Raw genomic sequence first — 43440 nt, forward strand, 5'->3', positions numbered from 1 at the left:
CCCCTGCTCCCCTGCTCCCCGACTCCCGACTCCCCGAGTTATTCAGCAAGCCCTGTTTAGTGGAGGAAATGACGAATTCCCGTCAAGACCATCACTAGCCCTAACTCATTAGCCGCCGCGATAGAATCTTGATCCCGAATCGATCCCCCCGGCTGAATAATCGTTTTAATCCCAGCCGCCGCCGCAGACCGCACCGAGTCATCAAAGGGGAAAAAGCCATCACTGGCTAAACAAGCGCCTTGAGCGGCCTCTCCGGCTTGTTCTAGAGCGATTTTCGCCGCCCCTACCCGGTTCATTTGACCTGCCCCCACGCCCAAGGTTACGCGATCGCGAGTAATCACAATGGCATTGGATTTAACGTGCTTCGCCACCTTCCAAGCAAACAGCATTTCAGCTAATTCTGCCTCCGTGGGTTTCTTCTCCGTCACCAGTTGCCACTCATCGGGCAAATCCACCCGGTCATCGGTATCCTGAACTAAAAAGCCCCCCGCAATGACCTTAACCGTCGTTGCCGTCCCCGTCATCAAATCTGGCAACACCAACACCCGTAACTTAGACTTTTTAGCGAGAATTTCCTTAGCTTCCGGCGTACAATCTGGGGCCACAATACATTCTAAAAAGGTTTTCGTCATAGCCTGCGCCGTTGCCCCATCAATAGCTTGATTTAACGCTACAATCCCCCCAAACGCTGAGGTAGAATCAGCATTAAACGCCTTTTCGTAGGCTTCCGCTAAAGTAGCCCCCATCGCCACCCCGCAGGGATTAGTATGTTTTAACACCGCCGCCGCCGGTTCCCCAGTAAACTCGCGAATAATCCGCCTAGCGGCTTCTAAATCCACCAAATTGTTATAACTCAGTTCCTTACCCTGTAACTTAATTGCCCCAGTCCAGCCTTCCTCACTGGTTTTATACCAACTTGCGGGTTGATGGGGGTTTTCGCCATAGCGTAGGGTTTGAATGGGAGTCCCTGACAGGGTAAACGGTGTCGGACTGCCCGTAATTTGGGCAAAATAAGCCGAAATCGCCCGGTCATAAGCCGCCGTCATCATAAACCCTTCCATTGCCCTCCCTTGGCGGAATTCGAGGGAAACATTGCCCCCACCGTTGCGCAATTCGGTTAAATAGTCCTCATAGCGGGTCGGATTACAGAGTACGGTTAAATGGGCGTAATTCTTCGAGGCCGCACGGAGGAGCGTCGGGCCGCCGATATCAATATTTTCAATGGCATCCGCTACGGTGACATCGGGTTTAGCAATGGTTTGTTCAAAGGGGTAGAGATTGACAACCACTAAATCTAGAGGACGGATGTCATTATTGGCTAAGTCGGTCAAATCTGCTTCTAAATCCCGACGAGCTAAGATTCCCCCATGTATGCGTGGGTGTAGGGTTTTCACCCGTCCGCCGAGAATTTCCGGTGAACCTGTATAATCACTCACTTTTTTGACCGGAATCCCAGCTTCTTGTAGGACTTTTGCCGTGCCACCACTACTGATGAGTTCAAAGTCGAAGTTTTCCACCAGTTGACGGGCTAACTCGACGATTCCGGTTTTGTCACTGACGCTGAGTAGGGCTAGTTTCCCCATGACGATTCTCCACAATACGGCAAGTGGTTATTATGGGGCTAAAATGTCCGGTTTTGGTCATTTGCAAGGGAAGTTTTAACTTCTCTGGGTGCATCGCTGCGTTTTAGCACCCGGAGGGATAAGAGAGGACATCCTCATTTTGTACTGTGTTGGTCTGCCATCTTCCATTCAGCTTAGGGAAAAGATAGTTCATACGTTCTTCCTGTGACTTTTTGTGCTAAAATTGCGAATAAAAGCTGATCTGGTTAGGGTCGGGGAGAACTTCACATATAGGAGAAAATATGTCATTGAAATTTCATTTCGTAGTTGGGGTTGAAGGAACGGGTCATCACATGATTCGTGCAGTACTGTCTAACCACATAAATCAAAGTGATTCAGTTTTTGAAGGTAAGTGGCACAAGATTCTGGCTGAACATTGGGATTGTGAACTAAGACTTAAAAACGATAAGAAGCTATTTGGCCTTTCAAAGAATACAAATCTGAAAAAAGCACTACGAAGTGCCTTTGAAGAATATAAACAACAGAATGTGATTCATCTGTTTGAAAATAGTTCATTTCCATACGAACAACCGAGAGCAACTCTCCGCCGTCCAGACATTATAGAGTTTTCCGCACTGATGGAAGATATTCAGGATTGTGTTGAAGTTCAGTATTTAATCCTCTATCGCAATCCAATTTCAGCCACTTACAGTGCTATTCGCAGAAAATTCACTGACAATATCTACCTGCAAGCAAAGATCGCAGAAAGCAATTTTATTTACATAGAGCGTCAATTCAGTACAATACCTAAAGACAATTATCGGGTCATTCACTTCGAAGAGTTTTTGGATCAACCCGAAGAACATCTCAGAAAACTCGCAGACTGGTGGAGGCTTGATTATAAGACAGTTGCTCCTGGGCTTCTAAAACTTCGTAAACCATCAGGACTTTCAAAAGTTCCTGAGGAGGATAAAGAGTTTTTAGAAAGTTTTTTCAACAGTCAGCGTATTGCACAGTGGGAAGGTTTTTATAATAGCAATAAACTTTAAAGCTGACTTCAGGGGGGACGCTGAGACTCAAATAGATTGTTCAATTGGGACTCTATCAACCAACCTAAAGTCAGCAGGAACCGCCCGTTATACCCGTAGGGTGAGCGGGGGAGAACTTCAACAGAACCTAATGCTTTATTGAAGGGATTGGGTGATTCCTTTTCTAGGGTTTAACAGGAACCGCTTAACTCTTCGCCTAGGCCGTGCCATTCTAGGGTGTCGCCAATGGTGGTTCCATTGTGGTAGGCGGCGAGGATGATATCACAGGTTTTTCCCCAAGCGATCGCACCTGTATGATCCAAAGCAATCACCCCTAAATCCCGTTGATTCTCCCGTGACTCAGCCATTGAACGCTCCATGGCTTCCCCTAATGGCAACCCATCTGTCACCCGAATGACGATTCTCGCCGCTAAACACTCGTTAATGATATCCTCCCCAATCCCTGTACAACTGACTCCCGCCATCGAGGTGGCATAATTCCCCGCAGGCATGGCTGAATCACTCACCCGACCAATGCGTTCAAACCCTTTCCCCCCGGTCGAAGTCCCCGCCGCAATGCGTCCCTCTTGGTCTAAAGCCACGACTCCAATAGTCCCCCGTCCAGCTTCCTCATCGGCGATTAAACGCGCCATATCCCGGGAGAAATCGTTTTTTCGTTCTTCTACCCATTCTTTTAAGCGGGAGTCGGTTAAAGGGTTATAAATGGGGGTGTTTAACTCTCGCAATAACTCCGCGGCCCCATAATCCGATAACACCCGGTCTGACTCATTTTGTAAAAATTGCGCTAACTCAATGGGATTCTTGGTCCGCGAGACATTAATCACTCCACTAAAACGCTGGGCTGTACCATCCATCAAGGAGGCACTCATGCGCACTTGACCATCAGACTGTAATACGGAGCCAGTCCCAGCATTAAACCGGGGTTCATCTTCGAGTTGCTTACAGCCCAACACTACCGCATCCACAGCACTCCCCCCCTGTAATAACAGATCATAGGTGGTTTGAACAATCTGGTGTAGCGACTGACGAACGCTGTTTAATCCCCCTTTATCATCAAGAGAACTTGCGCCGCCGTGAATAATTAATTTGGGTTGCATGGGTGCTTATCTAAATCCTGTAAAGGTTGAGCATTCCTGATTTTACCCCGAATTTTGACCTCTGGTAGTTCGTGGATTTATCAAGGAGCGTGCGAAAATAGAGGAACTATCTTAGGGATTTTGTCAAGATATGGAAAACCAACTACCTTATGACGAACAGCCGATTATTCCGACAGCACCTCCGGGTTTTAAATCGGGGTTTGTGGGGATTATCGGACGACCCAATGTCGGGAAGTCTACGTTAATGAATGAATTAGTGGGACAAAAAATTGCCATTACTTCTCCGGTGTCCCAAACGACGCGCAATCGTCTGCGGGGGATTCTGTCTACTCCGGAAACTCAGATCATTTTTGTGGACACTCCGGGGATTCATAAACCTCACCATGAGTTAGGAAAAATTTTGGTTCAGAATGCACGCCTGGCGATTGAATCGGTGGATGTGGTGCTGTTAGTGGTGGATAGTACCGTAGAGGCGGGAGGAGGCGATCGCTACATTGCCGAATTACTCCACAATATCCCCGCTCCCGTCATTTTAGGCCTGAACAAATCTGATCAACAACCCCCCGAAGCCGAGGCCTTAGATGAAAGTTATCGCCATCTTGACGTTCATCAACGCTGGAAATTCTGCAAATTTTCGGCCCTCACGGGACAAAATCTAGACCATTTACAATCCCTTTTAATTGACCAATTACCCACGGGTCCCTATTACTATCCCCCGGATTTAGTCACAGATCAACCGGAACGTTTTATTATGGGTGAATTAATCCGGGAACAGGTGTTATATCTCACCCGCCAAGAAGTCCCTCACTCGGTCGCTGTGACTATTGAGAAGGTCGAGGAAGCCCCCAAAATTACCCGCGTTTATGCCGCGATTAATGTGGAACGAAAATCTCAAAAAGGGATTTTAATTGGCAAAGGGGGCAGTATGTTAAAGGCTATTGGTACGGCGGCTCGGGAGCAAATTCAAAAGTTAATCTCGGGCAAAGTATATTTAGAAATCTTTGTCAAGGTTCAACCCAAATGGCGACAGTCTCGGCTTCATTTATCTGAGTTTGGCTATCAGGTTGATAAGTAGGTTTTGCCCTCGGGTCTAAACGAGGGCTATACTAAACAATAGATTGATCAATTACAGGTTTGATTATGCCTTTTGAACGCGCCAGTGGAATTCTCTTACACCCAACCTCCCTACCCAGTCGTTTTGGCATTGGGGACTTAGGACAGTCTGCCTATGAGTTTGTGGATTTTTTGGTTAAAAGTGGACAAAAACTCTGGCAGATTTTACCCCTAGGGCCGACGGGTTATGAACATTCTCCCTATACGATGAATTTTAGTGCTTTTGGGGGCAATCCTTTATTAATTAGCTTGGAACAATTGGCTGCGCAAGGATTGCTGAATGGGGAAGATTTAAACCCTTTAACGGGAGATGATATTGAGGTGGATCGGGTGAATTATGATCGAGTAATTGCCCATAAAAGTCCCTATCTTGCACAAGCCTATGAGGTGTTTAAGCAGCAGTTAAAAACAACCCCTGATCCCGTTTTTGAACAGTTTTGTCGAGATCAAGCTTGGTGGTTGGATGATTATGTCTTGTTTATGGCGATTCATGAACAACAGCCGGATAAAATGTGGCAGGAGTGGGAAGGGGGTTTAGCCCGGCGAGATCCGGTGAGGTTAAAGGAAAAAAGGGAGGAATTAGCGGATCGGATTTTGTACCATAAGTTTGTGCAGTATATTTTCTTTGAACAGTGGACAAAGTTAAGAAAATATGCTAATGAAAAGGGGATTCAAATTATTGGCGATGTGTCGATTTATGTCTGTGAAAATAGCGCGGAGGTGTGGTCCCATCCGGAGATTTTCAAGTTAGATGCTCAGACTTTAGAACCGTTATATCGGGCGGGGGTCCCGCCGGATTATTTCAGCGCGACGGGGCAGTTGTGGGGCAATCCGGTTTATGATTGGGACAAGTTACAAGAGACGGGTTTTGCTTGGTGGATTGAACGGTTTCGGGCGACGTTGCAGTATGTGGATGTAGTGCGGATTGATCATTTTCGCGGTTTTGAGGCCTATTGGCAGGTGCCAGGGAAGGAAACTAATGCGATTAAGGGGGAGTGGATTCCTTGTCCGGGGGGAGAGTTTTTTGAGACGCTGGGGCAACAGTTGGGGAGTTTGCCTGTGTTGGCGGAGGATTTGGGGATTATTACTCCAGAGGTGGAGGAGTTGCGCGATCGCTTCGATTTCCCCGGTATGAAAATTTTGCTCTTTGCCTTTGGGGGAGGGGCAGATCATCCCTATTTACCCCATAATTTCCCCCGGAACTGTTTGGTCTATACGGGAACCCATGATAATGATACAACCTTGGGCTGGTGGGCGAAGGCCGAGGAGACGGAACGGCAAAATGTGGCGAAATATCTGGGCTATGATAGCCCGGAGGAGATTCCCGAGGTGCATTGGGGCTTAATTCGTTTAGCCTTAAGTTCGGTGGCCAATCAGGCGATTATTCCTCTACAGGATCTCTTGGGTTTGGATAATCGAGGCCGGATGAATGATCCTAGTGTGAATGCAGGGAATTGGCGCTGGCGTTATGAAAGTTCGGCTCAACTGAGTGATGCTCTGGCCGAGCGACTGGGAACGTTGACCGAGTTGTATAATCGGTGACATCCTCCCGACAGTCTCCTCTGGAGATTGTGCGGGATTTTCTAAGTTGGGATTATGGTACTTTATCTAGATTCGGCACAGATTGAAGAAGCTCAACAGGTGATTCAGTGGGGGTGGGTGAAGGGGATTACGACGAATCCCACTCTCTTGGCGAAAAGTCCTCTCCCCCCTCTCACGACGCTGGAAAAGTTGACGGCGATTTGTCCGGGAGAGTTATATTATCAACTCACCTCGGTGGACTTTGAGGGAATGGTGCAGGAAGCGGCTCAAGCGCGGGAAGTGGTGGGGGAAAAGTTGGTGTTAAAGATTCCGGCTACTCCTTTGGGTTTTACTGTCGCGGCGCATCTTTCGGGACAAATTGCCTGTTCCATTACGGCTATTTATAGTGCAGCACAGGCGGTTGTTGCGGCAGAAGCGGGGGCAAAATATGCGATCGCCTACGTCAATCGGGCTAGTCGTTTACTCGGAGATGGCATTGCCTTAGTCTACGAAATGGCACAGGTTTTACAACATACCCCCACCCAAATTTTAGCCGCTAGTTTAAAATCTTCCGCCGAAGCAGCCGGAGCGATTCAAGCGGGGGCCCACCATCTCACCCTACCCCTCGCCATGTTACAAGCGCTGACCTCTCATGAATATTCCGAACAAACGGTAGAAGAATTTCGAGCCAATGGCCGAGGAATTGCCCTGTGACATCCTCCCGGCAGTTAGCTAAACCGGATGCCCGACCCACTACTTGACAAATCAAAGTCATAACGAGTATGATTAAGAAGTCGAAACGGAGATTGAATGTATGGAAGCCCCAGTGAATATCGGTATCTCAGAAGGCGATCGCAAGAGTATTGTGGAAGGCTTATCCCGCTTATTAGCCGACACCTACACCTTGTACTTGAAAACCCATAACTTCCACTGGAACGTTACCGGGCCAATGTTTCAATCCCTGCATACCTTATTTGAGACGCAATACACCGAACTAGCGCTGGCTGTAGATGCGATCGCCGAACGGATTCGCACCTTGGGTTATCCTGCACCCGGGAGTTATAGTGAATATGCCGAACTGAGTTCCATTGCAGAAACACGGGGCGTTCCCGAAGCCACCGACATGATTCGCCTCCTTGTGGAAGCCAATGAAGCCGTCGTGCGCACAGCGAGAGCCGCTTTCCCCAACGCAGAAAAAGCCAATGACGAATCAACCGTTGATTTATTAGTGGAACGGATGAGCATTCACGAAAAGGCCGCCTGGATGCTGCGTAGTATGCTTTAACAAATTTGCCGTGAATTCCCCATGCCCTTGTGGGCGGAGGAGTTAACGCCCATTCCCTCATCTTCCTACACCGTTTTTCCACAGAGGAGAACGGTGTATAGTTTTCTTTGCTAAAAAAATAGAAGCGGGAAGCCCCAACAGGAACAAGCCATCATGAGCAAAACGATTTTATTCTGGCATCGGCGCGATTTGCGTTTAACCGATCATTTAGGACTCAATCGCGCCCAACAATATAGCCAAACCCACCGATGCAAAATGATCAGTTTATTTTGCTTCGACCCTAATATATTACAACGAGATGATATTGCCCCCGCCCGTGTTGCCTACCTCATCGGTTGTTTAGCCGACCTACAACAACAGTATCAAAAACAGGGCAGTGATTTATACTTTTTCTCCGTAAAACCCCAAGAACTTTTACCCAAACTCGCCCAAACATTAAACAGTGAAGCTGTTTTTTGGACAGAAGACGTAGAACCCTATGCCAGAAAACGAGATGAGGAAATTAAAACCCAATTAGAGCAACTGGGGATTAACGTTTTTACCGTTTGGGATCAACTTTTACACCCTCCCGGCGACATTCAAACCAAAACCGGAGAACCCTATAAAGTCTATACACCCTTTTGGAAAAACTGGCTCAAACAGCCCAAACTTGACCCCGTTGGTCTGATTCAACCTTTAACCCCCTTAACCGACTCAGAACAGCAAATTATCCAAAAATTGGGGGCGATTTCTTTACCGACTGCCCAAGCTTTAGGCTATTCTTGGGAAAATGGTTTTTTACTCAATCCCGGCAGGAATGCCGCAGAGGAAAGACTCGCACAATTTTGTGATCAGGCGCTAGTATTCTATGACGAACAACGAAATTTTCCCGCCCTTGATGGCACATCTTTATTAAGTCCAGCCTTAAAATTTGGTGTGTTAGGAATTCGCCAAATCTGGCAACAAGCGGCAGAACTTTATAGCACAGTGCGCAGTGATGAAGCGCGCAATAATATCCAAACTTGGCAACAAGAACTTGCTTGGCGGGAATTTTATCAACACGCTTTATATTTTTTCCCAGAATTGGCAGAAGGCCCCTATCGAGAGGCCTTTCAAGATTTCCCTTGGGATAATAATGAAGACCATTTTCAAGCCTGGTGTGAGGGCAAAACAGGTTATCCCATTGTAGATGCTGCCATGCGTCAATTAAATGAAACCGGATGGATGCACAATCGTTGTCGGATGATTGTGGCCAGTTTTTTAACCAAAGATTTAATCATTGATTGGCGTTGGGGTGAAAAATACTTTATGCAAACCCTGGTTGATGGGGATTTAGCCGCGAATAATGGGGGGTGGCAGTGGAGCGCTTCGAGTGGGATGGATCCGAAACCATTACGCATTTTTAATCCAGCTAGTCAAGCTCAAAAATTTGACCCTGAAGGGGAATATATTCGCCAATGGGTGAGAGAATTAAGTTCAGTGGATAGTGAATATTTAGTAACGGGAAAAATCCCCAAGTCAGAACGAGAAGCTTGTGGTTATCCTGCGCCTATTGTAGACCATAAACGACAACAGGCGGAGTTTAAAGCACGCTATAAACTTATTCGTCTGTCTTAGGGGTTTCGACTTGACTTAAACTAATAATGACACCAGCCACGGGAATGGCTAAAAAGACTCCTAATAATCCCGCAATTCTCGCCCCAACGAGTAGGGCAAAAAACATAATAACGGGGTTTAAGTTGATGGAGTCTTTCATAATGTGAGGCATGAGTAAGTTTTCTTCGACTTGTTGTAAGACAACACAGGTGATTAAAACTTTTACGCCGAGCCAAATTCCTTGGGGAAGTAAAATGAGAGTGACAAGACTAATGCCAAGGGTTGCCCCAATGCCGGGGATGAGGTCAAATACTCCGGCAATGACAGCTAAAATGAGACTGTAGGGGACTTTTAATAAGGCAAAGACAATTAAACAGGAAATACCAAAGAAAATGGAGAGTAGGAGTCTGCCCCAAAAAAAGCCTAAAAAGTTGTCTTGGATGGCGGTGTTAATCGGTTCTCGTAAATAGGGGGGAAACTGTTTTAAGATGAATTCCCAAATGGGCAAACCATCGAGGAGCATAAAAAAAGCAACAACGGCGATGAAAATGAGGTTAACGAGGTTATAGAGGAAGCTTTGAATGGTGGATAGTCCCATGCCTAAACCTGCTACAATTTGGTCTTGTAGTTGGTCTTCAATGGCGCTGACGTTGGCTCTGATGTTCCAGTTTGCGAGTAGATTTTGTAATTCATCTAGGACTTCACTGAGGGATTCTAACCATTCGGGAGATTGACTTAAAAGTTGTTCGGCTTGGGCTAGGATTGTAATCCCTAGGGGAATAGTTAAACCGACAAAAAGGGCTAAAGTTAGCCCAAAAACAAGGCCGACGGCCAGGGTATGGGGGAGAATTCTTTTAAGAAATTGAACGGGATAGTTGAGTAAAAAGGCGAGGATGGCGGCGAAGGTGAAGATGATAATAACGTGTTCAAAGTAGGCTAAGAGTTCGACAATGGCCCAACCAAGGACAAAGATGAGTAGATAGCGCACCAATTGGGAAGTCTGGAGATGATTTAATAGGGCTTTCATGAAAGAAACTGGGTTTCTGGATGGGGCATCGTTTTCAATTTTCTGGTGAGGGGTTGGGTTTCGCGATCGCCGGGACATTACGGGACATTAATTGATGACTTGCCAGAGTAGTTGTTGATGAAGGCAAGCGGCATCACGGAGGGCTTGAATTTTGTTAGGACTTAGGGGGGTTTTGGCGTGATAATGGGTGAGCCATGTTTCATAGAGGGTGTCGGGATTGTCGGGGAGTTGGCTTAATTCCCAGCCGGGGAGATTTAAGCTGTGCATAAGTTGGGTGACTTTAGGATCATAGCTGAGGGCGAAACAGGGGGAGGATTGGGCGGCGGCCATGATGAGGGTATGGAGTCGCATTCCGATGGTGAATTGTACTTGGTTGAAGAGTCCTTTAAGTTGCCGGGGATCTTCTAGGGTGAGGATTTGATGCTTTCCGGGGAGTTGGGGGGCGATCGCCTCGGCTAAGGGCAAGTCTTGGCTTTTTTGGAAGGGGACGAATAGGATCAGGCTCTCTGTGGTAGCTTGCAGGCGCGCTAAGGCTTGGGAGAGGTGTTGTAGACGTTTTTGGGTCAAGGTGGGGTGAGGACGCAAATTAACGGCAATAATGGGGGAATCTAGGGAGACGGGGGGGGCGGTGGCCTCTAAGGCCCAAACGGGATCGGGAGCAAGGGCGGCATTGATCCCCCACTGGCTGAGGAGTTGGGCCGAGGCGGCATCCCTTACGCTGATGGCATGACAGCCTTGTAAGACTTGCCGGGTCAGCCATTGGGTAAAGGGACGCTTGAGGGGGCCGATGCCTTGGGCCCAGGCGATGGTTTTGAGGCCTCGTTGCTGGGCGAGCGCCATTAAACCCCCATAATAGATGGGGCTGGCTAAACTGGTGACATCCTGCATTAAGCTGCCTCCCCCCCAGATGAAGTAATCGGATTGCTGTAGGCAGTCTAGGATTCTAAAGGCGGAGGTGCGATCGCAGGTTTGAACCTGATATCGTTTAAAGGTGTCTTGGGGATTGCCCGACATCACAATGGGCTGCACGGTGGGGGGTAACATTTGTAAGAGGGTGGCGAGTAGGGCTTCATCGCCTCCGTTGCCTTTGCCGTAATAGCCGCATAGAATGGCCTTAGAATGTGTTGCGGTGCGATCGCCCATAAGTTCCCCCATCTCAAGTAATCTCGTATAATGTAGGGAGGGATGCTGTTGATGTCAATGTTTGAGTATTAACAGCGTTTGAGTGCTAACGGCTCATAGCCCGACTGATTCCTCCCCTCCCGCCTGCTCCCCCTATTGTGTTTTCTTAACTCCTTTCTCCTTCACTTCTCGATCATGTCTAACTTCATTATTTGGGAACATAACAGCACAGATATCCACAATTCAGAAGTCTTTCTTCAGGTTAAACAGTGGTGGGAAAGTTTAGCCGGACAAGAGATGATCTTTGCTCAACGTTTGCTTTCTTCTTCTGAGTCCGTTCAGGATTTAGATTGGTCGCCCCAACGCTTTGATGAGACTGTCACCCTCACCAATACTCGCGTTGGTGGGATTACTTTATATTGGTCTAAACAAGAGGAAGAATTTGAACATAGTATTACCCTGCGTAAGCTAGAATTTCATCCGGGTCGTCAGGAACTCTACATTTATTCTCAAGCACAACAGCAATTAGTGATTCGGGTTTCTGCTCCCACAATTCAGTACAATACCATCACCTTAACTAAACCCAATATCGCCGGGGCAAAGTTGGGAGCAAATACTGTGATTTTATTTCAAGATCCCACAGAACAGTTAGAGTTAAAAGTCACGTTAGATACAGTGGCAGTGGAAAAACTCCGTCACATTTTAAGTTGATTTTTGGTTAAGTGAGTTTTTGGCGAATTTCTAGCTCAACCCCATTGAATCGACTAAGGAGAGTTAATCATGATAGGTTGATCCCAACCTATCTCTTCTCGTCTCTGAACTTGTCTCTCTCCGAAATTTCCACATTGTCAACTCCTGTATAAATCAGGTAATGTGATTGCCTGTTCTCTCCAGTCCGTGAAAACTAACCCTAAGTGATGTAGCATTTCCGTAAAAGTAATCAATGAGCAATAAAACCCTATTAGTGATTGATGATGAAGAACGTATTCTCGAAGTCGTAAAAGCCTGTTTAGAAGACTTAGGAGGCTGGAACACAATTACAGTCCAATCCAGTCAAGAAGGATTACAACGGCTGGATACGGATTCCTTTGATGCTATTCTCCTAGACATTTCCATGCCAGATTTAGATGGCTTTCAATTTTTCGATCAATTGCAACAAAACGACAGTCGTAGCCAAACACCTGTTATTCTGTTAACGGCGAAAGCCTTGCCGGAGGATCGGGAGAAGTTCGCACAGATGGGGATTGCTGGGGTAATCACGAAACCGTTTAATCCCTTGACGTTGTGCGATCGCGTTGCCGATTTTTTAGGCTGGGATGTTTCGGTGTGAACTAGAAAATTTTCCCCTTCTGGCTCAGTCCTCATATTTTCCTTATTTTTTGCTGCTACAGTGAAACTGCAATCGGGAGAAGTGAGTGTACAACTCAAAGAACTGATCAAAAGACAAGACGGTGATTGTTTGCCGTGAGGTGTTCCTATACATGGGGTGTAGTTCGCCCGTACTTGTCTTTCAGATTGATCCCTTGAACGCTTGAATCCTTCCCTTTTGATTTGATCCCATACCCCAACTGATCTGATTCCCTCACAGAGTCCGTGCTAGATAAGCCTCCTAAGAGCGATGCGGACTCTATTTTATTGGAAGTTAAATCCAGAGAATTGATGGCTGATTACTGTTCAGTGACTTGAACAGGACAAGATTGAGCGATCGCAATACAATTACGTCCTAACTCTTTCGCTTGATACATGGCCTCATCAGCACTTTGAATTAACTGTTCAGGCAGGGCATTGCCACAAGGATATAAAGTTGCTACCCCTAAACTCATTGTTACCCAACGACTCACCGAAGATAACAAATGGGGAATTTCTAAATTGCGCACCGCTTGTTGAATCCCATGAGCCACTCGTAAGGCTCCCTGTAAATTAGTATTGGGCAAAATAATCGCAAATTCTTCCCCCCCATAGCGTGCCACTAAATCACTCGGACGCTGTACGCTACTCTCCATCACTTTAGCCACACGACATAAACAATCATCTCCCTGTTGATGCCCATAACAATCATTGTAAAGTTTGAAATGGTCTACATCACACATAATCAAAGAAATCGCCGACTGTTCCCGTCTAGAACGCTTCCATTGTTGTTGTAAATAGTAATCAAATTGACGACGATTGGCAATTTGGGTTAAGCCATCAATGGCCACTAAACGCTGAAGTTTTTCGTTAAAACGTTCTAGCTTTTGGTAGAGTTGGGCTTGATGAATGGCAATGGCTAATTGAATAGTCACCTGCTTTAACAAATCAATCTCCCACTCTTGCCACTGACGGGCTTGGAAACATTGATGAACAGAGAGCAAACCCCACAACTCCTGTTCTAAAACAATGGGAACTAATACCACGGCTCGAATCTGATGCTGTTCAAAATCTCTCAGATCCTCTAAATTTAATCCCACCTGTTTTACATCATGCAGGGCTATTTTACTATCCGCTTCAATCGGTAAAAATAAAAGGGGAGAAAAATAACAGTTATTAAAGGATTGATGCAGTAAAGAAGGAGCATTACTAACAACGGATTCGGCAATAAAATGAGAGTAGCCCGACAGAGAAAATTTATAAATCGCCGCTTGATCTACTCCTAGAAAATGCCGAATTTCTATGACTGTTGTTTCTAAAATAACCGACAGTTCTAAGGAAGCATGAATCCGTCTAGCAATTTCAACTAACAATTGTTCCCGTCGTCTTTGTTGGCGCACAGTCTCCAAAATTTGCGCCCGTTCAATCGCATAGCGAATTCCCCGCACTAATCGTTCCCCCAAATATTCTCCCTTGACAAAATAATCCTGCGCGCCTTCCCGCAGAGCTTGTAATGCTAACTGATCATCTTTAACTCCGGTTAAAACGACAACCGGAATATTAGGGAAAGTTTTTTGAATTTTCTTGAGGGCTTGTAGTTCTTGATTTTGGGGCAACAGTAAATCTAAAATAATAGCATCAAAAGCATCTTGATGTAAAAGAATAAAAGATGATTTTAGATCAGTAACATGGTTGATTAAAAACTCATTCGGTGCTATATTACTTAAGGATGTTTTTAAAAAAAGAGCATCCGTTTGGCTATCTTCAATTAATAAAATCTTGAAAGCAGAAGGATTCATTCCCTAGATCCGGTAGTTTCATCAAGTTAAGAAAAGAGCAACTCAATTAAAAGTTAGGACTCTTATTTCATTTTGACTGAAATTTTAGACTTCTGCCATAATGGTCAGCAATTTCTAAAATAAGCTAAAATCTTGAATCTTGAAGTCAAAAGCCCCACTCCACTAGCGGGATGGGGTTTGTCGGAGGAAGATTATGAGGCGAAACATCAAGTTATTGTGGATTGGCTTAGAACTGTTGAGCTTATTCGTGGCAGGAGAGGTCATACTGGGAACGAGACGTTCCGCCAACGCCCAAAGTTATCCCCCCTGTCGTCCTCCTGAGTCGGAAGCTTATATTATTTTGGCACGGACTCCCTCTTGGAGTGAACAGGATTTATTGCGTCGGACTGTTCCCCGCGCTGAGAATTTAACAACTCAAAATTTAACGGTGTGTGTGCATCGGGGGGAGATTATGACTCGTCTGGGAGGATTTCAAAACCTGACGACCAGTGAGCAGTGGGGGCGGTATTTGCAGGAGGTGGTGGGGCTGGATGTCGTGATTGTCCGGTCCCAGCATTCGACCCCAACAAGCCCAGCCAGCCCCTTTCCCCCGGCATCAGGGAGTTTTGCGCCTCCTCCCCCCTCCCTGAACTCGGTTTCTGGTGGGGGATATATGGTGCTGGTGGACTATGGCAACCGTCCTGAACTAGCAGAGCAGTTGCGCCGCTTTCTTCAGAGGGATGTGGGGTTAGTGTCTTATTTCTCCCGTCCCTATTTATTGGCGGGCTATAGCGAAAGCCCGGAGGAGGCTGAGGCTTTGTTGCGACGTTTGCGCGATCGCAGTTTTTCGGCCATCATTGTTGAGAGCCGTCAGGTAGTGGTTTTAACCCCACGGGTCAATTAGTGAATAACCCACACTAACCAAGCACGGGTCTGGTGTGGGCTTCTCGGTTTCTAGCTAAAAATAACTTTCCACCACCAAAGCAATACAAATCCCTAGGGTGAGTCCAGCCAGGACCTGAACAGGGGTGTGGCCTAACAGTTCTTTTAACCGTTCCTCGCTCACTTCCTGATCTTCTTGTAACATCTCATCAATAATTTGATTGAGAATCCGCGCTTGTTTCCCCACCGCTTGACGGACTCCTGCGGCATCATACATCACAATCACCGCGAAGAGACAGGCGATCGCGAAATCGGTACTCGCCCAGCCTTGATTTTGCCCTACCCCGGTCGCCAAGGCCGCCACTAAGGCCGAGTGGGCGCTGGGCATTCCTCCGGTGCTAAATAACGTCCGATAGTTGACGGTGCCATCCTGAATCAAGCCAATAATCGCCTTGAGACATTGGGCAATCAGACAGGCTGCGATCGCCGCTATTAAAACATGATTTCCCAAAATTTCGCCAAAATCCTGCATGGTTGGTTCTTTATCGTTCGTCGTCCGGTTTGAGAAACATGGCTCAAAAATAACACCCTGCACCAATTCTCCGTTAGTTTTTGCGCTCCACAAAGAACCGGGCTAAAGCCCGCAGAGGGTCGGCTTTCGCGTCATAATTGGCCAAGGCTGCGATCGCCTCATCAATTAACCGTTGGGCTTGGGTCCGTGACTCCTCAATCCCCCACAAACTAGGATAGGTCACCTTTTGAGCCGCCAAATCCTTCCCAGCCGTCTTGCCCAACTCCTCTTGAGTCGAGGTAATGTCGAGAATATCATCCACAATCTGGAACGCTAGCCCAATATTTTTGGCATAGCGCGAGAGGCGTTGTAAATCCCCCTCCCCAGCCCCAGCAATCAGCGCCCCACAGATCACACAGGCCTCCAGCAACGCCCCCGTTTTGTGGGTATGGATAAAGGTCAAAGTATCCACCGTAATATCCGCCTTGCCTTCCGACTCCAAATCCACCACCTGACCGCCTACCAAGCCCCCAGCCCCTGACGCATGAGCTAAATGCGCGATCGCCTTTAACACCCGTTCCGGCGGTACCCCTTCCGTTTGGCTAGCCATCAACTCAAACGCATAGGCCAACAGGGCATCCCCCGCCAAAATCGCCATATCCTCCCCGAAAACCTTATGATTCGTCAGTTTTCCCCGTCGATAGTCATCATTATCCATCGCGGGCAAGTCATCATGAATCAAAGACATCGTATGAATAACTTCCATGGCGCAGGCCGTCGGCATCGCCATCTCCTGCGTTCCCCCCAACAGCGTGCAAGTCGCCAAACACAAAGTCGGCCGCAGTCGTTTTCCCCCCGCCAACAGCGAGTAGCGCATTGCCTTATAAATCGTGGGCGGATCCGTAATAGGCAGCAACTGGTCTAACGCTTGTTCTACCCTGATTTTCTGCTCTGCCAGATACCCAGCCAAATCAAACGCGCTGTCTTCAGAAATGGCGATTTTCCCGTCCGTCGTTACCATGCCCTACCTTTTTAAGCCAACAAACTGCTCTCATTATTGTATCAGCAGGAGGGAACTTGGGTCGGAGATTGACATACTCCCCGGCGTGAACGCGCGGGGATTCTTGACACATCATTTCAACTTGCTACCGAAGTAGTCTTACGGTCGATCCGTGTCCGTTTAGAGTCGTGGCAATGCCCTATCCCGACTTTGTTTATATTTTTCGCTGCATTTTCATCTCGGTCGTGTTCAGTTCCACAATTTAAACACTGAACTGACCGAATTTTTAAATCAAGCTTGCCCCATTTGTAACCGCACTCAGAGCAGACCTGACTTGTTGGTTCCCATGGGTTAATCACAACAAACTCACGGCTGTACTTCTGTGATTTAGCTTCACATAACGCTCTAAACTCTCTCCAGCCTTGTTGACTTATTACCCGTGAAAGTTTGCGGTTTTTAATCATTCCCGATACATTCAAATCTTCTAAGATAATAGTTTGATTTTCACGAACAACCTTAGTAGATAGTTTATGCAGGAAGTCTTTACGGGTGTCTGCGATTTTATTATGCAATTTGGCTATTTGAATTCGAGTTTTGTTGTAAGGATTCAGGTACCAGATTCAGGAATGAGAGAAGGCATAGAGACCCGCTCAGGAGAAGCCGTCGCCATTAAAGCTTGTTTGAGGAAACTCAACACCGAACGCCCTTGAGTCCGACAAGTCTGAATTACACTCAGTAACCTAGCCGTCTGGGCAAAACCTGCCATCGAACGGGAGCCACCAGAAACCTTACGCTTCGTTACAGCCAAGCGTAACGAGCGTTCTGCACGATTATTATCCGGGGGAATTTCTGGATGGGACAGGAAATACCACCACTGCTCGGTCTTATCTCTCAGAGAGCGCAACAATAAGCCCGCGTCATGGCCGGCGAGGGGAAGCCACAGTTCGACTGCCCTCTGCACTTGAGAGATAAATTCCGCCGCCCATTCATGATAGGCCGCCCCATCCTCCGTTTCGCGCCACTGACGGTGCTTCTCAAAGGCTGTGTCAATCAAATCCAGAAATTCCTTCGCCAACTCTGGATTATTCTGCTTGAGCTTGCCAACTTTCTTGAAGTGCCGCCTCAGATGAGCCAAGCATTTTTGCTGGGCTTTTACCTCATAACCGTTGTACACACTGAAGTCATCGGAGACGAGTGTACCCTCAAAGCTGCGACCTAATAGGGTTTCTAATTCCGCCCTGGAACGAGTATCGGCGGCGTGGAATAGGCAAAAACCCACCCCGCACACCACCCACATCCACTCTTTCACTCCCTTGACTAACCATGGCGTTTCATCCACTTGGGCATAGCCTTGCTGTTTCACCCAGTCTCCCAGTTTCTCCACTGTCTGTTCAACGCTTTGGGATGCCCTTTCATTGGTCGCTTGTAATGTCCCCACCCCCACGGTGATCTGTCCGAGTTCCTCTAACAATTCCTGCTGCTTTTCATAGCTCATGTGAGCGTAGTTCCCTAACCACACCAACAGCGATTGCAGCCCTGCTCCTAGGCTTTGACTTCCCAGCACTTCCGGCGGCAACTCCCCCCATGTTGGCTGTCCACATCGGCTACAACTGCAACATTGTTGCTCATACTCCACTACTTCAATGGCTGGTTGGATTAACTCGGCCACCTCATGGCGGCGGATTTGTCGCGGCACTTTTTCCAACTCTTGGCTTCCACAGTGTCCACATATTTGCGGTCACACCACTTCGTAGCGGTCTATTCTCCCAAATCCTTTACGGGTTTTTCCTGGATGCCCCGGTTGCCCTCCCGGTTGGCGCTTGCCTTGGGTGGGTTGCTCTTTTTCTCGAGGTTGACGTTCTGAGCGTTTGTGGATGTCGCTGGATGGCGGTTTCGATGAACTCTGGCTATCACTTTTGGCGTTGTTCTTGAGTCGCTCTATTTCCAAGACCAATTGCTCAATAATGTCTTGTTGCTGCAACACCAGTTCCACCAGCACCTCTGATGATGCTTGTCTCAGTTGCTCTCGTTCGACGGCTGGGGGAATCTTGATAGGCTTCATTGTGTTACCTTAGCCATTTTTCCTGATTTGTCAACCCCCCTACCTGAATCCTTACGTTTTGTCATATCTGTATGGGCAAACATTGCTTTAGTTTCTGGGGCTTTTTCAAAGAGATAACTATAAAAAATCGTAGTAAATTTGTCTGAATTTTGCTTTAAGATAACAAAACTTTCTTCTAAAAGACTAACCTTAAAATGATAATACTCTTCTTGACAACGATTCAAGTAAACCTTAGCTACTTTATCAAAAGGATTCAAGGTCAGACATTGACTAAATAACGGTTCTGCTACATCAAAGCACAACAGCCGATACTGTTCAATTGCTTGTTCAAAAAGGGTCAAAGTCTGCTGCTTTTTCTCCCGAATGGGTAAGGGATCAGCCGCAAAAACTTCATAAATCGTAACCCCTTGAGATTTACCCTTAACTTTAACATGGTCAATTTCTCGAATATAATCGAGTCCAGTATTTAATTGCTTAAAAGTTGAGTCACTGATTAATAAAGGAACACCATATATTTTGGTTAATTGCTCAATCCGAGAGGCTAAATTCACCGCATCACTAATCACGGTATTTTCCATACGGTTTGCACTACCCACTGTTCCTAACATTAAGATTCCAGTATTGATGCCAATTCCAATGTCAATGGCAGGTTTGCCTTAGGTGACTCGTCTTTGATTGTACTGGACTAATCGTTCTAATAGTCCAATTCCGGCTTTAACGGCATCATCTGGACTGTGGGCAAATAACGCCATAATTCCATCGCCAATGTATTTATCAATAAACCCATTATTTTCCAAAATTGCTGGATTCATCCAAGATAAATAGTCATTAATGAACTGAAAATTATCTTCTGGAGTCATTTGTTCTGAAAGACGAGTAAAGTCACGAATATCAGAGAACAACACAGACATTTCCCGTTCAACATGATCCCCTAAATGAATATTAGTGATACTCTCACGATTTAACAAACTCAGGTGATCTTGAGGGATAAAACGACTATAGGCAATAATTAAATCTTCCCGTTCTTTCTCTCGCAACTTCACTTGATTAAAGGTGTCATTAAGTTGGGCAGCCATTGTATTAAAGGATTGGTCAAGAATGTTAAGTTCAACAATAGAACTGGGAGGAATATGTTGTTCAAGTTGACCACTGGCGATCGCCTGAGAAGCTGCTGTGAGGCGAAGAATCGGCCGGGTAATACGTTGAGCGGTTAAGATTCCTAGGGCGATCGCCAGTCCGAGAGCAATGACCATCAAGGTTAAAGCATAGTAGTGATCCGCATAAATTTGAGCCATAAAATCGGCTTCGGGAATTGTTACCACAATAAGCCAATCTAAACCATAGGGATCTTGAAAGGGTAAAATTTGCACAAAATACTGTTGATTATTAGAACGAAAATTCAGGTCTTGTGAGCGTTGAATTTGAGAAAAATGACCAAATTTTTCCTGAATAAAACGGGCTGTATCCCGAATTAAAGGGTCGTGACTTTCAACCGCTAAAATAAGATGGGCTTTGTCTCCCTGTCCTACCGTTAAAGGTTCATCGGTGGAACTCGAAATAATTTGACCATCTTGATCGATAACAAACGCTTGACCCGTTTTCCCAATGTGTAAGTTCGCTAAAAAATGACGAAACTCGGTCGGAGTTGAAACATCTGTTGCACAAACTCCTAGGGAATTTCCCTGACTATCATAAACTGGACGGACTGCTGTAATAGTGGGTAAAAGAGTGCCAAAATCTAAATAAATTTCGCTCCAAGTTGGTTTTTGAGCTTTCAGTGCGGCTTTATACCAAGGTCGTTGTCGTGGATCGTAGGGACCATCATCTGCAACAAAACTTAGACGGTTGCCCTGGCTATCCAGATTATAATAATGAAAGCGGTAATTGGTTTGAGAGCTTAAGGTTTGGAGATAAACTTGTCCTCCTGGCTCCTTTGTGCCAACGCCTAAAAATTCCCCCTGTTCTGTCCCGCAATAAATACTAAACAAAAAGGGGGTAAACTGAAACTGTTGCAGCATTTGATGGACATTTTTCGCTTGTTGAAAATCTAAATCACCTTCTATAAAAGCGGCTGCATTCAGTTGATTAATGTTATGGGGGCTGGTAAAATAACTTTGTAATTCTCCTTCAATGCGGGCTGTTAACTCATTTCTCAGTTGGCTTGAGAGATCATGAACAACCTTCTGGGAACTCTGGAAATAGATATAACTGACTAATCCAATAGCAGCAGTCAGTTGTAGAACAAAAGGGATAATCAGTGTTGAACGGAGGCGTTTCAATCCTAAAAGCCGAGTTACAATCATTCAGTGACTCCACTAATTTGGCAGGAGAAATAGAAACACGAGCTGATACGAAATACCAAAAAGAATGCTATCTGTAGATGGGGTGAGGGGGGTGTGAAACCTAACAATTCACCGCCTGACAGTAGCAAACATTTAAGTAAGTATATGGTCTTAGAACATCAGACCGAAATCTCTAAGGGATATCTTATAGTAGGGGCATTTTCTGAAGTTGCCTAGTCCAGAGTAGGAACAGAAGTTTTGACAATCCCCGCGCTTTGATTGCCGGGGATTTTTGATTACTGTTCACTAGACATCTCTTGGGACTGAAAAAAGCTAGCGATTAAGGCAACCATGAGCCACCATAAGGTATTGATGGGGGGACGATACCAGACGGTATCAAATAGACCATGAACTAACATCCCGGCACAAGCGGCGATCGCAGCCATTAACCAAAATGCTTGTTCATCCTTGATTTGCCGTAAACGGGCGAGTTGTTGTAAACCGAGATTAAAGGTGATCACCCCAAACCATAAAAATAGGGCAAAACCTACCCAGCCCACCTCAACCAGAGTTTCCAAGAAAATAGAATAGGCCCCCAAAGCGTCCCCGTAACCGGAACGGGCATAGAGGGGATAGACTTGTTTAAAGGCATCATTCCCCGGCCCAATGCCGATGATGGGATGATCGCCAATCATGCGAAAAACGGCCTCCCAGACGTTAATCCGGAAGTTATTACTACTATCTTCTCGCCCGGCAAAAATACTCATCACCCGTAAACGCAAAGGTTCTACAAGGGTGATGCCTAAGATAATTACGGCCGTCATGCTCCCAAATAGCATCGGCACTAACCAAATCCGCCAAAAGGTGGGTAAATACTCGGCAAACCAATAGCGCAGGAGGAGGAAAAAAGTAATCAGAAGGGCGAGGGCTGCAATCCATCCCCCGCGACTGTCGGTAAAGAATAAACAAGTGGTGTTGATAACCAGCATTACCCCCGCGAGGGTTTTGGGGAGATACCCCCGCCAAATGAATAAGGCGGCTATGCTGAGGGCGATCGCGGTGATTAAATATCCGGCTAATAAGTTAGGATTACCCAGGAAGCTATAAACTCGGGTTTCTTCGGCGAGGAGGGAGGTGGGATCATTCCAAGTGGCTAATTGTTCCACCCCCTTATATTGTTGACGAATACCGTAGGCGCTGACGAGGAGGGAGACGTGGAGATAAACCGCCATGACCCAATTCCGGAGACGAGGCGATCGCAACACTTGCGCCCCCAACAGAAACATAAACAAAAACAGCGTCAGTTTAATCAACCCCGAAAAAGCCGCACTTTTCACATCAGAAAAAGCCGTGGCAATAAGGGCAATGCACCAATACACGCCCACCGCGATATGAATAGGCGTAGACCCGGTTTTCAGGCGGTCTGAGAGAGTTAACATCAGCCAATAGCCCCCGGCCGCGATTAATAACACTCCCGTTGGATTGGAAGAGTTGGTAAAAGGGGCAATGAGGACAATCGCGCACAAAATGACCGCACCCAGAGGATTCGCCCATTGTAAAAACCAACTGCCCTCCCGCCAAGCGCTTAAGAAACCCACGAGGCGGTACAAATAGCTGCCCCCCCGCCATTGGGAGAGGGGCAAATCAGATAAGGTGAAGCGTTGCCACACAGAGTTCATGGGGGAAGTTTCAATCTAAAGACCGTTTCATTATAGAGGGCGATTGATCCCCCTCTCCCCTGCTCCCCTGCTCCCCTGCTCCCCTGCTCCCTTGCTCCCCAAGTTATTCAGCAAGCCCTACTTAATTTTGTGATGCCACCTCACGATGGCGGGGTAATTCGTAACAGAAAAAATCATGGGCTAACTTTGTATTGGGAAAAATCGCCCGGGCTTCGGCTAATAAATCCTTTAACGTCACCTCATTGGCTGGGGTGTACCGGGGGCTAAAGTGGGTCATGATTAATTCTTGCACTCCTGCCAATAGGGCTACCTGGGCGGCCATTGTTGAGGTGGAGTGTAAACGTTCAAAGGCAAATTGAGCGTCTTGGTGGGCAAAGGTGGCCTCGTGAATGAGTACATCGGCCCCTTGGGCTAATTCTACGGCTCCTTGGCAAAATACGGTGTCTGTGCAGTAAACGACACTGCGCCCCTTTTCCGGGTCACTACATAAGGTTTGACCGTTAATGATACGTCCATCGTCTAAGGTAATGGTTTTGCCCTGTTTGAGTTCTTTGTAAATGGGGCCGGGGGGGATGCCAAGGGCTTGGGCTTGTTCGACATTAAAGCGTCCGGATTTATCTTTTTCTGTCACCCGGTAGCCGTGGGCTGTCACGCGATGTTCTAGTTTTTGGGCGGTGACGGTAAATTCTGCATCCTCATAGACTAGCCCGGCTTGTACGCGGTGAATATTCACTCGGCGGGCAATATCAAGCTGAGAACAACGGGCTGAGGTTTTGATGTAATCGGCTAGGGCTGGGGGGCCGTAAATATCTAGGGTGTGTCCGGTGCCAGCGAGGCCAATACTGGCGATTAATCCCATCAGACCATAGATATGGTCGCCGTGCATATGGGTGATGAAAATGCGGCGGATTTGCGAGGTTTTCAGGTCGCTGCGCAGAAATTGATGTTGGGTGCCTTCGCCACAGTCAAAGAGCCACACTTCCGCCCGTTGGGGTAAACGGAGGGCAATACTGGATACATTGCGCGATCGCGTGGGAACGCCGGAACTGGTACCTAAAAACGTAATTTCCACAAGTGAATGTTCTGGATTTAAACAAATACCATCTATCAGCTTATCTTACTTAGTGGGCTGTTGACTGTCCAACCAGTTCAGCGCAGGCTCACCCTCTTTCCCTCAGCGAGAACTCGCTCAAGCTAGATTTTTTTTTCTGTACGAAAAAATAGGCTCTCCTCTTGAAGAAATAACTAGCCCCGGCCATCCTAATCTGAACCTTCAGAACTTTAACGGATAGGTAGTGTGATTTAAAATACACTTTATTAGCCAAAAGTTCGTAGAATTTGCCAACGGCACAGAGGGGCTGATTTGATTAAAATAAAGATAGAGAAAAAAGTCTAGACAAAAAGGGTCAAACGTCTGGATAAAATCCTAAAGGTAATTGTTGTCACATCTTGAAACCAAAGAAGCTTGCGATACCATTGGGACATGAGATAGGCTCAAAGAAGGGGCAATACATTTCGCTTCTTCTGACTCAGACTTTTAACCCTTGTAGATTGTTCCGTTTTTAGCTATTGTTCGTCCAGCCTGTTCCCAAAATATAACTTCCTTTATTGCTTCCCCCAGGTCGATATGTCTAAGCAAGCTCTAACACGGAATCCGCTTTTTCCCCCCACTCAGGTTTTAGGTCAATTAAAGAGTGGACAGTTATTTTATGTACAAGCGACTCCCGGTAATGCGCTGATTATTTGTCACACCCACTATGCGGAAATTGTGGGGCCAGGGGCGATGGTGGGGGGAATTGTGGATCTCGATTGTTCTCGCTTGGTCCCCTTGGGGAAAGTGGCGCTGACTTATCTAGAATCCTTTGAGCAGAAAAAAGACGCTTTCTTCCATCGTCAACAATGGCTGAGTGCAACGCAAAAAGTGGTAAAACAAGGGGTGCCTTTAAAACGAGCGAGTTTGATTTTAGTCATGATGGAACGCTATTTTGGGGCGGCAATTACCGATGGGTTAGAGGATGAATTGCTGGCGAGTTTAGTGGGGGTTTTGCCTAGTACAATGGAGCTTGCCCGTCAATATCGACGGAGTAAACAACAGGAGAATTCTGGGGTAAAAGTGGGGGACAATCAGGAGGAAACGATTGCGCTAGAATCGACTGCGCTAGAATCGACTCCTCCTCTGTCTCCCCAATAATAGACCATGATTGATGACCCCCTAACTATTTTGGTGGTGGAAGATGACGAAATAGACCGGATGGCTGTCCGACGCGCTTTAAAAAAGGCCGAGGTGGATTTTGTCATGGTGGAGACGGAGACTTGTCAAGGGGCGTTAGAGCAGTTAACTCGGACGAGATTTGATTGTGTGTTCTTGGATTATCGTCTGCCGGATGGGAACGGATTGGATTTAATTCGGACAATTCGCGATCGCCAAATTAAAATCCCCTTGATTGCACTGACGGGGCAAGGGGATGAACAAATTGCCGTCGAGTTGATGAAAGCGGGGGCTTCAGATTATCTCTCCAAAAGTAAAGTTTCCCCGGATACCTTATGCCGTAGTTTATTCAGCGCCGTGCGGGTTTATTCTGCTGAACAAGAAGCCCAAGAAGCCAATCAAAGATTATTAGAAAGTGAGGAGCGCTATCGTTTAGTGGTGGAGGGGTCCCATGATGGGATTTGGGATTGGGATTTACAGCGTCAGACGATCTACGGCAATGACCGTTTATTGGCAATTGTGGGCTTTTCCCCTAATGCGGTGGTGATTACGCCCAAATTGATTTTAAAACTCCTCCATCCTGATGATCGGCCCTATCTCCTCCATTTAGTGCAGGAACATCTCAAGGGGAGGGCGGAATTTGCTTTAGAGTTTCGCATCCGTCATCAAAGCGGCGAATATCATTACTGTACGGTGCGGGGGAAAGCCCAACGCGATCGCACCGGAACCCCTTTCCGTCTGTCGGGGGTGGTGAGTGATATTACGGAACGGAAACGCACCGAAGAGCGATCGCGCTTTTTGGCCTCCGCCACTACCCTCCTTTCCGCCACCCTCGACTATCAAACCACCCTCAAAAACCTCGCCCATTTGATTGTTCCTCACCTTGCCGATTGGTGTACCATTAACCTCGCTGAACCGAATAAATCCCCCCATTTAATCGCCGTTGCTCATGTTCACCCAGAACAAGAAACCCTCGTCTGGCAACTACAAGGGGACAATCGCACCCCCCAAACCACCCAAGTTTTTCAAACCGGGCAATCTGTAGCCTGTTTTGAAGTCTCCCCCGCTCTCCTGAGTGAATTGTCTGTGAGTCCTCAACAACAAGACCTTTTAACTCAGTTAAAATTCTCTTCCTATATTTGTGTTCCCCTACGCACCCGAGAACGGATTTTAGGCTCAATTCTCTGCGTCTGGGGCCAGTCCAGTCGTCATTACAACCAAGAAGAACTAGAGTTTATCGAAGATTTAGCCTACCGTGCTGCCCTGGCCATTGAAAACGCCCGCTTATATAAAGAAGCTCAAGAGGCCGCCCGCATGAAAGCGCAATTTTTAGCCATGATGTCCCATGAACTGCGCACCCCCATGAATGCCATTATTGGCTTTTCCCAAGTCTTGTTACGCCAACGATCTGGCACCCTCACCCGGCGACAAATCCAGATGATTGAAAGTATTCATAACAACGGGAAAAACTTACTCACCCTAATTAATGACATTCTGGATTTATCGAAAATTGAAGCCCATCACCTGATCTTAAAACCAGAAATCCTCAACTTAGAGCAATTAGTCGCCACAACCTTGGATAGTTTGCGCCCCCTAGCCGATGAAAAACAATTGCCTTTGTGCCTAGAGTCGCAACTCCAAGACAGCAAAATTTTGAATGATCGCGATCGCCTGCGTCAAATCCTGATTAACCTCCTCTCCAACGCCCTCAAATTCACAGAAACCGGACAAATCACCATCACCCTCCGAGAAATCCCCCCCCACCACATCCAGATTGTGGTACAAGATTCCGGCATAGGCATCGCCCCAGACCAACAGGCCTACATCTTTGACGAATTCCGCCAAGTAGACCAAACCACCACCCGCAAATATTCCGGCACTGGCTTAGGATTAACCATTACGAAATCCCTTGTCGATTTAATGGGCGGAACCATCACCGTAGAGAGTCAACTTGAACAAGGTTCAGTGTTTTGTGTCACCCTCCCCCGTCATTTGGCTAGTACAACCTAATTATTCCCCCCCCTACTCACGGTAAATGTCGTGAAAAATTAGGAGAAATAAGGCAAAATGCCGATGTTTAAACTATTGGTAAAAAACTACACTGAAAGAAAAGCAGTTTCAGGGTACAGGTAGCTTAAATACCGTAAAAATACGGTAAAAAAACGACCTCAACAAAATCTTTATAAAGACTGGAAGTTATATCCATTAAGGCTTTAAACTCTTAAAGCCTTATTTTTTTGCCATTTTACCCCCTTTTCTCTTCATGATTACTTTACAATAAAATACGTGAATTTTCTGTTACTCCGTAAAAACAATTAGGTTATATTAAGGTCATTCTTGTTGGGTGCATTGCAAACACAGGACAATCCCTGATGTTATTACGGAAAGCAAGAACCCATGATCTAACCTTTTGACCAATCACAAACTTTTTACCCCAAACACCATGAAAACTCTATCTGTTCTCCTGCAACCTCATCACAGTATGTTTCAAGGATGCAGATCCATAACTTCCATCAACTACATTGTCACTCATGCACTCCAGACAGGGTTTTTAAGCACCAGCGCAGAAGAAAAGCTGCGCCAACTCTTACAAACTACGAACTATGGAATTGAAGAATTGAGAGCTTATTCAGACTTACAAAAAGCGGTGATGGATGGGTGGGTGCGTCAGGAATCCCGAGAAAGGCTCTTGCAGCAAGTCATGGCACAGGTGGCTTAAAGACAAGATGATCGGGGAGGTATGACCTAATCAGCACAGGTAAAACGACGAACAAATCCCTTGATTGAATAATCATTATTTATCCGTTTCTTATTTCGCTACATCTTACTCAATCAGGGTTTTATCCCAAAACTAAACGTTAAAATGCACTGAGTTTATCAATTCTAATACATAAAATTGGGGAAGATGACCTTAAGTTTTTCTCGGTAAAGTGATGGTGAATTTTGTACCTTGATCTGACGTGGAATCTACCGTTAAATTCCCCCCATGCTGTTCTACTACAATTTGATAGCTAATCGCTAACCCTAAACCTGTCCCGTGGCCGACAGGTTTTGTTGTGAAGAAGGGATCAAATATTTTCCCTTGAATCTCTTCTGGAATTCCTCCCCCATTATCGGCAATTTGAATCATAACGTCTTGTTCTGTTGCCAAGGTGTTAATCCATAACGTGGGTTCATTCACTTCTAATTCATTGAAAGCCTCTATAGCATTGGTGATGATTTGCAGAAAAACCTGATTGATTTGCCCGGGATCACATTCAACTAAAGGAATAGGCTGATAATCTTTTATAATCTGAATCTCTGGGCGTTTTTCATTGGCTTTTAGCTGATTTGTGAGAATAGCTAATGTGCTATCTAATCCCTCTTGTAACGGAGTGTCTTTAAATCCAGCTTCATCTAAGCGGGCAAAAATACGCAAGGCCGCGACGATAGTTTTAATCCGTTCAGAACCAACCCGCATAGAATAAAGCAGTTTGGGCAAATCTTCCTGCACAAAATCCAAATCAGCATCTTCTAAATGCTCTAAGAGTTCTGGGGGTGGTTTAGGATAGGTGCGTTGGTATTCTTGAATGATAGAAAGCAGAGAATTGGCATATTCTTCTGTGTGTTGAATATTGCCATAGATGAAATTAACCGGATTATTAATTTCATGGGCAATTCCCCCGACTAATTGTTCCAAACTAGACATTTTTTCGGCTTGAATTAACTGCATTTGAGCCGTTTTTAAGTTCGCTAAGGCTTGAGTTAATTCGGAAGTTCGTTCCCCGACTCGTTGTTCTAACTCACTGTTAGTATTTTCTAAGCGCTGAAAGGCATCCTGTAAAATAGTTGTCATTTGGTTGAAAGAGTGAGCTACCCGATCGAGTTCTTGAATTGGAGAGGGGGGTAAAGGCTGCAATCCTTGGTTGTCAGGATTTTTAAGGGATTGAGTGTCGTCTGCGATCGCCAAACTGGTTTGACTGAGTGCTAAAATAGGCTGGGCAATACGTCGCGCCATATAATAACCAAACCCAATGGCTAAGATTAACCCAGCAACACAGAGCAAAATAGTATTACGACTGTTGGCTTGAATTTGTCCGAAAACTTCCGATTTCGGCACGGCCACCACAATGAACCAATCTAACCCCGGTTCTTCAGCAAAGGGTAAAATCTGGATAAATTGTTCCTCATGATTAATGGCTAAATCTGGTGCAGATTGGGATGGTCTAGAATCAAGGAGAGAAAGACGATCTCGCATCAATAAACCGACTTCCTGCATTAACTCATGGTCTGAATCCTCCGCTTTCACTCGTTGTCGTCCTTCGGAAGTTTCTACAGTCACCGTATCGGGGACAGAACTGGCCACCAAAGACCCATCTCGTTCCATAATAAAAACCTTGCCCCCTTGTCCTAAATCCAATTGAGCTAAAAACTCGTCCACATCGGACAAATATAAACGAGCGCTCACCATGCCAATGAACTCCCCATTGTCGTAAAGGAGTTCACTAACCGGAAGAACTAGAATCCGGGGATTGCCAAATAAGTTAAAAATGGGATTCCAAACCGCTTGGGGTTGTTCTTGGGTTGTTTGTTGTAAGGTTTCTTGGTACCACTCTCGGGTTCTCACGTCAAAATTAGCACGACTGGAGAGAAGTGAGGTTCTGCGACCCATTTCATCCAAACCGTAGGTAATCATGGATTGGGTTAATAAATCGGCCATTTGTAACACTCGTTCTGAACGAGTCTCATCTTCATACTGAACAGCCGTAAAACTGCCATCTACTCCCGCAAAGGCAACATTCCCGATTTCTGGAAATAGGGTGAGTAAATCATAAAATTGCCGCTCACGACTTGAAGGATCTTGAATATCTAATTGTCCGCTACGGACGGCATTGATATTGATTTGGTTAACTCGATGAGGTGTGTTCAAGTAATTAATTAAATATTCTTCTACTCGTGCCATTCTTTCGGTGCCGAGTTGATTGGCTAAATCTCTTACGGCTTCCTGAGTATTGCGAATGGCTAACCACCCTGTTAACGTAACCGCTAATGTTACTTGTACCACTAAAGGAACGGTTAAAAGCCAACTGAGAGGAATCTTGCGGCGCAAGGATAGAAAAAACGGAGAAGTCTGCATCACGATTGGTCCATTGAGCAAATTATTCCTACTATAGCTTTTGTGATAGGGGATCTGCTGCCCCCCTGTCAGAGCGTGGTTGATGGAGTTATTAACCGACGGGGGGAGGAAAAGCTATATAATATCTTTGCCTTCACAGTCCCACCGACGGAGAAATAAGTTTTGGGCATTGATCTACGCAGTTACGTTTTTCTCGACAATCTACAACCCCAACACGCTGCCTATATTGGAACCGTTGCTCTTGGTTTTCTCCCCCTTCCGGGGGATACGTCTCTCTGGATTGAAATTTCTCCCGGTATTGAGATTAACCGCATTACGGATGTTGCTCTTAAAGCAACGGCTGTCCGTCCGGGGGTGCAGTTTGTAGAACGTTTGTATGGATTGTTGGAAATACATTCTCCGAGTCAAGGAGAAACGCGAACGGCGGGACAAGCGATTTTAGATACTCTGGGGGTATCAGAACGCGATCGCCTCAAACCCCGGATTATTTCGAGCCAAATTATCCGCAATTTGGACGCACACCAAGCCCAGTTAATTAATCGCAGTCGTCGCGGCCAGCTACTTTTAGCCGGACAGACGCTCTATGTATTGGAAGTGCAACCGGCGGCCTATGCTGCTTTAGCGGCCAATGAAGCGGAAAAAGCGGCCTCTATTAATATTTTACAAGTCTCTGCTATTGGCAGTTTTGGGCGGTTGTATTTAGGGGGAGAGGAACGTGATATTTTAGCGGCTTCTCGCGCTCTGATTGGAGCGTTAGAAAGTGTCTCGGGACGACCTCATCCCGACCAAAACAATGAGTAAAACCGAGCAAACTGTGAACAATTATCACTTAAAGCTGGTCTGGATCAATCCCCAACTCCCGTAATTTTGCTAAAGCGCGATCGCGTTGTTGTTGAATTTGATCTCGTTCCTGTTGAATTTGATCCCGTTCCTGTTGAATTTGATCCCGTTCCTGTTGAATTTGATCTCGTTCCTGTTGAATTTGATCCCGTTCTTCCATAAACTCTCCGGGATCTTTAAACCGTTCCCCATTAGGATAGAAAACCATCAATCCCTCTGCACCCAATTCAAAGCGAATTTGTAACAGGGGAGAGATCCAAGGGAGATGGAGGGGAGTAATTAAAACAAAATCCTCCCCCTGCTCCTCTCGCACAAACCCCCAAAAATCATAGGATTCTGGGTCATAAAAAAACATTTCTAGCACCCCATGTTTTTGATAGAAAGTTTGTTTTGCTAACATCTCGCTGCGGGTGTTACTCGGGGAAAGAATTTCAAAGACCACTTGAGGAGCAATATTATCCTCCTCCCATTGTTTGTAACTGCCACGATATCCGGGAGGACGACCAAACACTACCATAGCATCCGGTGCTTGAGCCGGGGCGGGGGGTCTTTCTACCTGTACGGGATACCACAGTAAATCCCCCGCGACAAAGACTTGTTGATTGACAAATAACCGTCTCAGATTGCTGACTAGACAGACAATCCAATCATACTGTAGGGTATTTTCCGCCATAGGTTTGCCATCGGAATCTGGATAAAGAATGTGAGGTGGGATAGGTGTTTGAACCATGGGTCATAGTCCTACATTATGGGAGTGCCATCTAAATTGGGGCGTAATTTCACACGAACAACAACGCCAGTGATGTTATCATGACCGTTTTCGATGTTGGCGAAACGGACTAAATCATACAATCCTTCTTCTAAATTAGCCCGAGAACTGATTAAGGGGGTTAAATAATCTTCATAGTGTTTTTCTAGTAAATCCCCATCGGATACACCGTCAGAACAGAGTAAAAAGACGGTATCTTCGTGAACTTCTAGGAACAAAACATCCGGTTTCACAAAATCATTTTCTCGGGGGCCGAGAGCTTGGGTGAGTTGGAAGGCATCGGGACGTGCATAGGCATCTTCTGGGTCTACCCCGCGTAAAATTTCCCGTTGTCCGACTTCATGATCTCGGGTTAATTGTTCAATGCCTTGTTTGCGGGTGATTTGGTAAACGCGACTATCTCCGACATGGGCGATCGCAACATTCCGATCCTGTACCAAGACCATGACCAAGGTTGTCCCCATGCGACCACTCCCAGACCGGGAATTTTCTAGGTTAACTGTGTAAATCTTTTCATTGGCCGTTAAGATGGCCTGACGGATGGTTTCCTCATCGGGTAACACTGTGGGATCAGTCCAATGTTCTCGAAAATAGTATTGTAGAGATTCTACAGCCATCGCACTGGCGACCTCTCCGGCCGCGTGTCCTCCCATGCCATCACAGACAATATAAATCCCTTTGGCTTGTAGGGTTTTCCCGAGGGGGTTTTCTGTGCTGTGGATTAGGGTTTCAATGCCAAAGGTATCTTCATTATGGTCCCGTCCTCCCACATGGGTTAAACCGGATGCGGTGAGGCTGAGTAACTGCATGGGGAGGACAATCGTGGGAACATCTTCCCCCTCCATGGGATAGTTCATTTTTTCCTCATGGGCCCCAGCACTCATTTCCTGTTCCTCGACTTCATCGGAGGGATCCGGTTCTGGGTTATTCTCTTCCTCATCGGGGGCCTCTTGTTGACGGGCGAATTCTCGTAAGCGCGATCGCACATCATCCACCACTGTAATCTTGCCTTCCATTAACCCACCCAACAAGTCCGCCAAGGGGCCGTAGAGGGTGCGTCCCGTTTGACTAAAAAAGCGTTGCCACAACTGTCCTAAAGCACTCAATTCCGGCTGATGTTCCGGGTCATCGGGATAGAGTTGCTGTAAACACAGCACCCTATCCTCATCGACCCGTAAATTACTCGCTTCTAACAAACTTTGGCAGTACCCCAAAGACGCTAAATTTTGCCACAATTGAGCCAGTTCATCCAACCAAGATAAAACCTGTAACAGGGGAATATCTGGATCTTCCCAACACTGAGTTAACCCGGCATAGTTTTGACGATCTTCGAGCAACACCACCGTTTTTTCTGGGGTTTCCCAAGCATCATAAAGACGGGGAATAATGGGACAGAAACGATCCTTCAGTAATTGATAGGGAATCGCCATGGCAGGGACTCCCGCTTGTTGTAGGCCTTCCTCCTGAGACTCTGATGAATCGGTCAGCACCGCGTTAGGGTCAAGGGTTGCCGTTGCACTCAGTTGAGAACTTAAATAGGACTCTGCGAGGGGTTGAGAGTCCCACACCTGCACACTATACCCCTCACCGTAGTGGGGGGAGGGGGAGAGGGCTGAATCGCTGTAAATGTGATAACGCTGGTTGGGGTCTAATGCGGCCACCTCGGGGATCTCCGTCTCCTCCCCTTGGGCTAATTCTACATTCTCTGACTCAACGGCGGGAGTTTTAGGGATAATCAAAGCGAGGAGCGGTTTCACCATAGACGCGCCACAATGGGGACAAATCTGCTCTTCCCATCCCACCGGTCCGCCGCATTCCTCACAATCCCTTACCGTTAGGGAAGTTCCACATTTTTGGCAATACTTGTTTTGTGTCGGGTTTTTCGATTGGCATTCAGGACAAACCAGCATAGGGGAACTTCCTCAACTCTATTAGTCATTTTGACACACTCCCTAACTATTGACACTCCCGCCGTTAATTGCTGACGCAATCTAACGGGGGATTCTTGCTTCTTCAATGACACTTAGCTAGGGCTTGCTGAATAACTCTACTCGTAGGGTTAGGGAACACCGGATCTGGGAACAGGGAACAGGAGGAGTCGAAAAAAGGCAAGCCTTTTTGATTATTTATCCCTAAAACCTTGCAATTTCTCGCTCTTAAAATAGCCCAAAGCCCTATTAACATTGCTTACAGGGATATTCAGCAGACCCTAGCTATAGCATACAATAAACCTTGCTTTTGGACGGGAACCTACTTTGTTTCTACTGGCGGTGGTGTTACAGTTGAGCAACTTAAAAAATATGTTGAAGCTCAAGATTTTCCACCCAATTAAGGACTCCCTTTGGTCGGTTTTCTTGGTTGGTCAAAATTTATCTCGCCGTTAAGCCTATCGGCTCTAACGGGAGTCCTATGAGTGACATTTAAGATAGGTAATAGGGGAGGGGGGCAGGGGAGCGGGGGAGCAGGGGAGAAATTATCAATTATCAATTGTCAATTATCTATTCCCTATTCCCTATTCCCTATTCCCTAGTCAAAGCCTCTTGTACCCATTGCTGTAGGGTGGGGACTAACTCCTCTAGGGGGATTTCTTGGGTTTCCTTGGTGGCCCGCTTCACGACTTCCACCTTGCCATTTTTAAGCGATCGCCCCGTCACAATACGATAGGGAATACCAATTAAGTCCGCGTCCTTAAACTTCACCCCAGCGCGCTCATTGCGGTCATCGAGCAAGGTTTCTACCCCCCCTTGGTTTAACGCCTCATAGAGGTTCTCGGCCACCCCTAACGCTTCGGTATCATTCACATTGGGGACAATCACAATGGCATGGTAGGGGGCAATGGCAACAGGCCAGACAATGCCATCTTGATCATAGGACTGTTCCACGGCCGACTGAGCGAGACGAGACACCCCCACCCCATAACAGCCCATCCACAAGGGGATTTCTTCCCCATTTTCGCTGGTATAGGTGGCTCCCAGTGCTTGAGAATACTTGGTTCCCAACTGGAAAATATGCCCCACTTCAATGCCTCGGGCTGATTTTAAAACTTGAGTGGGATCGTGAACAGCGCGATCGCCTGCCATTGCCGTCCGTACATCCACCTGTAGGCTAGGTAACTTAAACTGTTGGCCCCAATTCGCCCCAAAAACGTGATATCCCGGCTCATTCCCCCCGGTGACGAAGTTTTTGAGGTTCACCGCCGTTTCATCCACCAGACGCAGAAATTTCGGGTGAATATCGGCCGTTTTGCCAATATAGTCATCCCCCAAATCTGGCGCAATATAGCCCAAGGGTAACGGTTTTGCCGCCCATTTTTTCTGGGCCTCTTCATCGGGGACCTCTAAGCTTAAAATCCCCTTCGCCCCAAACTGTGCGGCCCGTTTCACTAACTCATTTTGCAACTTCACCCCATTAACATCCTGATCTCCCCGAATACTCACCAACACCAGCACCTGTAATCCCGTGTCGTAAATGGCCTGATAGAGAACATTTTTCAACACGGCTGTGGGGGAACATTGGGCAAAATCCGCTAAAGTGGCAATGGTGGGAGTATTGGGTGTTGCCCGCTTTTCATACTTCGTAAAGGGAGAAGGCACGGCATCGGGAGGCAGAGACACCGCCTTTTCTACATTAGCCGCATAGTTGCCATCTTCGGTGTATAACACCTCATCCTCCCCCGCTTCGGCCAACACCATAAACTCCTGAGATCCTGATCCACCAATTGCCCCGGAGTCCGCATCGACAGCCACAAATTCTAAACCACAGCGCGAGAACATATTCCGGTACGCTTGATCCATATCCCCATAGGTTTGTTTGAGACTGTCCTCATCGGTATGGAACGAGTAACCATCCTTCATGATAAATTCCCGACCGCGCATCAAACCGAAACGGGGGCGAATTTCATCCCGGAACTTGCTTTGAATTTGGTATAAATGTAGGGGCAGTTGACGATGGGAGCGAATCATCTCTTTTGCGATCGCCGTGATCACCTCCTCATGAGTCGGACCCAGTGCCACCTCCCGATTTTGGCGATCCTGAAACGCAAACATAATCCCCTCCGCCTTGGTGTAAGTATCCCACCGTCCCGACTCCTTCCACAACTCCGAGGGCTGCAATTGAGGTAATAGACATTCTTGGGCCCCGGTGCGATCCATCTCCTCCCGCACAATTTGGGAAACCTTGCGTAACACGCGCCACATTAACGGTAAATAGGCATACACCCCGCTTCCGATGCGTCGAATATACCCCGCCCGCACTAACAATTTATGACTCGGAATTTCTGCGTCCTTGGGGTCCTCACGCAGGGTAACAAACAGCATCTGTGACAGTCGCATGGTTTTCTTTCCTTAAGAATGATCCTCCATCGATCTAGAATATCAGCGCACCGTAGACATTGGTTCAGACTTCAATCTGTTTCAATAGATCAATCAACTGCCGGGTCCGTGCCTCACGCCCCTCACAATTGAGATGATTCTCCGTATCATAAAACCAATCATCGGGATATACGAAGTCTTGGGGAGAGCCTAGAATGTAGGGATGGTGGGTGTCTCGCAGGCGCTGTTCAATTTGTTGGGCGATCGCCTCACTCCCAGCCCAAGCACTTTCCGACACCGGGGGAAACAAATAATAAACCCCCATTCCTTGCAACTTTAAACTATCAATTCCCTTTTTAATCAGTATAATATGAGCCTCATGGTGTTGCGTCCAAACCTCACCATAGGCCGCAGGAAACCCCGTCAAATCAAAAGATTCTCTCCCACAATCTAGCACCATATCGCCATTCACAATACGACTACCAACCGCCATAACTTCCTCCCCTTCCACCACCGGAGAAACGGCCTTTTTCCCTTGAATTGAACGATTGATTCCATACACCAACATCATCCCCAATCCTTGTTGACCATGATCTAGCAATTGCTTAGAATATTGCCAAGGATCCAGTAAAAACGCTTCAGGATAGCGAAGTAAAAAAGTTAAGGCAAAATAGCCCGGAAGTTTAGCCTGAGTCGTGCGATAAAACCCCGCACTCCAAGATAAAATAACCGTATCACCCCGTCGAGCATTCCATTTCGCATCAGAAACCGTAAAATCCGCCCCCGTATTCGCATAATATCCTAAATTCAACGTACGCCGTTTCAAATTAACATGAACCTCTTGGGCAGATAAGCCAAACGTCACACTAGAATCACCCATCAAAATAATCCGAGGAGAGGGATATTGCGCCGACTGCTTCCGCAGATATTCCAACTCTAATCCCGGACTCCCATAGCCATCTTTTAACGCCAAAGAACCGATCATCAGCAAAGGAACGGCTTGAATTAAAAAAAACAAGCTACAACGCAGCCAAAATTTTTTCAACATAGTATATCACCCTAAAATTGAAAGTAAATAAAATCAGACGAGATCACACGAGTTTGTACTAAAGTAATCCAAACTCCCAAGGAATAAACAATCCAATGTAGTTTTAACGGTGTATTGAAAACGCGCTCTTTAAAATTCGGCCAATACTCATCACAAACCTCGCAAACTAACAAAATAAATAGACAAGCTAACGAGATGAAATTAGAACGAGTATCTCCCCTCACGATTAAATCATAGCCATCCTGTAGCCATTGGGACGGATAGGCGAAACCTTGGACAATAACACCGAGTGCTTGTATCGCTTGAGACAAGGTTTCCGCCCGGAAAAAGATCCAAGTAAAACAGATAAAAATAAAAGTGATTAAAATCCCCAAAATCTGACCCACAAAAGGCGGTAAAAATCTAAACTCACGGGCTAAGTTTTTTCCCTTTAATTGCTCCTGACGTTGCCAATATTGACTCACAAACTGAGGAATCAAAGCCAAACCGTTTAAAAGCCCCCACCAGACAAAAGTCCACCGCGCCCCGTGCCACAATCCACTTAAACCAAAGGTGATGACAATATTCCGTATCCCTTGCAGCATCGTCCCTCGACTGCCCCCAAGAGGAATATAAACATAATCCTTAAACCATTGATATAGGGAAATATGCCAACGTCGCCAAAACTCATTAATATTAGGGGATAGATAAGGTTTATTGAAATTCTGGCACAGGTCAATATTAAATAACTTTGCCGTACCAATCGCGATATTAGAATAGCCAGAAAAGTCGCCATAAATCTGGAAAGCAAAGGCAACCGTAGCTAGAGCAATTTCTGCCCCCGTTGCCGTCTGAATCTGATTATAAACTGGATTGACAAACTGAACCCCTAAAGGATCAGCAACAGCCACCTTTTTAAACAATCCCCAGAGAATTAATTGACATCCTAACCGCGCATTTTTATAATCAAAGGATTGCTGAACCCCAAACTGAGGCAGTAAATGAGCCGCCCGTTCAATTGGACCCGCCACTAATTGGGGGAAAAAAGAAACAAAGGTTAAAAATTCTAATAAAGAGTGGGTCGGTTGTAGTTTTCCTCGGTAAATATCTAGGGTATAGCTTAAAGTCTGGAAAGTGTAGAAACTAATCCCGACAGGTAAAATAATATAAAGGGCTGGACTATTTAGATTAATCCCTAAACTAGCAAAAACGCTGACAAAGTTATCGACAAAAAAATTAAAATACTTAAAAATCCCTAACATCCCTAAATTAAAGAGTAAGCTTGCCCCTAAAAGATGGCGACGCTGTTTCGGGTTTTGATTCGTCTTTAAATTTAAGCCAATAAAAAAGTCTAACAAGGAAGAAGCGAGAATGAGCAAACAAAATCGCGCATCCCACCAACCATAAAAAACATAACTGGCAATAAGTAATAATACATTACGTTGGGTCTGGGTCTTTAGATGCCAGTACAGCGTGAAAACAATTATTAAAAAAAACGGGAAAATTAGGGAGACAAAGTTCATAATATGTTAAAGGCATAGACTGACCTAAAAAGTGAAAAAAGGGGCAGTGCGAAAGACTATTCTCCTAAAACTCTATTGTTTAATAAATTGTTGAGATAGTAGTGATGGCGGTATCTTAAAACTTCGTGATGGTTTTAAGCTTGATTGACCCGCTTGTATCGATTAGTGATTCAGATTTACCCCTCTGGTTCTAACCCAGAATTCAGGGCGGGTCAAGAGGGAAGAGTGAGGCTCAGAAATTCTCTGACTCTCAGGGAAAGAATCCGGGTAAACTAGACCAAGAAGCCCCATAAACGAATTATGACTTTTACTCCTGCCATTCAATGGTATCCCGGACATATTGCCAAAGCAGAACGCCAACTAAAAGAGCAACTGAAAAATGTTGATGTGGTGTTCGAGGTATTAGATGCCCGCATTCCTTTATCTTCCCAACATCCTCAAGTCAAGGAGTGGATTAATACCAAACCTCGTCTATTGCTGTTGAATCGCATGGATATGATTCCCAGTGATTTATATACCCCTTGGCAAAAATGGTTTGAGTCTCAGGGAGAAAGGGTGTATTTTACCAATGCCAAGGCGGGCAAAGGGGTGAAAGAGATTATTAAAGCGGCCAAACAGTTTGGGGAGGGGGTAAATGAAAGACGACGGGATAGAGGCATGATGCCGCGTCCTGTGCGGGCGGTGGTGATTGGTTTGCCTAATGTGGGGAAATCGGCATTAATTAACCGTTTGGTGGGGAAAAAAGCGGTAAAAAGTGCGCGACGGGCTGGGGTGACGCGACAGTTGCAATGGGTGAGACTTTCCGATGATATTGAGTTGTTGGATGCGCCGGGGGTGATTCCTTGGCGTTTGGAGAATCAAGGGGATGCGGTGAGGTTGGCGATTTGTGAGGATATTGGGGAAGCGAGTTATGATAATCACCGGGTGGCGGCGGCTTTGGTGGACTTATTGCAAGAGTTAGACTTTTCTGAGGTGTTGTCTTCTCGTTATGGGCTGGAGGTGGGTGCTAATACCGGGGAGGAGTATCTTTACACCTTAGCCCATCAACGATATCAGGGGGATTTGGAACGGGTGGCGGTGTTGTTTTTGAATGATTTTCGTAAGGGCGTATTAGGGGCGATTCCCTTGGAGTTTCCGCCTTATGTTGATTAGCTGGCAATTAGAAACCGGGTTTTCGATGGGGTTTGGAAGGAAAAGGAGAGGATGAACGTAACCCGGTTTCTGGGTTAGCTGGGGATTAGAAACCGGGTTTTTGAGAGGGTTTGGAAGGAAAAAGAGAGGATGAACGCAACCCGGTTTCTGGGTTATCTGGGGATTAGAGGGTTTCAGGTTGATGGTGGTTAAAATCGTATTGACCATTCTAGTGAGGAGTTTTCCGAGGATTGATCGCAATGCCCTATCGTCGGATTGTTTTAAACGCGGGTCATTATTATCATGTATACAATCGTGGTCATAATCGCGAGCTTATTTTCTTTGAACGGGAAAACTATCTCTACTTTTTGCGACAACTTAGAAAATATCTAATTCAGCGACAAGTTGCTGATGTTATAGCTTATTGTTTGATGCCCAATCATTATCATTTACTGCTGTATATTAATGTGGATTATTTATCGCGAGCAATGCAGCAGTTAGGGGTATCCTATGCCAAAGCAATCAATCAGCGTTATCGACGAGTAGGCAGTTTATTTCAGGGTCGATTTCAGGCGATCGCCGTGGATTCGGATGAGTATTTATGGCAGTTAACCCGATACATTCATTTAAATCCAGTCAAGGCCAATCTGGTCAATCGGCCAGAAGAGTGGGAGTTTTCAAGTTATCCAGAATATTTAGGATTACGGCGGGGAACTTTACCCAAGCTAGAGGCGATGCAGGATTATTTTGAGTCAGCTACTGATTATCGTTTATTTGTAGAAAGTTCGATCCAAAGTACCGCGATTCAGCATTTAATGTTTGACGAATAGCAATAAGTTAGAAACCGGGGTTTTTCTGGGTTAGCTGGGGATTAGAAACCGGGTTTCAGGAGGGTTATAGCGAAAAGGGAAGGAGTGCAAGAAACCCGGTTTCAAGTTAAACGTTAGAAACAGGGTTTTTGATGGGGTTTAGAAGGAAAAGGAGAGGATGAACGCAACCCGGTTTCTGGGTTAGCTGGGGATTAGAAACCGGGTTTCAGGAGGGTTAGAGCGAAAAGGGAAGGAGTGCAAGAAACCCGGTTTCAAGTTGAACGTTAGAAACAGGGTTTTTGATGGGGTTTGGAAGGAAAAGGAGAGGATGAACGCAACCCGGTTTCTGGGTTAGCTGGGGATTATTCCTATTCCCTTGTTGAGTCTAGCGTAGGCGTGTTATTCAGCAGACCCTAAATACTTCGCCACCGTCTGCACATCCTTATCTCCCCGTCCTGAACAGTTAATCACCAGACGAGGACTGCCCGTGAGTTGAGGACAAAGAGTTTCTAAATAGGCGATCGCATGGGAGGTTTCCAAAGCCGGAATAATGCCCTCTAACTGCGCCAAACGTTGTAAGGCCGCGATCGCCTCCCCATCGGTCACACTATAATATTCCGCCCGTCCCGTCTCCTTCAAATAACTATGCTCGGGCCCCACCCCCGGATAATCTAACCCCGCACTAATCGAATGGGCTTCAATCACCTGCCCCTCCTCATCCTGCAATAAATAGCTCATCGCCCCATGTAACACCCCCGGACGACCTTTCGTGAGGGTGGCCGCGTGTTTATCCGTTTCCGTGCCTTCTCCGGCCGCTTCCACGCCAATTAAGCGCACTTGGGCATCCTCCACGAACTCATAAAACAGCCCCATTGCATTGGAACCGCCCCCCACACAAGCCAGCAGGATATCCGGCACCCCGCCCCACTTTTCTAAAGCCTGTTGACGAGTTTCCTTGCCAATCACCCCATGAAAATCCCGCACCATCATGGGGTAGGGATGAGGACCCGCCACAGAACCTAAAATATAGTGGGTGGTTTCCACATTCGTCACCCAGTCCCGAATCGCCTCTGACGTAGCATCCTTCAGCGTTCCCGTGCCAGCCGCCACAGGTTGCACCCGCGCCCCCATTAAGCGCATCCGAAACACATTGAGCGCCTGTCGTTCCATATCCTGAACGCCCATATAAATCACGCATTCCAAGCCAAAACGAGCGCACACTGTCGCCGTCGCTACCCCATGTTGTCCGGCTCCCGTTTCGGCAATAATACGCCCTTTCCCCATCCGTTTAGCTAATAACACCTGACCCAAAGCATTATTAATCTTGTGGGCTCCGGTATGGTTTAAATCTTCCCGTTTCAAATAAATTTGCGGCCCGCTGCCATCGGGTTTGGCGTAGTGTGCCGTTAAGCGTTCCGCAAAATACAGGGGATTGGGTCGTCCTACATAATCCCCTAATAAGCCATCGAGTTCTTGTAAAAAATCGGGATCCTGGCGATACTGCTCATAGGCCGCTTCCAGTTCCGCCAAAGCAGGCATCAGGGTTTCAGGGACATACTTCCCACCAAAACGGCCAAAGCGTCCGAGGGAATCCGGTTGTTGTTGAGTCTGAGTGCTAGGGGAAAGAGGAGTAGTCGTCACGGTTGTTCTGGGGTTGAAGGGACAATTTTTTATTTTGACATAATCTCTCGTTCCCTGCTACGCCAAATCATGGGAATCTATAGGAATTCCCCTATTCCCCTGATTCGTAAGCCATAATCGAGTTAGCAGCCATTGTGTGGGGTAACGGAATCATGAGGAATCAACCAAGGTTACGTTCTATCCGTCGTGTTGGGGTTTATCTGTTTATTCTCCTCTGCGCGAGTCTGGCTTTCCCAGTTTTTGCGCAACTGCAACAGAGTATAGAATTTCGGCCCCCTCGTCGTGGCACTCCCTCCCGGACAATTCCCGCAGGCACTCGCATGACGGAATCTGAACCCTTTTATGATCCTCAAAGGGGTTCACCTGCCCAGATTGCTCCGGTTGCTCCGGCTCCCCCGGAGGTTGTGCCTGTTCCCTCCCGAATCCCTGACGAAGCCCTCTATTTGCGAGGCCCTGATGCTTGTTATGATGAGATGATGCCGCCCTTACAAGTGTTGTTCCCGGTTCCCCCAGAACCCGATGTGGAGGATGATCAGGTGGCGGTTTTACCCACTGGCACCACGACTCAAGGCAACCCCAGTTTATTTATTTATGTTCCCTCCAATTCAGCCCAAGAAGCCGAGTTAACAGTTCTCAGGGCAACAGATAGAGAGCCAGTATTTCAAGAGTTTGTCACCTTGCCACGGGGGGAAGGGGTGATGGAAGTGCCACTGCCGGAGATTTTAGAACCGAATCAGGAGTATATCTGGGAATTTGCTTTGATTTGTGACTGGCGGGACCGAGAAGGCGATCGCTATATTCAAGGAACCCTCACCCGTTTACCCAGAAATCGCTTTTTAGATCGGCAAATTGCCCGCACTCGGGATTCCCTCACCCAAGCGCAAATTTACGCCCAGAATGGCGCGTGGCTCGATACCTTAGCCATCTTAGCCCCCTATCGTAAGAATTACCCCGAATTATGGTCACAGTTGCTGGAGTCTGTGGGCTTAACTGAGGTAGCGAATCAACCGTTTTTAGGCGATTCTGAGCCTTTTTAAGGGTTTTTGCCTGTCCGGGAATAGGGAATAGGGAATAGGGAATTGATAATTGATAATTTCTCCCCTGCCCCCCTGCTCCCCTGCTCCCCTGCTCCCCTGCTCCCCCGCTCCCCTGCTCCCCTGCTCCCCTGCTCCC

At 46.6% G+C, this 43440-nt stretch carries 35 protein-coding genes and 2 pseudogenes; 17 read left to right on the forward strand and 20 right to left on the reverse strand.

Annotated features, from left to right (window positions below):
• Nucleotides 1–56: 56 nt before the first annotated feature.
• Entirely contained in the window at nt 57–1583 is a 1527-nt protein-coding gene (gene purH, locus K4A83_RS09460; RefSeq protein WP_265264258.1) for a bifunctional phosphoribosylaminoimidazolecarboxamide formyltransferase/IMP cyclohydrolase, read from the reverse strand.
• Nucleotides 1584–1864: 281 nt separating this feature from the next.
• Between purH and K4A83_RS09465 the strand changes: the two genes are divergently transcribed.
• The gene (locus tag K4A83_RS09465; RefSeq protein WP_265264259.1) at nt 1865–2611 is read left to right on the forward strand and encodes a hypothetical protein; all 747 of its coding nucleotides are present in this window, start codon (nt 1865–1867) and stop codon (nt 2609–2611) included.
• A 170-nt stretch (nt 2612–2781) separates the two neighbouring features.
• On the opposite strand, the gene K4A83_RS09470 is transcribed toward K4A83_RS09465, so the two are convergent.
• Entirely contained in the window at nt 2782–3708 is a 927-nt protein-coding gene (locus tag K4A83_RS09470; protein WP_265264260.1) for an isoaspartyl peptidase/L-asparaginase, read from the reverse strand.
• 130 nt (nt 3709–3838) lie between these two features.
• Between K4A83_RS09470 and era the strand changes: the two genes are divergently transcribed.
• From era to K4A83_RS09495, 5 genes are all read left to right on the forward strand, one after another.
• Nucleotides 3839–4783 carry a GTPase Era gene (era, locus tag K4A83_RS09475; RefSeq protein ID WP_265264261.1) on the forward strand — a complete coding sequence of 315 codons (945 nt, stop codon included), beginning with the start codon at nt 3839–3841 and terminating at the stop codon, nt 4781–4783.
• Between the two features lie 65 nt (nt 4784–4848).
• Nucleotides 4849–6363: a 4-alpha-glucanotransferase gene (gene malQ / locus K4A83_RS09480; RefSeq protein ID WP_265264262.1), complete on the forward strand. Its 1515-nt coding sequence runs from the start codon at nt 4849–4851 to the stop codon at nt 6361–6363.
• A 54-nt stretch (nt 6364–6417) separates the two neighbouring features.
• On the forward strand, nt 6418–7056 hold the full coding sequence (locus tag K4A83_RS09485) for a transaldolase family protein (RefSeq protein WP_265264263.1): 639 nt from the start codon (nt 6418–6420) through the stop codon (nt 7054–7056).
• A gap of 100 nt (nt 7057–7156) precedes the next feature.
• Entirely contained in the window at nt 7157–7627 is a 471-nt protein-coding gene (locus tag K4A83_RS09490; RefSeq protein ID WP_265264264.1) for a Dps family protein, read from the forward strand.
• A gap of 153 nt (nt 7628–7780) precedes the next feature.
• Complete coding sequence (locus K4A83_RS09495) at nt 7781–9223, forward strand: FAD-binding domain-containing protein (RefSeq protein ID WP_265264265.1); 1443 nt, start codon at nt 7781–7783, stop codon at nt 9221–9223.
• Here K4A83_RS09495 and K4A83_RS09500 read toward each other — a convergent pair.
• A complete protein-coding gene (locus tag K4A83_RS09500; protein WP_265264266.1) occupies nt 9207–10229 on the reverse strand; it encodes an AI-2E family transporter in 1023 nt (340 codons plus the stop codon). The genes K4A83_RS09495 and K4A83_RS09500 overlap by 17 nt on opposite strands.
• A gap of 87 nt (nt 10230–10316) precedes the next feature.
• Entirely contained in the window at nt 10317–11384 is a 1068-nt protein-coding gene (gene csaB / locus K4A83_RS09505; protein ID WP_265264268.1) for a polysaccharide pyruvyl transferase CsaB, read from the reverse strand.
• Nucleotides 11385–11546: 162 nt separating this feature from the next.
• Between csaB and K4A83_RS09510 the strand changes: the two genes are divergently transcribed.
• Entirely contained in the window at nt 11547–12062 is a 516-nt protein-coding gene (locus tag K4A83_RS09510) for a hypothetical protein (RefSeq protein ID WP_265264269.1), read from the forward strand.
• Between the two features lie 232 nt (nt 12063–12294).
• Entirely contained in the window at nt 12295–12681 is a 387-nt protein-coding gene (locus tag K4A83_RS09515; protein ID WP_265264270.1) for a response regulator, read from the forward strand.
• A 337-nt stretch (nt 12682–13018) separates the two neighbouring features.
• Here the strand turns inward: K4A83_RS09515 and K4A83_RS09520 are convergent, their stop codons facing one another.
• Entirely contained in the window at nt 13019–14497 is a 1479-nt protein-coding gene (locus tag K4A83_RS09520; protein WP_265264271.1) for a diguanylate cyclase domain-containing protein, read from the reverse strand.
• Between the two features lie 193 nt (nt 14498–14690).
• On the opposite strand from K4A83_RS09520, the gene K4A83_RS09525 reads away from it, so the two are divergent.
• On the forward strand, nt 14691–15380 hold the full coding sequence (locus tag K4A83_RS09525) for a hypothetical protein (protein WP_265264272.1): 690 nt from the start codon (nt 14691–14693) through the stop codon (nt 15378–15380).
• A 54-nt stretch (nt 15381–15434) separates the two neighbouring features.
• On the opposite strand, the gene K4A83_RS09530 is transcribed toward K4A83_RS09525, so the two are convergent.
• From K4A83_RS09530 to K4A83_RS09560, 8 genes and pseudogenes are all read right to left on the reverse strand, one after another.
• Nucleotides 15435–15890 (reverse strand): divergent PAP2 family protein, encoded by a 456-nt coding sequence (locus K4A83_RS09530; RefSeq protein WP_265264273.1) that lies wholly within the window; start codon nt 15888–15890, stop codon nt 15435–15437.
• A 73-nt stretch (nt 15891–15963) separates the two neighbouring features.
• Complete coding sequence (crtE, locus tag K4A83_RS09535; protein ID WP_265264274.1) at nt 15964–16890, reverse strand: geranylgeranyl diphosphate synthase CrtE; 927 nt, start codon at nt 16888–16890, stop codon at nt 15964–15966.
• 116 nt (nt 16891–17006) lie between these two features.
• Nucleotides 17007–17468: pseudogene (locus K4A83_RS09540) on the reverse strand (RNA-guided endonuclease InsQ/TnpB family protein); the annotation flags it as partial.
• An 8-nt stretch (nt 17469–17476) separates the two neighbouring features.
• Nucleotides 17477–18931: pseudogene (tnpC, locus tag K4A83_RS09545) on the reverse strand (IS66 family transposase).
• On the reverse strand, nt 18928–19575 hold the full coding sequence (locus tag K4A83_RS23140) for an adenylate/guanylate cyclase domain-containing protein (RefSeq protein WP_407809981.1): 648 nt from the start codon (nt 19573–19575) through the stop codon (nt 18928–18930). The pseudogene tnpC and the gene K4A83_RS23140 overlap by 4 nt, the downstream one beginning before the upstream one ends.
• 12 nt (nt 19576–19587) lie before the next feature.
• Nucleotides 19588–21234 (reverse strand): cache domain-containing protein, encoded by a 1647-nt coding sequence (locus K4A83_RS09550; protein WP_407809980.1) that lies wholly within the window; start codon nt 21232–21234, stop codon nt 19588–19590.
• A 275-nt stretch (nt 21235–21509) separates the two neighbouring features.
• Nucleotides 21510–22892: an IctB family putative bicarbonate transporter gene (locus K4A83_RS09555; protein WP_265264275.1), complete on the reverse strand. Its 1383-nt coding sequence runs from the start codon at nt 22890–22892 to the stop codon at nt 21510–21512.
• A gap of 121 nt (nt 22893–23013) precedes the next feature.
• Nucleotides 23014–23964 carry a ribonuclease Z gene (locus tag K4A83_RS09560; protein ID WP_265264276.1) on the reverse strand — a complete coding sequence of 317 codons (951 nt, stop codon included), beginning with the start codon at nt 23962–23964 and terminating at the stop codon, nt 23014–23016.
• Between the two features lie 555 nt (nt 23965–24519).
• Between K4A83_RS09560 and K4A83_RS09565 the strand changes: the two genes are divergently transcribed.
• The 3 genes from K4A83_RS09565 to K4A83_RS09575 all read left to right on the forward strand — a co-directional run bounded on the left by K4A83_RS09565 (nt 24520) and on the right by K4A83_RS09575 (nt 27820).
• On the forward strand, nt 24520–25083 hold the full coding sequence (locus K4A83_RS09565) for a hypothetical protein (RefSeq protein WP_265264277.1): 564 nt from the start codon (nt 24520–24522) through the stop codon (nt 25081–25083).
• Nucleotides 25084–25089: 6 nt separating this feature from the next.
• The gene (locus tag K4A83_RS09570; RefSeq protein WP_265264278.1) at nt 25090–27111 is read left to right on the forward strand and encodes a hybrid sensor histidine kinase/response regulator; all 2022 of its coding nucleotides are present in this window, start codon (nt 25090–25092) and stop codon (nt 27109–27111) included.
• Nucleotides 27112–27544: 433 nt separating this feature from the next.
• Nucleotides 27545–27820: a hypothetical protein gene (locus K4A83_RS09575; RefSeq protein WP_265264279.1), complete on the forward strand. Its 276-nt coding sequence runs from the start codon at nt 27545–27547 to the stop codon at nt 27818–27820.
• Nucleotides 27821–28012: 192 nt separating this feature from the next.
• Here the strand turns inward: K4A83_RS09575 and K4A83_RS09580 are convergent, their stop codons facing one another.
• Nucleotides 28013–30217, reverse strand: coding sequence for a sensor histidine kinase (locus K4A83_RS09580; RefSeq protein WP_265264280.1), 2205 nt, complete (start codon nt 30215–30217; stop codon nt 28013–28015).
• Nucleotides 30218–30379: 162 nt separating this feature from the next.
• Here K4A83_RS09580 and K4A83_RS09585 point away from each other — a divergent pair, with 162 nt between their 5' ends.
• Nucleotides 30380–31018 carry a hypothetical protein gene (locus K4A83_RS09585; protein WP_265264281.1) on the forward strand — a complete coding sequence of 213 codons (639 nt, stop codon included), beginning with the start codon at nt 30380–30382 and terminating at the stop codon, nt 31016–31018.
• Between the two features lie 28 nt (nt 31019–31046).
• Here the strand turns inward: K4A83_RS09585 and K4A83_RS09590 are convergent, their stop codons facing one another.
• Both K4A83_RS09590 and K4A83_RS09595 read right to left on the reverse strand, forming a co-directional pair.
• Nucleotides 31047–31787 carry a Uma2 family endonuclease gene (locus K4A83_RS09590; protein ID WP_265264282.1) on the reverse strand — a complete coding sequence of 247 codons (741 nt, stop codon included), beginning with the start codon at nt 31785–31787 and terminating at the stop codon, nt 31047–31049.
• A gap of 11 nt (nt 31788–31798) precedes the next feature.
• A complete protein-coding gene (locus tag K4A83_RS09595; RefSeq protein ID WP_265264283.1) occupies nt 31799–33736 on the reverse strand; it encodes a serine/threonine phosphatase in 1938 nt (645 codons plus the stop codon).
• 251 nt (nt 33737–33987) lie between these two features.
• Between K4A83_RS09595 and K4A83_RS22880 the strand changes: the two genes are divergently transcribed.
• Nucleotides 33988–34158 carry a transposase gene (locus K4A83_RS22880; protein WP_407809982.1) on the forward strand — a complete coding sequence of 57 codons (171 nt, stop codon included), beginning with the start codon at nt 33988–33990 and terminating at the stop codon, nt 34156–34158.
• Between the two features lie 187 nt (nt 34159–34345).
• On the opposite strand, the gene proS is transcribed toward K4A83_RS22880, so the two are convergent.
• The 3 genes from proS to K4A83_RS09615 all read right to left on the reverse strand — a co-directional run bounded on the left by proS (nt 34346) and on the right by K4A83_RS09615 (nt 38686).
• The gene (gene proS, locus K4A83_RS09605; protein ID WP_265264284.1) at nt 34346–36157 is read right to left on the reverse strand and encodes a proline--tRNA ligase; all 1812 of its coding nucleotides are present in this window, start codon (nt 36155–36157) and stop codon (nt 34346–34348) included.
• A 64-nt stretch (nt 36158–36221) separates the two neighbouring features.
• Nucleotides 36222–37184, reverse strand: coding sequence for a hypothetical protein (locus K4A83_RS09610; protein WP_265264285.1), 963 nt, complete (start codon nt 37182–37184; stop codon nt 36222–36224).
• An 11-nt stretch (nt 37185–37195) separates the two neighbouring features.
• A complete protein-coding gene (locus K4A83_RS09615) occupies nt 37196–38686 on the reverse strand; it encodes an MBOAT family O-acyltransferase (RefSeq protein WP_265264286.1) in 1491 nt (496 codons plus the stop codon).
• 300 nt (nt 38687–38986) lie between these two features.
• Here K4A83_RS09615 and ylqF point away from each other — a divergent pair, with 300 nt between their 5' ends.
• Together ylqF and K4A83_RS09625 are read left to right on the forward strand one after the other, a co-directional pair.
• On the forward strand, nt 38987–39838 hold the full coding sequence (gene ylqF / locus K4A83_RS09620) for a ribosome biogenesis GTPase YlqF (protein ID WP_265264287.1): 852 nt from the start codon (nt 38987–38989) through the stop codon (nt 39836–39838).
• Between the two features lie 239 nt (nt 39839–40077).
• The gene (locus K4A83_RS09625; RefSeq protein WP_265264288.1) at nt 40078–40647 is read left to right on the forward strand and encodes a transposase; all 570 of its coding nucleotides are present in this window, start codon (nt 40078–40080) and stop codon (nt 40645–40647) included.
• A 378-nt stretch (nt 40648–41025) separates the two neighbouring features.
• Here K4A83_RS09625 and trpB read toward each other — a convergent pair whose 3' ends face one another.
• Nucleotides 41026–42267 (reverse strand): tryptophan synthase subunit beta, encoded by a 1242-nt coding sequence (gene trpB, locus K4A83_RS09630; RefSeq protein ID WP_265264289.1) that lies wholly within the window; start codon nt 42265–42267, stop codon nt 41026–41028.
• Between the two features lie 152 nt (nt 42268–42419).
• On the opposite strand from trpB, the gene K4A83_RS09635 reads away from it, so the two are divergent.
• On the forward strand, nt 42420–43304 hold the full coding sequence (locus K4A83_RS09635) for a DUF928 domain-containing protein (RefSeq protein ID WP_265264290.1): 885 nt from the start codon (nt 42420–42422) through the stop codon (nt 43302–43304).
• Nucleotides 43305–43440 lie beyond the last annotated feature (136 nt).

Origin of the sequence: Spirulina subsalsa FACHB-351, from assembly GCF_026130165.1 — a bacterium.
Classification (GTDB): Bacteria; Cyanobacteriota; Cyanobacteriia; order Cyanobacteriales; family Spirulinaceae; genus Spirulina_A; species Spirulina_A subsalsa_A.

Coding starts and splice junctions, on each gene's coding strand:
- purH (WP_265264258.1), bottom strand. CDS start 1,583: ATGGGGAAACTAGCCCTACTCAGCGTCAGTGACAAAACCGGAATCGTC.
- K4A83_RS09465 (WP_265264259.1), top strand. CDS start 1,865: ATGTCATTGAAATTTCATTTCGTAGTTGGGGTTGAAGGAACGGGTCAT.
- K4A83_RS09470 (WP_265264260.1), bottom strand. CDS start 3,708: ATGCAACCCAAATTAATTATTCACGGCGGCGCAAGTTCTCTTGATGAT.
- era (WP_265264261.1), top strand. CDS start 3,839: ATGGAAAACCAACTACCTTATGACGAACAGCCGATTATTCCGACAGCA.
- malQ (WP_265264262.1), top strand. CDS start 4,849: ATGCCTTTTGAACGCGCCAGTGGAATTCTCTTACACCCAACCTCCCTA.
- K4A83_RS09485 (WP_265264263.1), top strand. CDS start 6,418: ATGGTACTTTATCTAGATTCGGCACAGATTGAAGAAGCTCAACAGGTG.
- K4A83_RS09490 (WP_265264264.1), top strand. CDS start 7,157: ATGGAAGCCCCAGTGAATATCGGTATCTCAGAAGGCGATCGCAAGAGT.
- K4A83_RS09495 (WP_265264265.1), top strand. CDS start 7,781: ATGAGCAAAACGATTTTATTCTGGCATCGGCGCGATTTGCGTTTAACC.
- K4A83_RS09500 (WP_265264266.1), bottom strand. CDS start 10,229: ATGAAAGCCCTATTAAATCATCTCCAGACTTCCCAATTGGTGCGCTAT.
- csaB (WP_265264268.1), bottom strand. CDS start 11,384: ATGGGGGAACTTATGGGCGATCGCACCGCAACACATTCTAAGGCCATT.
- K4A83_RS09510 (WP_265264269.1), top strand. CDS start 11,547: ATGTCTAACTTCATTATTTGGGAACATAACAGCACAGATATCCACAAT.
- K4A83_RS09515 (WP_265264270.1), top strand. CDS start 12,295: ATGAGCAATAAAACCCTATTAGTGATTGATGATGAAGAACGTATTCTC.
- K4A83_RS09520 (WP_265264271.1), bottom strand. CDS start 14,497: ATGAATCCTTCTGCTTTCAAGATTTTATTAATTGAAGATAGCCAAACG.
- K4A83_RS09525 (WP_265264272.1), top strand. CDS start 14,691: ATGAGGCGAAACATCAAGTTATTGTGGATTGGCTTAGAACTGTTGAGC.
- K4A83_RS09530 (WP_265264273.1), bottom strand. CDS start 15,890: ATGCAGGATTTTGGCGAAATTTTGGGAAATCATGTTTTAATAGCGGCG.
- crtE (WP_265264274.1), bottom strand. CDS start 16,890: ATGGTAACGACGGACGGGAAAATCGCCATTTCTGAAGACAGCGCGTTT.
- K4A83_RS09550 (WP_407809980.1), bottom strand. CDS start 21,234: ATGATTGTAACTCGGCTTTTAGGATTGAAACGCCTCCGTTCAACACTG.
- K4A83_RS09555 (WP_265264275.1), bottom strand. CDS start 22,892: ATGAACTCTGTGTGGCAACGCTTCACCTTATCTGATTTGCCCCTCTCC.
- K4A83_RS09565 (WP_265264277.1), top strand. CDS start 24,520: ATGTCTAAGCAAGCTCTAACACGGAATCCGCTTTTTCCCCCCACTCAG.
- K4A83_RS09570 (WP_265264278.1), top strand. CDS start 25,090: ATGATTGATGACCCCCTAACTATTTTGGTGGTGGAAGATGACGAAATA.
- K4A83_RS09575 (WP_265264279.1), top strand. CDS start 27,545: ATGAAAACTCTATCTGTTCTCCTGCAACCTCATCACAGTATGTTTCAA.
- K4A83_RS09580 (WP_265264280.1), bottom strand. CDS start 30,217: ATGCAGACTTCTCCGTTTTTTCTATCCTTGCGCCGCAAGATTCCTCTC.
- K4A83_RS09590 (WP_265264282.1), bottom strand. CDS start 31,787: ATGGTTCAAACACCTATCCCACCTCACATTCTTTATCCAGATTCCGAT.
- K4A83_RS09595 (WP_265264283.1), bottom strand. CDS start 33,736: ATGCTGGTTTGTCCTGAATGCCAATCGAAAAACCCGACACAAAACAAG.
- proS (WP_265264284.1), bottom strand. CDS start 36,157: ATGCGACTGTCACAGATGCTGTTTGTTACCCTGCGTGAGGACCCCAAG.
- K4A83_RS09610 (WP_265264285.1), bottom strand. CDS start 37,184: ATGTTGAAAAAATTTTGGCTGCGTTGTAGCTTGTTTTTTTTAATTCAA.
- K4A83_RS09615 (WP_265264286.1), bottom strand. CDS start 38,686: ATGAACTTTGTCTCCCTAATTTTCCCGTTTTTTTTAATAATTGTTTTC.
- ylqF (WP_265264287.1), top strand. CDS start 38,987: ATGACTTTTACTCCTGCCATTCAATGGTATCCCGGACATATTGCCAAA.
- K4A83_RS09625 (WP_265264288.1), top strand. CDS start 40,078: ATGCCCTATCGTCGGATTGTTTTAAACGCGGGTCATTATTATCATGTA.
- K4A83_RS09635 (WP_265264290.1), top strand. CDS start 42,420: ATGAGGAATCAACCAAGGTTACGTTCTATCCGTCGTGTTGGGGTTTAT.